The organism is Curtobacterium sp. SGAir0471 (assembly GCF_005490985.1).
In the GTDB taxonomy this organism is placed as follows: Bacteria; Actinomycetota; Actinomycetes; order Actinomycetales; family Microbacteriaceae; genus Curtobacterium.
Genome location: NZ_CP027869.1, coordinates 2,343,036 through 2,400,706 on the forward strand (window position 1 = coordinate 2,343,036; position 57,671 = coordinate 2,400,706).

Here is a 57,671-nt window from a genome sequence, read left to right on the forward strand (position 1 = left end):
AGGAGAAGCCCGGTGTGACGAACCTGCTCGCGATCCTGTCGGCGTTCACCCGGACCCCGGTGGCGTCGCTCGAGGAGCAGTTCGTCGGCAAGGGCTACGGCGACCTCAAGGGTGCCGTGGCCGACGCCGTCGTCGCCGAGCTGGAGCCCGTGCGCGCCCGGACGCTCGAACTGCTCGACGACCCGGCCGAACTCGACCGGCTGCTCGCGGTCGGTGCCGAGCGGGCCGAGTCCATCGCGCAGGCGACCCTCGCCCGCGTGTACGACCGCATCGGCTTCGTGCCCCGCTCGCGCGGCTGACGATGCTCCCCGTGACGCTGTCGTCGGACCGGGTGCACCTCTCGGTGCCGACCCGGTCCGACACGGCGGCCATCACGCAGGGCTGCCAGGACCCCGCCGTGGTCCGGTGGACGACCGTCCCGACGCCGTACACCGACCGGGACGCGCAGACCTTCGTCGACGCGCTGGTCGGTCCGGGTTGGGCGTCCGACCGCGAGTACACGTGGGGCATCCGCCGTCCGGGGTCGACCTGGCTCGACGGCGTGGTGTCCTTCCGCACCGAGCACCGCGACCTCGGATTCTGGCTCGCGCCGACGGCGCGCGGCCAGGGACTGATGCACGCCGCGGTCGAGCTCGTCGTCGACTGGGCGTTCTCCCAGGGCGCCGCGGACGTGTACTGGGAGTGCTACGAGGGGAACACCGGCTCGGCGTCCGTCGCCCGTGCCAGCGGGTTCTCCTTCACCGGCACCGGAACGGCCCGGATCCCCGACCGGGACGGCGGGCCCACGCCCGCCTGGACCGGACTCCGTCGCGCCGACGGCCTCCCCGCGTCGGACCTGGCCTGGCCCGCGGCCTCGTTCGCTGTCAGGGGACATGAAGGTGACGCGTCACCGACTCCTCGTCGGTAGTGTCGGAGCGTGACCACCACACCCGACCAGCACGCCCGCCCGGAGGAGCTCCGGGCCATGCGCCGCGCCCTCGAGCTCGCGGCGCTCGGGCCGGCCGTCGGCGACCACGCCCGCGTCGGCGCGGTGCTGCTCTCCCCCGCCGGTGACGTCCTCGCCGAGGGCTGGCACAAGGGTGCTGGCACCCCGCACGCCGAGGTCGACGCGATGGCGAAGGTCCCCGTGGAACAGCTGCGGGGCGCCACCGCCGTCGTGACGCTCGAGCCGTGCAACCACGTCGGTCGCACCGGACCCTGCGCGCTCGCGCTGATCGAGGCCGGTGTCGGCCGGGTCGTGTACGCGATCGACGACCCGGGTGAGCAGGCGAGCGGCGGAGGGGAGCGCCTCCGCGCAGCCGGTGTCGACGTCGTCAGCGGTGTCCTCGCCGACGAGGCCGAGGCGTTCCTCGAGCGCTGGCTCCTGTCCGTCCGCGCAGGGCGCCCGTGGGTGACCGTGAAGTGGGCCTCCAGCCTCGACGGGCGCGCAGCCGCGGCCGACGGGACGAGCAAGTGGATCACCGGGGCCGCCGCCCGCCAGCACGTGCACGAGCAGCGGGCAGCCCACGACGCGATCCTGGTCGGCACCGGGACGGTGCTCGCCGACGACCCGAGCCTCACCGCGCGGGGCGACGCCGGTGAACTGCTCGCCGACCAACCGCTCCCCGTCGTCGTCGGTGACCGCCCCGTCCCGGACGACGCCGCGGTCCGCCGACACCCGCGCGGGCTGCTGACCCTGCCGGGACACGATCTCGCCGCCTCGCTGCACACCCTGCGCGACCACGGCGTGCACTCCGTCCTCGTCGAGGGCGGCCCCACCGTCGCCTCGGCGCTCGTGGCCGCCGGCCTCGTCGACGAGGTGCTCGTGTACCTCGCGCCCGTGCTGCTCGGCGGCCCGCGCACCGCGATCGGCGACGTCGGCGTGGGAAGCATCGGCGACCGCCGACAGTTGGACATCACATCGACCACCAGACTCGGCCCCGACCTGCTGGTCCGCGCTCGACCCCACCGCGTCCGGACCGGCAGCGTCCGTCCCGACGACGCGGCGACGACGACCGCGACCACGCCGACCGTGACCGCAGCATGCACCGCCGACCAGGCACAGAACGACCGGAGCACCCCATGACCGACGCACTCACCTCCCCCACCCCGGGCAGCCCGGTGCAGTTCGAGGTCGCGACCACCGTCCCGACCACCCACGGCACCTTCGAGATGCGCGCCTACCGCGACCTGGTCACGAGCGCCGAGCACGTCGCGATCATCGCCACGCTGCCCGACGGCTCGATGCCCGGGGACGACGCCCTGGTGCGGGTGCACTCCGAGTGCCTGACCGGCGAGGCGTTCGGGTCGCTGAAGTGCGAGTGCGGGCCGCAGCTCGACGCCGCGCTCGACACCATCGCGACCGAGGGCGGGGTCGTCGTCTACCTGCGTGGGCAGGAGGGGCGTGGCATCGGGCTGATCAACAAGCTCAAGGCCTACCGCCTGCAGGAGGACGGGCTCGACACGCTCGACGCCAACCTGGCGCTCGGACTGCCGGCGGACTCACGCGAGTACGGCGGGGCGGCGGGCATCCTCGCCGACCTCGGCATCTCCCGCGTGCGCCTGCTGTCGAACAACCCCGAGAAGCGTCGGCAGCTCGAGGAGCACGGCATCACGGTGTCGTCGCTCGTGCCGCTCGTGGTCGGGGTCGTCGCGCAGAACGCCGGCTACCTCGACACCAAGCGCGACCGCATGGGGCACCAGCTGCCCGCGCACCTCGAGGCCGGCGCCGCCAGCTGACGGCGGCGACCAGCTGACGGCGGCAACCAGCTGACGGCGGCGACCAGCGGCCGGCGGCGACCAGCCGACGACCGCTCCGCGGCGCGCGGACGCGGCCACGGGCCTCCCGGCCGATTTCCAGCTGGGCGACGGTTGTCGTAAGGTGAGGGTTCCGTCACGAGCGGTCCACCACCCACCGAACGCACCCGGTCCGAGCCCGCGCCACCAAGCGCGACCGACCGGTGTCCGCAGCTTCGGCACACCGCCGCGTTCCCCGTGAACGCTCCCCTCGGAGTCCCCGTACATGACCGCCGCCCCGGCACCCGCCGCCACGACCGACACGAAGCCCGCCGGCAACCCACGCTCCCGCGTGATCATCGCCAGCCTCGTCGGCACCTCGATCGAGTTCTACGACTTCTACGTCTACGCGACCGCTGCCGTCCTCGTCTTCCCCACGCTGTTCTTCCCGAACGAGGACCCGACGGCCTCGCAGCTGTCGTCCTTCGTCACGTTCGCCCTCGCGTTCTTCGCCCGTCCGGTCGGGTCGATCGTCTTCGGCCACTTCGGCGACCGCGTCGGTCGGAAGGCCACGCTCGTCGCCTCGCTGCTCGTGATGGGGACGGCGACCTTCCTGATCGGCTGCCTGCCGACGTTCGCGTCGATCGGCATCTGGGCGCCGGTCCTGCTCGCCGTGATGCGGTTCGCCCAGGGCGTCGGCCTCGGCGGCGAGTGGTCCGGCGCGGCGCTGCTCGCGACGGAGAACGCCCCGAAGGGCAAGCGCGGCGTGTTCGGGTCGATGCCGCAGCTCGGCGCCCCGATCGGCTTCCTGCTCGCGAACGGCCTGTTCATCGCGATCAACGCCGCGATGCCCGCCGGCGCGGACGGCACCCCGAACGCCGACTTCCAGGCGTGGGGCTGGCGCATCCCGTTCCTGCTCTCCGCCGTCCTGGTGATCGTCGGGCTCTACGTCCGCTTCAAGCTCGTCGAGTCGACCGTGTTCCGCGGCGTGCAGGAGTCCGGTTCGGTCGCGAAGGTGCCGCTCGGCCGGGTGTTCCGCACCTCGTGGAAGGCGCTCATCATCGGCACCTTCGGCATGGTCGCCACCTACGTGCTCTTCTACTTCATGACGACGTTCACGCTGTCCTACGGCACCACCGCCGCCGAGGCCGGTCCGCTCGTGCCGAAGGTCGGCCTGGGCTACAGCCGCGGCGAGTTCCTCACGCTGCTCATGATCGGCGTGGTGTTCTTCGGCATCTTCACGCCGGTCGCCGGGTGGCTGGCGGACAAGTACGGCCGTCGTCGCACGCTCATCCCGACCACGATCGGCATCGCCCTGTTCGGCCTGACGTTCCAGTTCTGGTTCGCGGCGTCGACCGGGCCGATCACCGTCGTCACCTTCCTCATCGTGGGGCTGTCGCTCATGGGCCTGACCTTCGGCCCGATGGGGGCGCTGCTGCCGGAGCTCTTCCCGACGAACGTCCGCTACACCGGGTCCGCGATCGCGTACAACGTCGCGTCGATCCTCGGGGCGTCGCTCGCGCCGACGATCGCCCTGGCGCTGTGGCAGCCGGACGGCACGATCGTCTGGGTCGGGCTCTACCTGACGCTCGCCGCCGTCGTGACCGTGGTCGCGCTGTTCTTCGTCCGCGAGACGAAGGGTGCCGGGCTCGACGAGGCCGATGCGGCCGGCTCGCCCGACGCGGCGCCGGCGGACGTGCGGGCGTGACCCGCGCGCGCTGACGCGGCCACCCCACGGAACGGGAGGCGCGGTGCCGGACCGGCACCGTGCCTCCCGTCCGTCGTTCGTGTGGTCGCGCGTGCGGCCGCCGCGTCCGCGACGTTGCACCAGTCGATCGACGCGTGCCGTGTCGCACGGTGCGCACGCATCGTCTGCAGGCGCATCGTCCGACGTCGCACCGGTCGATCGACGCGTGCGGTGTCGGACTCGGCGCACGCGGGCCGCTCTGCACGGCCGCCGCCCACGCCAGCCGCCGCCCGCCCCGCACGCGCGCCCCCGCCCCTCGCGCACGCCGCTCCCACGCGACGGTGCGAAGATGGACGACGGCCGCCAGCACACCCAGCACGGGCGGCAGGAACCAGGAACGATGAGCCTCTTCTCCGCACGCCGCAAGCCGTCCGAGGGTCCCCGCGCGAGCTTCGGTCGCCTGCTGACCTACCTGTTCGAGAACAAGCCCGCGATGGCCGTGATCATCGTGCTGAGCGTCCTCGGAGCCGGCGCCTCGCTCGCGCAGCCGCTGCTCGTGAACCAGGTCGTCACCGCGGTGCAGCGGGGCCAGACCCTGTCACTGCTGGTGTGGGCACTCGTGGCGCTCGTCATCGTGTCCGGACTGCTGAACGGCATCCAGCACTTCCTGCTCCAGCGCGCCGGCGAGGGCGTGGTGCTCTCCACCCGTCGCAAGCTCATCGCCCGGATCCTCAACCTGCCGATCTCCGAGTTCGACACCCGCCGCACGGGCGACCTGGTGTCCCGCGTCGGCAGCGACACCACACTCCTGCGCGCCGTGCTCACCCAGGGACTGATCGAGTCGATCGGCGGTGCGCTCACCTTCGTCGGCGCGATCATCGCCATGGCCGTCATCGACCCGCTGCTGCTCGGCATCACGGTCGTCATCGTGCTCGTCGCGATCGTCGTCGTCGGTGGGCTCAGCCGTCGCATCCGCATCGCGTCGAAGCGCGCGCAGGAGAAGGTCGGCGACCTCACCGCCGCGGTGGAGCGCGGCATCGGCGCCGTCCGCACCATCCGCGCCGCGGGCGCCACCGACCGCGAGGTCGCCGAGGTCGACGGCCACGCCACCGAGGCCTACCGCCGCGGACTCGACATCGCGAAGATGTCCGCGTTCGTCGTGCCGGTCGCGAGCATCGTCATGCAGGTCGCGTTCATCGCCGTGCTCGGTGTCGGCGGGGCGCAGGTCGCCGCCGGGCAGATCACCATCGCGACGCTCATCACCTTCATCCTGCTGCTCTTCATGATGGTCATGCCGCTCGGACAGGCCCTCGGCGCAGCCGTCGCCGTCGCGCAGGCGCTCGGCGCCCTCGGCCGCATCGAGGAGATCCTGCACCTGCCGACCGAGGACCAGGACGACGGCGCCGTCCGGGTCGCCGCGGCGACCGAGACGGACGACGCGATCGCCTTCGAACACGTCACGTTCCGGTACGCGCGGTCCGCGGACGCGAGCGGTCCGGACGGCGCCGCTCCGTCGGCCGACGCTGCAGCGTCCGGAGGCGGGGCACGGTCTGGAGGCTCGGGTGCGGCCGACGACACCGGCCCCGCCGACGACGTGGTGCTGGACGACGTGTCGTTCCGGGTGCCGCGCGGCTCGCGGGTCGCGCTGGTCGGCCCCTCCGGGGCCGGCAAGTCCACCACGCTGGCGCTCATCGAGCGCTTCTACGACCCGACGTCGGGCGTGATCCGGCTCGGCGGCGTCGACGTCCGCGGGCTCGACCGCGCCGAGCTCCGCGCGCAGATCGGGTACGTCGAGCAGGACGCCCCCGTGCTGGCCGGCACCATCCGGGCGAACCTGCTGCTCGGCTCCCCTGACGCCTCCGAGGCGGAGTGCGTCCGGGTGCTCGAGGCCGTCAACCTGGGCGACGTGCTGCACCGCGACCCCCGAGGCCTCGACGCGCAGGTGGGCGAGGACGGCGTCATGCTCTCCGGGGGTGAGCGGCAGCGGCTCGCGATCGCCCGCGCGCTGCTCGCCGCTCCCCCGATCCTGCTGCTCGACGAGTCGACCTCGTCGCTCGACGGGGTGAACGAGCAGAAGATGCGCCTGGCGATCGACGCCGTCGCGGCCGACCGCACGCTGCTCGTCATCGCGCACCGGCTGTCGACCGTCGTCGACTCGGACGTCATCGTCGTGCTCGAGCACGGCCGGGTCGTCGGCACGGGGACGCACTCCGAGCTCGTGCAGTCCACCCCGCTCTACCGCGACCTGGCGAAGCACCAGCTGCTGGTCTGACGCGGCCCGGCCCCGCCCGGCTCGATCGGACCCGCGGAACGCAACGTCGGCGACTCCTCGCAGGGCTGGAGCCCTGCGAGGAACCGCCGACGTTGCGTCTCACGGGGGGGGTCAGGCGGCGAAGGGGTCCGGGGTCAGGACGTAGACCGACTCCAGGTACTCCTCGAGGCCCTCGTGGGAGCCCTCGCGGCCGAGCCCCGACGACTTCACGCCGCCGAACGGGAACGCCGCGTTCGACACGACGCCGGTGTTCAGGCCGAGCATGCCGGTCTCCAGGCGCTCGGCGAGCCGCTGGCCCCGGCGGAAGTCGGTCGTGAAGGCGTAGGCGACGAGCCCGTACTCGGTGTCGTTCGCCAGGCGGATGCCCTCCTCCTCGGTGGTGAAGCGCGTGATCGACACGACCGGGCCGAAGATCTCCGTCGTGAGGATGTCCGACCCCGGCTGGACCTGGTCGAGCACCGTCGGCGCGTAGAAGGTCCCCGGACGGTCGACCCGCTCGCCGCCCGTCACCAGGCGCGCACCGCGCTGCACGGCGTCGTCCACGAGCCCGGCGGCCTTGTCCACGGCACGGTCGTCGATGAGCGGGCCGATGGTCGTCCCGTCCTCGGTGCCGCGACCGATGCGCAGTTCCTCGACCTTCGCGCTGAGCGCCGCGGTGAAGTCGTCCGCGATGCCCTCCTGCACGAAGAAGCGGTTCGCCGCGGTGCAGGCCTCGCCGACGTTGCGGAACTTGGCCTGCATCGCGGCGGCGACGGCCTCGTCGAGGTCGGCGTCGTCGAACACGAGCAGCGGTGCGTTCCCGCCGAGCTCCATGCTCGTCTTGAGGACGTTGTCGGCCGCCTGCTTGAGCAGCGCCGAGCCGACGGGCGTCGACCCCGTGAAGGTGAGCTTCCGGAGTCTGCGGTCGGCGATGATCGGCTCGGACAGCGCCTTCGCGTCGCGCGAGGGCACCACGTTGAGCACGCCGTCCGGCAGCCCGGCGCGGCGGAACAGCTCGACCAGGAAGAGGGTCGTGAGCGGGGTCAGGTCGGCCGGCTTCAGCACCACGGTGCAGCCCGCCGCGAGCGCGGGGCCGATCTTGCGGGTCGCCATCGCGAGCGGGAAGTTCCACGGCGTGATCGCGTAGACCGGACCGACGGGGCGGCGGAGCACGATGCCCCGGCCGGTGCCCTCCGGGTTGGTGCGGTAGTCGCCGGAGATGCGCACGGCCTCCTCCGAGAACCACCGCAGGAACTCGCTGCCGTACGCGACCTCGCCGCGGGACTCGGCGAGGGGCTTGCCCATCTCGAGCGTCATCAGGGCCGCGAGGTCGTCCTCGTGCTCGTGCGCCAGGTCGAACGCGCGGCGCAGGATGTCCGAGCGGGTCCGCGGGGCCGTCGACGCCCAGCCCTCCTGCGCGGCCACGGCGGCGTCGAGTGCCGCGATGCCGTCCTCGGGCGTGGCGTCGGCGACCTCGGCGAGGACCTCGCCGGTGCTCGGGTCGCGGACCGGGAAGGTCGCGCCGCCGCTCGCGGGACGCCAGGCACCGGCGATGAAGAGGCCGGTGGGGACGTCGGCGACGGAGACGTGTTCGTCCGCGACGGTCGTGGTCGGGCCGGTCGAGGACGTGCCGGTCGTGGTCGAGCCGGTGGTCGTGGGGGTGGTGGTCACAGTACTGCTCCTCCGGGGTTCGCGAGCCCCTCGTCCATGTCGCTGCGGTCGACGTGCCCGCCGACCGCTCTGATCTCGTCCAGGGCACGTGCGCTGCGGTCCGGGTCGACGCCGGCGACGAGGTCCTCGTACACGGCGACGTCGTACCCGGCGGCCCGCGCGTCGAGCGCCGTGGCGCGCACGCAGTGGTCGGTGGCGATCCCGACGACGTCGACCGTCGTCACCCGGCGCTCCGCGAGCAGGTCGGGCAGCGCGGTGCCGTCGTCGGTGCTCGCCTGGAACGCCGAGTAGTCCGGTCGGCCCCTGCCCTTGAACACGTGCACGTCGATCACGCTCGTGTCGAGGTCCGGGTGGTACTCGGCGCCCGGGGTACCGCCGACGCAGTGCACCGGCCACGTGTCCACGAAGTCGGGGCCCTCCGGTCCGGCGAAGTGGCCGCCGTTGTCGTCGTCGCCGTGGTGCCAGTCACGGGAGCCGACGATGAGGTCGTACTCCTCCCCGCGCCGCCCGGTGAAGGCGCTGATCCGCTCCGCGAGGGCCGCGCCCCCGGTCACACCGAGCGCACCGCCCTCCGTGAAGTCGTTCTGGACGTCGACGACGAGCAGTGCCCTGGCCATGGATCCATCCTGCACCCGGCGGCTCCGCGCGCGGTGAGCGGCAGCGGGTCAGGACGAGGTCAGGCTCCCGCCGCAGCGGTAGGTGGCTGCCGTCACCGCGTCGAGCGCCGGCAGCGCGGCCGCGCGCGAGGACCCGATCGCGTAGAACGCGAAGGTCAGGCGGGTGCCGTCCTCCGCGTCGATGTACCCGCCGAGCGTGTTCGCGCTGTCGATCCACCCGGTCTTCGCGTGCACCTTGCCCCGTGCGACGGCGTTGGCCCCGGTGAACCGGCTGGACAGGGTCCCGGAGACCCCGGCGACCGGCAGCGACTCGGACAGCACGCCCAGGCCCTTCTCGCCGGCGGCGACGGCGACCATCAGGTGGGCGACGAACGACGGCGACACGGCGTTCGAGGCGCTCTCCCCCGAGCCGTCCTTGATGGTGATGCCGGCGGGGTCGAGACCGTACCCGGCGAGGGCCTTCTGGTACACGCCCGTCAGGGACGCCGCCGACCCGCCCGCTCCGGACTCCTTCGACGAGACGCGGGCGAGCATCTCGGCCAGGGTGTTGTCGGAGTTCGGGATCATCTGCCCGATCAGCGTGGACACCGGCTGCGATGAGACCGAGGCGATCTGGTCCGTGCTCGTGGTGGCCCGCTGCACGACCTGCGCGCTCCCGGCGCCCACGACGCCCGCGTTCGCGAGGGCCGTGCGGAACGCCGCGCCGGCCCGGCCGACCGGATCGGTCGAGCGGGGCGAGGTCGCCGCCGCCGGGTTCGCCCGGTCGCCGTCGACCATGAGCGCGGTGACCCGCGGCTGGTACCCGATCGTGCGCTCGCTCTCCGGCCAGGTCGGGTCCCACGCGTCGGCGTCGGACCAGTAGCTGTCGTCCGCGACGATCGTCGTCACCGGGGCGTCGCCGAGGGCCGCCTTCACCTGCTGTGCGAGCTGCGCGAGGGTCGGGGCGCCCGGGTAGACCGTGCCGTTGCCGGCCGAGAGCGTCGCGTCGCCGTGCCCGACGAGCGCGATGGTGCCGTCGGCCTCCTTCGTCACCGTGGTGGGGATGCGGTGGTCCCCGCCGAGGACCGCGAGCGCCGTTGCGCTCGTCAGCGTCTTCATCACGCTGCCCGTCTGCGCCGCCGTGTCCCCGCTCCGCGAGAACAGTGTCTCGCCCGTCGCGGCGTTCATCACGAAGCCCTCGAACGAGCCGAGCCCGGCGGCCGAGGCCGCCGCCTCGATGGTGCAGGTGCGCAGGGCCGACGGCCCCGCCGGTGCGTCGGGCACGGTCCGCGTGTCGTCCGTCGGCGTCGCACTCGGCGTCGCCGAGGCTCGCGGCGTCCCCGACGGCGCGGCGGACGCCGACGACGGGGGCGCCGCGGACTGACGGGCGGGCAGGGTCGCCGCCGCGACCGCGACCGAGGCGCCGGAGCCGAGCAGGAGCACACCGACGAGCCCGCCGGCGATCCACGGGACCGGTCGCCGGGCCACCGAGCGGCGCAGGGAGGCGACCGCACCGCGGATGCGTGCCGGGACGGACTTCGACGGGGGCTGCTGGTCGGACATCGCGATCGATCCTACGGAACCGCGGGAGGAGCCTCCAGGCCGGATCCATGATCGGTGTGGCCGCCCGACGGTGTCGGTCCGTTCGGCTGTGTCGGTCCGTTGGCGTGTGTCGGTCTGCCGCCGGGGTCAGTCTGCCGCCGGGCTGTCCGTCTCCGCCGTGTCGGCCGCGTAGCGGACGCCGACCTGGCGACGGGCCTCGTCCATCACCGCCATGACCGCGACCGTCTCCTCGGGGTCCATCACCCCGCCCTCGTGGGTGCCGGAGGTGACCATCGCCTCGAAGGCACGGGCCTCGTGCGCGTACCCGGTGAGTTCCTCGCGCGAGTCGTACTCCTCGACCACCGTGCCGTCGCGGTCGCGGAGCCGCCAGGTCGTCGGCGTGTACCAGGTGTCGTCGAGGTCGACGCGACCGTCCTCGCCGATGATCGACGCCGTGTTCGGGCTCCGCAGGTCGAGGCCGAAGTGGAGCATCGACTGCGCGCCGCCGTCGTGCGTGAGCACCACACCCATCTGCGTGTCGACGCCCTGGTCGCTCAGCGTCCCCGCTGCCGTGACCGCGGTCGGGACGCCGAGCACGTCCACGGCGAACGAGATCGGGTAGACGCCGAGGTCGAGGATCGCGCCGCCGCCGAGCGCCGGATCGTTCAGCCGGTGGTGCGGGTCGGTCGGCAGGGCCTGGTGGTGGGTGGCCTCGACGAGTCGGGGGCGGCCGATGCGCCCCTCGGCGACGAGTTCGCGGACCATCCGCATCTGCGGCAGGAATCGGGTCCACATCGCCTCGGACACCGCCACGTCGGCGCGTCGTGCGGCGTCGACCACGCGGCGGGCCTCGGCGGCGGTGATCGTGAAGGCCTTCTCGACCAGGACGTGCTTGCCAGCGGCGATCGCGAGCAGCGCGTCCTCCGCGTGCCGGGAGTGCGGCGTCGCGACGTACACCGCGTCGACGTCGGGATCAGCGACGAGTTCCGCGTAGGAGCCGTGCGCGCGGGCGATGCCGTGCTCGGTGGCGAAGGCCTCGGCGGACTCGCGCGAGCGACTACCGACCGCGACGAAGTCGATGCCGGCGGCGGTGCAGTCCGCCACGAACGAGTGGGCGATGCCGCCCGTACCGATGACTCCCCAGCGAACCGTCATGCGCCCTGTCTACCAGTGCGCTGCCGTACGCCCTGTCCACCAGCGCGCCGCCGTGCGCCCCGTCCGCCTGCGGACCACACTCGTGACGGAGCGGTCCGGAACGACGGAACCCCCGGTCGGACATTGTCCGACCGGGGGTTCCGGTGTCGAGCCGCCTGTCGGAATCGAACCGACGACCTATTCATTACGAGTGAATCGCTCTGCCGACTGAGCTAAGGCGGCGGACGCTCCGTTCCCGGAGCGGCACGAGCAATGACTATACAGGTTCAGACGAGCGAACGCGAAACGAGCGCGCCGAGCTCGTCGAACGACCGCTGCAGCTCCTCAGAGAGCTCCGTCTCGGAGGCACTGTCGGACCACTCCCACCAGGCGTGTCGGAGCGCAGCGAGTGCCACCACCGAGGCGAGTCGGGCCTGCCGCCGCAGCGCGTCCGGGTCCGCCGCGAGGTCCGGCTCGGTGGTCGTGAGCCGGACCGTCACGGCCTCCTCGATCTCGGCCTGGAACTCCTTCATCGACGCCATCCGCCGCGTGAACAGCTCGGGCGCGGCGCGGAGCACCTGCTGCCGCTCCGCGAGCAGTCCGCGTTCCTCGACCAGCTCGCTCGTCGTGTGCACGAGGAGGGTGCCGAGGTCGGCGAGCAGCTCGCCGCTCGGCCCACCGGCACGGAAGGTGTCGAGCGCCCGCCCGCTCGGCAGCGTCGGGTCGTCGCCGAGGAGCGCCTGCTCCTTGCTCGGGAAGTAGTTGAAGAACGTGCGCGGGGACACGTCGGCGCGGCGGGCGACCTCGTCGACCGTGACGGCCGACCAGCCGGAGTCGAGTGCGATCCGCAGGGCGGCCTGCTGGATCGCGAGTCGGGTGGCGCGACGCTTGCGCTCACGCAGACCGGGTGCTGCTTCGGGCATGTCGCGATCTTCTCACGACGACCAGGGCGTCCGGCTGCGGGCTTGCGCAGGGTCCGGTGGACGGTCGCTGACCCGGCCTGGAGGCGCGGAGCACGTCCGCCCCGCCGGCTCGGGCTCCGGCTCGGGCTCCGGCTCGGGCTCCGGCTCTGGCTAGCGGGTCGCGCGGGCGATCGTCACGAGCAGTGCCTCGAGCGCGAGCAGCGCCGCGACGTTCGCCGCGATCCGCTCGCGTGCCAGGGCGATCGCGTCGAGGACCTCGAGCGCCGACGCCGGCGGCACGACCTCGAGCGCGCGGTCCAGCTGGTCGCGCATCGCCAGGTTCACCGGCTCGGCGGGAGCGCCGAGGCCGAGCAGCAGGAGGTCACGGTACAGCGACGAGACGTCGACGAGGATCCGGTCGAGGCCGTCGCGGAGGCTCCGGGTCGCCCGGCGCTTCTGGTCCTCCTCGAGGGCACGCAGCTGCGACCGCAGCGCCGGCGGGACCGTCCCACCCGGTTCCACCCCGAGCGACCGCAGCGCGGCGTCCCGTTCCTCGCCGTCGCGCTGCTCGGTGATCGCCTTGGCGTCCTCGTCCGCGACCGACAGCAGGTCGGCTGCGGCCAGGACGGCGTCACCGACGGAGCGCACGCCGAGCACGGTCTCGAGGGTCCGGCGTCGACGAGCACGGGCGTCCTCACTCGTCGCCAGCCGCTGTGCCATGCCGATGTGGCTCTGCGCCTGCCGCGCAGCATCGGTGGCGAGGTCCCTGTCGACCCCGGTACGGGCGACGATGAGCTCGGCGACGGAAGCGACGTCGGGCACCCGCAGCCGGACCGAACGAACGCGCGACCGGATCGTCGGCAGCAGGTCCGCCTCGCTCGGAGCGCAGAGGATCCACACTGTCCGCTCCGGCGGCTCCTCGAGCGCCTTGAGCAGCAGGTTCGAGGTGCGCTCCGTCATCCGGTCGGCGTCCTCGATGATCACGATGCGGTAGCGCCCGACCGACGGTGCGTAGTACGACGACGTCACCAGCTGGCGGATCTCGTCGATCGTGATGATGACACGTTGGGTCGTGAGCACCGACACGTCGGGGTGGGTGCGAGCGGTGATCTGCTGCAGGGCGTGGTCGTCGTCCGCTCCGGCACCGACCAGGGCAGCGGCGAAGGCGGCGGCGACGTTCGACCGACCGGACCCGGGCGGTCCGGTGATGAGCCACGAGTGCGTCATCCCGCCCGTACCGTTGGGCGCCTCGGCCGCACTGCGCAGGGCGGCGACCGCGTCGTCCTGTCCGGTCAGGCCGTCCCACACGCTCACGGGGTCATCCTGTCAGCACCCACCGTCACGCGGGACCGCCCTCGTCCACGATCCCGACGAGGGCGCCGACCGCCGAGCGGACAGCACGCTGCACGGCCGCTGCCGGCTGCTCGGCGTCCACGACGAGGAAGCGCTCCGGTTCGGCGGCGGCGGCGTCGAGGAACGCGCGTCGGACCGTCTCGTGGAACGTCGACGCCTCGGACTCGAGGCGGTCGAAGACGTCGCCCCGTGCGGCTGCGACGCGACTCCGCCCGACCGTCACGTCGAGGTCGAGCAGCACCGTCAGGTCCGGCACGAGTCCGTCGGCGGCCCAGTCCGAGACGGAGCGGATGCGGTCGGCGCCGAGCCCCCGTGCGGCTCCCTGGTACGCCACCGACGAGTCGATGTAGCGGTCCTGCAGGACGACGGCACCGCGGGCGAGCGCGGGTCGGACGACCGTCTCGACGTGGTGCGCACGGTCGGCCGCGTAGAGCAGGGCCTCGGCGCGCGGCGCGATGTGGCCCCGCTCGTGCAGCACCATCTCGCGGATGCGCTGCCCGAGCTCCGTGCCACCCGGCTCCCGCGTGCGCACCACCGTGCGACCGTGCTCCTCGAGCCAGGCGGTGAGGAGCTCGGCCTGGGTGGTCTTGCCCGCGCCGTCGCCACCCTCGAGGGTGATGAACCGCCCGGTCACTTCTTCTTGGCGGCGGTCTTCCGCGCCGGTGCCTTCTTCTTCACCGGCCCCTTGGCACGCTTGTCCGCGAGCAGCTGCACGGCACGGGCGTGGTCGACGGCCTCGACGTCCTCGCCGCGCGGGATGGTCGCGTTCGTCTCGCCGTCCGTGACGTAGGGGCCGAAGCGCCCGTCCTTCACCTTGATCGGCTTGCCGGACACGGGGTCCGCCTCGAACTCCTTGAGCGCAGCGGTGGCCGCACGCCGGCCGCCGTACTTCGGCTGTGCGAACAGCTCCAGCGCGCCGGGCAGGTCGATCTCGAAGATCGCGTCCTCGCTCGGCAGGGTCCGGGTGTCCGTCCCCTTCTTGATGTACGGGCCGTAGCGCCCGTTCTGCGCCGTGATGTCGTCGCCGGACTCCGGGTCCTTCCCGACGACGCGGGGCAGGTCGAGGAGCTTGAGCGCGGTCTCGAGGTCCACTGTCTGCGGGTCCATCGACTTGAACAGCGACGCGGTGCGCTCCTTCGGCGCCGCGGCCTTCTTCGTCGTCTTCTTCGCCGGGGTTCTCGCGCCCTTCGCGGTGGTGGTCCCCGCTTCCGCTGCCGCGGCCGCTGCTGCGGTCGGGGCGGAGGACGCGTCCGCTCCGGCGGCGGCCGACTCCGTGACCTCGCCTGTGGACGGGTCGACGGTGGGCTCCGGCTCGGGGGTGCGCTCGGTGACGTACGGGCCGAACCGACCGTCCTTCGCCAGCACCTCCTTCCCCGTCTCGGGGTTGACGCCGACGACACGGTCGCCGACGACCGGGGCCTCGACGAGCTCGCGCGCCTTCTCGGCGGTCAGCTCGTCGGGTGCCAGGTCCTCGGGCACGTTCACCCGGCGCGGCTTCTCCGGGTCGTCGCTCGGCACCTCGATGTAGGGACCGTAGCGGCCGATGCGGAGGGTCAGGCCCGGTGCGAGCTCGACCGAGTTGATGTCGCGCGCGTCGATCTCACCGAGGTTGTCGATGACGGTGCGGAGCCCGCGGTGGTCACCGCCACCGAAGTAGAAGCCCTTGAGCCAGTCGATGCGGTCGGCGTCACCGCTGGCGATGCGGTCGAGGTCCTCTTCCATGCCGGCGGTGAAGTCGTACTGCACCAGGTCGCCGAAGTGGTCCTCGAGGAGCCGGACCACGCTGAACGCGATCCAGTTCGGGACGAGGGCACTCCCGCGCTGCGTGACGTAGCCGCGGTCCATGATCGTCGAGATGATCGCGGCGTAGGTCGACGGACGACCGATGCCGAGTTCCTCGAGCGTCTTCACCAGGCTCGCCTCGGTGTAGCGCGGCGGAGCCGAGGTGTCGTGCCCCTTGGCCTCGACCTCGCTGACGCCGAGGTGGTCGCCCTCGGTCATCTGCGGGAGCTTCGCGTCGCCGTTCTCGCCGCCGTGACGTTCCTCGTCACGGCCTTCCTCGTAGGCGTTGAGGAACCCACGGAAGGTGATGACGGTGCCGGACGCGGTGAACTCGGCGTCCGTGCCGTTCGCGGTCGAGGCGACGCCGGCGACGCTGTCACTCGAAGTGACACCGAGGACGACCGAGGCGGTCGATCCCTTGGCGTCGGCCATCTGCGACGCGACCGTGCGCTTCCAGATGAGGTCGTAGAGCTTCCAGTCGTTGCCGCGGAGCACGCCGTCCATCTCGGAAGGGGTCCGGAACGTGTCACCGGCGGGGCGGATGGCCTCGTGCGCTTCCTGGGCGTTCTTGCTCTTGCCCGCGTAGCTGCGGGGCTTGTCGGGGATCGTCTCCGGTCCGTACAGCGCGGCCGCCTGCTTGCGCGCGGCGGTGACCGCCTGCTGCGACAGCGACGAGGAGTCCGTACGCATGTACGTGATGTGGCCGTTCTCGTACAGCCCCTGCGCGACGCTCATGGTCTGCCGGGCGGAGAACCGGAGCTTGCGCGCGGCCTCCTGCTGCAGCGTCGACGTCGTGAACGGCGCGGCCGGCCGACGCGTGTACGGCTTCGACTCGACGCTGCGGACGACCGCGTCGCCGGCGCCCTCGAGCACGGTGGTGAGCGCGGCCGCCGAGGCCTCGTCGAGGCGGACGGCCTCGCCCTTCAGCGCACCACGGTCGTCGAAGTCGCGGCCCGAGGCGACCCGGGTCCCCTGCAGACGGGCCAGGCGAGCCGTGAACGCGGTGTCGCCGACCTTCTCGAAGCGGGCCGCCAGGTCCCAGTAGTTGGCGGACACGAACGCCAGGCGCTCGCGCTCTCGATCGACGACGAGTCGCGTCGCGGCCGACTGCACGCGACCGGCGGACAGCCCGGGCCCGACCTTGCGCCAGAGCACCGGGGAGACCTCGTACCCGTACAGACGGTCGAGGATGCGGCGGGTCTCCTGTGCGTCGACCAGGGCGGTGTCGAGCTCACGGGTGGCCTCCTGCGCGCGCTGGATGGCCTCCTTCGTGATCTCGTGGAACACCATGCGCTTGACCGGCACCTTCGGCTTGAGGACCTGTAGCAGGTGCCACGCGATGGCCTCACCCTCGCGGTCCTCATCAGTCGCGAGGTAGAGCTCGTCGGCGTCCTTCAAGGCGCGCTTGAGCTCGGTCACGGTCTTCTTCTTCGCGTCGGAGACGACGTAGTAGGGCTCGAAGCCGTTGTCGACGTCGACCGAGAACTTCCCGAGCGAGCCCTTCTTGAGCTCCGCCGGCAGGTTCTTGGGCTCGACGAGGTCGCGGATGTGTCCGACTGACGCCTGGACCTCGTATCCGTCGCCGAGGTATTGCGCGATCGTCTTCGCCTTCGCGGGGCTCTCGACGATCACGAGCTTCTTCGTGCCTGGCACGTGACTCCTTGATCGATGGTGCGCGCCGGCCCAGGACCGCAACGGTGTCCGGGTCGACCGGGACAACGGTGACCGGGGGCCGACGTGCACACCATACACACACTGTTCGGGCAGGCAGCGCGCGGGACCCGCGACGGCGACGGCGTGCACGGCGAACCCCCCGGTGCCCGCCACCGTCCGGACCCGGGCGGTGGCGGCAGCCGTGGCGCAGGCGTCCAGGGCGACCCCGTTCGCCGTGGCGACGCGTGCGGCGACGGCGCAGGGCACACCGGGGACGCGGTGCACGAGCGCGGCCGCGGCGGCGAGGGCAGCGGCATCGGCGGCGGCGCGCGTGCGTTCGAGCAGCACCCGCGACCGGGCCCCGGCGAGCGCCGCGGTCCCGACGAGCAGGGTCAGCGCCAGCACGGCGACCAGCGCGACGGTCGCGGAACCCCGGTCCGTCCGAGGCCGTTCCCCGGTCCGCCCACCCGGTAGGCCGCCGCCGGAGGTACGGTCCGACCGCATCAGCGGCCCCCGTCGGCCGCGCAGCCGGTCGCGTGCAGCGGCAGGACCGAGAACGGCCCGGCCGAGGCCCCCTGCACGTCCACGCACACCAGGCCGTCCGCGTGCCGCACGCGCGAGGTCGCACCGGCCGCGGCGGCGAGCGCTGCGTCCGCGGCCGGGTCGTCACCACGTCCGAGGGCTCGCGCCGCCGCACCGGCGACCGCCTGGAGCCGTCCGACGCGGTCGGCCAGCACCACCCCTGCGACCAGGGACACCAGGACGAGGGCGACGAGCGGGAGTGCGACGGCGAACTCGACGGTCACGCTGCCGCGGTCGTCGACGGGCGCTCGCAGCGCGGTCACGGGACCAGCGCCCCGCGGACGAGGTCGGTCAGGATCTGCTGGACCTCTCCCGATCGCATGACCGCGACGAGCACGCCGGCGAAGGCGACCGCGGCCAGGATGACGACGGCGTACTCGGCGGTCGCCGAACCGCGGTCGTCCCCGAACCGGTCGAGCAGACGTCGTGCGCGCGGTCGGTGCGCACCGGGCTGGTCCGCACCCAGCTGGTCCGCGCCGAGCTGGTCCGCACCGAGTCGGTGCTCGCTGGCCCGGGCGTCCCGAGGTGTCGTGTCGGTCATGGGTTCCCCTTCCTCTGTGGTGCATCCACCGTCGGGCACCGGGGGCGCCCAGCGGCGCCCGAGCGGACGGATTGTGGACGGTTCAGCGGAGACCGCCGACGGTGGAGGAGAGGACCCCGACCACGACCGGCACGACCCCGACCAGGACGAACGCCGGCAGGACGCACACGCCCAGCGGCAGCACGAGCCGGACCGCCAGGCGTTCCGCCGCCGCGAGCCCGGCCGCCGCCGCGTCGTCCCGGAGGTCCTCGGCGGCGGCGCGCAGCAACCCCGCGGCAGGCACGCCTGCACGACGGCTCAGCGCGAGGACCTCGTCCAGCCGCAGCCGGGCAGATTCGTCCGCGGTCGCCCCGTGGTCGAGTTCCCGGAGGGTCTCGTGCACGGCCTGCTCCGCCGACCGCCACGGCCCGCCGCCGCCCAGTGCGACCGCCCAGGCGTCGAGCAGGATCCCCGGGACGTGCCCGTCGGGTGTCGCGGCGTCGATCATCCGACGGCTCCAGCGCTGTCCGACGAGCACCAGCATGGTCGCCGTCGCGCAGCACGCCCACCCGATCGGCCGGGCGAGGAGCACCCCGAGCGCACCGGCTCCCCAGATCGATCCCAGCCCGAGCCCGAGGAGGGGCAGCGCCAGGACGACCCGCGCGCTCGTGCGCGGCCCGGCGAGGGCGACCCGGACCGCGCGGTCGGCTGCTGCGCTCCGCCGCATGGCCGCGGCGAGCGCTCGGAGGGCACCGGCAGCGGGGGCACCCGTCCGTTCCGCCACGCGCAGGACCACGAGGACGTCCTGCCAGGCAGGATCGTCGACCCGGGGCACGCCGCCCACCAGTGCCCAGGCCCGCGGTGGCGCCACCCCAGCGGCGACGAGCACCGCCACGCGGTCGAGGACCCGGGCTGCTCCGGCCGCGTCCGGTGCGGTCCGCCCCGTCGGCACCCGGCGCAGACGACTCACGCGCCCCCGGTGTCGATGGGACGGACCTCGAGCCGCTCGTCACGTCCGAGCACGCAGGTCCCGACCGCGGCGACCCCGCGCCACGACGACCGCCGTTCGAGGTGGACGACGAGGTCGACGGCGCTGACGACCTGTCTGGCGAGCGCCTGCGGACCGAGCCCGGCCAGCGCGCCGAGTGCCTCGAGCCGGGCACCGACGTCGGCCAGCCCGTTGGCGTGCAGCGTGCCGGCCCCGCCGTCGTGTCCGGTGTTCAGTGCTCCGAGGAGCTCGCGGACCTCGGCCCCGCGACACTCCCCCACCACGAGGCGGTCCGGTCGCATCCGCAGGGCCTCGCGCACGAGACGGTCGAGTCCGATCGCTCCGGTCCCCTCGGCTGAGGCCTGTCGCGCCTCGAGCCCGACGACGTGCGGGTGCTCGATCCGGAGCTCCGCTGTGTCCTCGACCGTGACGATCCGCTCGTCGTGTGGCACCGCTCCGAGCATCGCCGCGAGCACGGTCGTCTTCCCGCTGCCGGTCGCTCCCGTCACGAGCACGTTGCGACGTCGGGCGACCGCGTCCTCGAGCACGCCCCGTCGCACCGACCGGAACGTACCGAGTCGTTCGAGCCCGGCGAGCGTCGGTCGTTCCGGTCGTGGCAGCCGGACGGACAGCGCGGTGCCGCCGACGGACACGGGCGCGAGGACGACGTGCACACGCAACCCGTCGCCGAGCCGCACGTCCGCGCACGGCGTCGTCTCGTCCACGTGCCGCCCGCCGAGCGCGACGAGCTCGGCGGCGAGTGCCCGGGCGCGCCGCTCCGGGAGTTCCGGCCGCGCGCGCTCGAGACCACGGCCACGGTCGACCCAGGTGCCCTGACCGCCGACGACGAGCACGTCGGTCGTGCCGGCGTCGGACACGAGCGCCGCGAGTTCCTCGAACACCACCGGGTCGAACGTCCTGCGCCGCCGGGCGCGCTCGGCTCCGGGCAGGAACGGCGACCCGACGTCCCCACCCGAGCCCACCGTCCCAGCGGCGTCGTGGTCGTCCCTGGTGGTGTCGGCGCGGTGGCGGTGCATGCGTCGACGCTAGGTCCGACGACGGCGCGCGGCGCAGGGATCGGTATGCCCTGTGGACACGGTCCTCGCCAACCCGCGGACGCGCTGTGTTGTACCCCGTAACGCAAAGCCGTACCCCGTTCGGTCTCCGGTCACGGCCTCGGCGGAGCAGCGGGGACGGTGCGGACGATCGAGCACGACCGTGCTCACTGGGCGGGTGCTGCCCGGCACGGGCTTGCAACGGGGGCATGGACAGCTCTGTCCACTCTTCGGCACCAGGATGCGGATCGACGCCTCGGCTGCGACGGCGCTGCACGACAGGCGTCGGACAAAAAGAAGAGGCGGCACCTGTTGGGGGGAACTGGTGCCGCCTTGACATCGGTGGATTGGGGGGAATCCGGCCCGGTGCCACCGGAAACGAGTCCGGCAGGAACCACTGTACCCCATGACGACCCCTGCTCGGCAACCCCTGGCCGGAAACTGCGGCGAGGCCCGACAGCACCACTCCGGTCCGCTCCACTCCGGGGGTAGTCTCCGACTGCACCCCAGCCGCAACGATGCGAGAGGACACCGATGTCCACACCGACACAGGCCGACGAACGCCACGAGGACGGCCCGACGTTCGCTCCCCCGGCGGACTTCGTCGCGGACGCCGTCGCGCACGAGGACCTGCACGAGGCCGCCACCGCCGACCGCGAGGCGTTCTGGGCGGACCAGGCCCGGTCGCTGCTCGACTGGCGCACGCCCTTCACCAGGACGCTCGACTGGTCCGGTGCGCCGTTCGCGAAGTGGTTCGACGACGGCGAGCTCAACGTCGCCGAGAACTGCCTCGACCGGCACGTCCGTGCGGGCAACGGCGACCGGGTCGCGATCCACTTCGAGGGCGCACCGGGTGACACCCGCCGGATCACGTACGCGGAGCTCACCACCGAGGTGCAGCGTGCCGCGAACATGCTCACCGACCTCGGGGTGGGGCAGGGCGACCGCGTCGTCGTCTACATGCCCCTCGTCCCCGAGGCCGTCGTCACGATGCTCGCCGTCGCCCGGATCGGCGCTGTGCACTCGGTCGTCTTCGGCGGCTTCAGCGCCGAGAGCCTCCGCGCCCGCATCGAGGACGCCGGCGCGAAGCTCGTCGTGACCGCCGACGGCGGCTGGCGACGCGGTGCGGTCTCGCCGCTCAAGCCCGCGGTCGACGAGGCCCTGACCGGCGAGGGCACGGACACCGTCGAGCACGTGCTCGTCGTCAAGCGCGGTGGCAACGACATCGCCTGGAACGACCGCGACCTGTGGTGGCACGACGAACTGGCGAAGGCCGCCCCCGAGCACGAGGCGCAGGCGTTCCCCGCCGAGACGCCCCTGTTCATCCTGTACACCTCGGGCACGACCGGGAAGCCGAAGGGCATCGTGCACACGTCCGGCGGCTACCTGACCCAGGCGGCCTACACGCACCGGAACGTCTTCGACATGCACCCGGAGAAGGACGTCTACTGGTGCACCGCGGACATCGGCTGGATCACCGGGCACTCGTACGTCGTCTACGGCCCGCTCGCGAACGGCGTCACGCAGGTCCTCTACGAGGGGACGCCCGACGAACCGAAGCCCGGCCGCTGGTGGGACATCGTCGACAGCTACGGCGTCACCGTGCTCTACACCGCGCCGACCGCCGTCCGGGCCGCGATGAAGGCCGGTCGGCAGATCCCCGAGGCGCGGAGCCTCGAGAGCCTCCGACTGCTCGGCAGCGTCGGCGAGCCGATCAACCCCGAGGCGTGGCAGTGGTACCGACAGGTCATCGGGCACGACCGGACGCCGATCGTCGACACCTGGTGGCAGACCGAGACCGGCGCGATCATGATCTCGGCACTGCCCGGGGTCACGAAGCTGAAGCCCGGCGCCGCGCAGACCCCGCTGCCGGGCATCGTCGCCGAGATCGTCGACGAGGAGGGCCACCGCGCCGACCCGGGTGAGAGCGGCTACCTGACGATCACGGAACCGTGGCCGTCGATGGCCCGCGGCATCTGGAACGACCCCGACCGGTTCGTCGAGACGTACTGGAGCCGCTTCCCCGGCCGCTACTTCGCCGGCGACGGCGCACGGCTCGACGGGCAGGGCGACATCTGGGTGCAGGGCCGTGTCGACGACGTCATGAACGTCTCCGGCCACCGGCTCTCCACCGCGGAGATCGAGTCCGCGCTGGTCGCGCACGAGGGCGTCGCCGAGGCCGCGGTCGTCGGCGCCGCCGACGAGACGACCGGCCAGGCCGTCGTCGCGTTCGTGATCCTGACCGCCGAGGCGGCCGAGGGCGTCGACCGCGACGCGGTCGCGAAGGAGCTCCGCGACTGGGTCGGCACGCGCATCGGCGCGATCGCGAAGCCCCGGCAGGTCGTCGTGGTGCCGGAGCTACCGAAGACGCGCTCCGGCAAGATCATGCGCCGTCTGCTGCGCGACGCGGCCGAGGGCCGCCGCATCGGTGACACGACGACGCTGGCCGACCCGACGATCATGGCGACCATCGCGGACCTCATGTAGCAGGAACGACGCGGGCCGCGCCTCCAGTCCGGTCGGGAGGCGCGGCTCGCGTCACGTGCGTCGCTGACGGTCCGTCAGTCGCTCAGCTCCACCACCAGCTCGACCTCGACCGGCGCGTCCAGCGGGAGCACGGCCACGCCCACCGCGCTGCGCGCGTGGACGCCGGCGTCCCCGAAGACGTCGCCCACGAGGGTCGACGCGCCGTTGGCGACGGCCGGCTGCCCGGTGAAGGACGGGTCCGACGCGACGAACACCGTCACCTTGACGACCCGGGTGACGCGGTCCAGAGAGCCGGCCGCGGACTGCACGGCCGCGAGGGCGTTCAGCGCGGCGACGCGCGCCTGGGCGGTGGCGGTCTCGGCGTCGACCCCGGCCCCGACCTTGCCCGTGACCGGCAGCGCGCCGTCGACGAAGGGCAGCTGCCCGGCCGTGTACACGTACTGCCCGGTGACGACCGCGGGCACGTAGGCGGCGACCGGCGCGGCGACCGCGGGGACGGTCAGCCCGAGCTCGGCGAGCCGGTCCGCGACGGTCACGCGTCGGCCTTCGGGCGCTTCAGGTAGGCGACGAGCCCGCCCTCGGGACCGGTGACGACCTGGACCAGCTCCCACCCCTCGTCGCCGTGCGCGTTGAGGATGGCGGCGGTGTTGTGGATCATCAGCGGCGTGGTGAAGTACTCCCAGCGAGTCATGCGGTTCCTTGCCAGCCTTTCAGTCGTGGGCGTCGTTTAGGCTGCATCCTATGTCTGCCCAGAAGTCTGCCTCGCGGACCAAGCCCGTCTCCGCGATCGGCGCCTTCGTCGGTTTCGTCGGCTTCAGCGCGCTCGCCGGTCTGCTGGTGACGATCGGGGTCACCCCGGCGATCGCCGTCGCCGGCGTCACCACGACCTCGACGATCGGCGTGTTCGAGTCCCTGCCGGAGTACATCGAGATCGGTGACCTCCCGCAGCGCAACGAGATCTACGCGTACAGCAACGGGCAGCCGGTCAAGCTCGCGACGGTCTACGACCAGAACCGCGAGGAACTCCAGTACGACCAGATCAGCGACCAGCTGAAGAACGCCGCGATCGACGGCGAGGACAAGCGGTTCTGGGACCACGGTGGCGTCGACATGACCTCGCTCGTCCGCGCGGGCGTCGGCAGCATCGCCGGCGGGCTCGGTGAGTCCGGCGGTGGATCGACCCTGACGATGCAGCTCGTGCGCAACATCAAGATGCAGCAGGCCCTCGAGCAGCCGACCGAGGAAGCGCGTCAGAAGGCGTACAACGACGCCGTCGAGCAGACCATCCCCCGCAAGCTCGAGGAGATGAAGCTCGCCATCGGCCTGGCGAAGAAGTACTCGCACAAGGAGATCCTCACCGGGTACCTCAACATCGCCTACTTCGGCGACCAGACGTACGGCGTGCAGGCCGCCGCGCAGCACTACTTCAACAAGTCGGCCACCGACCTCACCCCGGCCGAGGCAGCCTCGATCCTGGCGATCGTGCAGTCGCCGAACACGCGCAACCTGGCGAAGGAGGAGAACTACGCGGCCAACAAGGCCCGCCGTGACGTGATCCTCAAGTCGATGTACGCGCAGAAGCACCTGTCGAAGGAGGAGTTCGACCAGGCGATCGCGTCGGACCCCAAGGACTACGTGCACCTGACCGAGCCGAGCCAGGGCTGCCAGTCCGCGGCCGGCAACGGCGCGCAGTTCTTCTGCGACTACGCGGTGAAGGTCGTCAAGCAGATGTCGCAGCTCGGCGGCACCCAGAAGGAGCGCGACCAGGCGTGGCGCAACGGCGGGTACACGATCCAGACGACGCTCGACATCAACCTGAACGGCCAGCAGAAGGACCTGCTGAACAAGTACGACCCGAACACCGAGTCGCGGCTGCAGCTCGGCAGTGCGCTCAACTCGGTCGAGGCGACGACCGGCCGCATCCTGACGATGGCGCAGAACAAGGACTACGACCAGTCCCTGCAGTCCCCGCCGACCGCGACGTCGATCAACTACAGCGTGGACAAGGAGTACGGCGGTTCCATCGGCTTCCAGGTCGGGTCGACCTACAAGGTGTTCACCCTGCTCGACTGGCTGAAGGCCGGTCACGGGCTGAACGAGACCGTCAACGGGACGCCGCACAACACGTCGCGGTGGACCCAGTGCGGTTCGACGATCACCTCCCCGTGGGCGCCGAAGAACGACTCCGCCGGTGAGCGTGGTCAGTTCACGGTGGCCCGCGCGACGGCCCTGTCGGTGAACGCCGCGTTCGCCTCGATGGCCGCGAAGCTCGACCTCTGCGACATCCGCCAGACCGCCATGGACCTCGGCGTGCACTCCGCGGACGAGAAGACCGAGCTGAACGCCTACCCGTCGTCGATCCTCGGCACGAACAACATCGCGCCCCTCACCATGGCGTCGGCGTACGCGACCATCGCGAACAACGGGACCTACTGCGCCCCGATCGCGATCGACCAGGTCACCGACGCGACCGGCAAGCAGCTCGGCGGCCAGCCCCAGCAGTGCAAGCAGGTGCTCGACCCGAGCGTCGCCGCGACCGCGGCCTTCGCCATGCGCGGCACGATCCAGTCCGGTACCGCCGTCGGCGCGCAGACCCCGGACGGCACCCAGCTGTTCGCGAAGACCGGCACGACGGACAACGCAGAGCAGATCTGGCTCGTGGGCGCGAGCTCGAAGGTCGCCACCGCCTACTGGCAGGGCAACACCGACGGCGCGAAGACCAGCCTGCGGAAGTACAGCAGCGGAGCGGGCTACGGCACCTACGCGACGCAGCGCGCACACGTGTGGCAGCAGGCGATGATCCCGATCAACCAGCTGCACCCGGCCGACCCGTTCCCGACGCCGTCGCAGACCGCCCTGCGCGGGAACAGCGTGGCCGTGCCCGACGTCTCCGGCAAGACCGCGGACGAAGCCCGCGCCACCCTCGCCGGGGCTGGCTTCACATACGTCGACGGCGGCACGCAGCCCGGCGGCGGCACCCCCGGGACGGTCTCGTCGACCTCCCCGGCGGCGGGTTCGCTCCTGTCGACCGGGTCGAGCGTGACGGTGTTCACGACCGACGGCAGCCAGACGACGGTCCCGCAGATCACCGGCAAGAACGTCAGCGACGCGCGCAGCGCCCTGCAGGGGGCGGGCATCACGAACGTCGCCCTGGCCGGTGACTTCGCCAAGGGCGACGGCGGCAACCAGTGCACGGTCGCCGCGGTCGACCCGGGCGAGGGCACCGCGGTCGGCAAGGACACGACCGTCACGGTGCAGCTGTTCGGCGACAAGGACGGCAAGGCGCCGAAGGACTGCAAGTGAGCCGCGGTCGCGCCGCGCTGGGAGTGATCGCAGCGGGCGCGGCCGTCGGGGCGGCGACGGCAGCGTGGGGTTCCCTCGTCGAGCGTCGTCGCTTCGGCATCCGCTGGGAGACGATCCCGGTGCTGCCGGCGGGCTCGCGGGACGTGACGGTCCTGCACCTCTCCGACATCCACATGGCCCCGTGGCAGGCCGACAAGCAGCAGTGGCTGCGCGACCTCAGCCTGGTCGAGCCGGACTTCGTCGTGAACACGGGCGACAACCTCGGACACCCCACGGCGAACGCTGCGGTCGAGTACGCGCTGGAGCCGTTCCGGGGCATCCCCGGGGCCTTCGCGCACGGCTCGAACGACTTCTACGGCCCCACGCCGCGCAATCCGTTCAAGTACTTCACGGGCCCGAGCGCGCACCACACCGGGAACCGACAGGTCGAGCTCGACATCGATCGACAGACCGCGTTCTTCGAGTCGCTCGGCTGGCTCGACGTCAACGACCGGGCGCACGCGATCGAACTCCGTGGGTCGCGGTTCGAACTCTTCGGCACCTCGGACGCGCACCGCGACTGGGACCGCCTCGACCTGCTCCCCACGAACGTCGACGAGATGCGCAGCGCCGTGCCGTGGACCGAGGACGAGGACGGCCCCTCCGCCGTCGCCCTCGGCATCACGCACGCGCCGTACCGCCGCGTGCTCGACGCCTTCGTCGACCAGGGCGCCGACGTCGTGTTCGCCGGGCACACCCACGGCGGCCAGGTGCAGGTGCCCGGGGTCGGCGCACTCGTGACCAACTCGGACCTCCCCCGGCAGTACGTCAGCGGCCTGCACCGGTGGCAGCACCGCGGGCACTGGTCGTGGCTCGAGGTCTCGGCAGGCATCGGCACGTCGATCTACGCTCCGGTGCGGTTCTCCTGCCGTCCCGAGGCCGTCGTCGTGACCCTCACCGCGAAGACCTGCTGAGCGGACCAGCGCCGCGACGCGCCCGGGCGTTCCACGGATGGTCGTGAGCACCCTCGAACGTCCGGTAGACTTTCCTGGTCGCTCCGGTTCGGAGCAACCACACCGCGGGGTGTGGCGCAGCTTGGTAGCGCGCCTCGTTCGGGACGAGGAGGTCGCAGGTTCAAATCCTGTCACCCCGACACTGTGTTGAGACAGTAGAACAGCAGGGCCCTGATCCAGTCAGATCGGGGCCCTGCTGCTTCGTGCGCCCGCAATCCGTGCCTGTGCCTGTGGACACACCCGCAGCCGGTGGGGCGAGCCGACGGGCACGATCCCGCTACGCTCGCAACCGTCATGTCGATCCCCGCACCGCTCGCCGCCGTCCTCGCGGAGATCGGCGCCCGCTTCCCGGAACTCGCCGACGACCCGGTCCTCGCACAGAGCCTGCTCGAGAACGTGACGTCCATGATCAGCGACGCCCACGAGCGCTACGCGGCCGGCGGCGGCACGGCGAGCGTCGTGAGCGACCGCTACCTGGACCCGGCGCACCTCGCGACCGGCGCGCTGCACGCCGAGCACGCCCAGCACCCGGCCGGCGCCATGCTCGCGGCCGAGATGCTGTTCGACGCCTACCTGCCGGTCTTCGTGGACGAGGTCGACGCGCACACCACCGACGAGGTGCTCCGCGCCACCCGAGCGCTGCACGCGGGCGTCTGGAGCCGGTTCCCCGCCGGCGCGATCGCGTACACCGAAGCGCTGCGGCAGCGCGTGACCACGACCAACCTCGACTCGCGCGAGCAGATCGCCCGGGACCTGCACGACCGCGTCGCGCACGGGGTCCTCGCCGGTCTGCAGCGGCTCGACCTGGTCCTGCTGACCGACCCCGACGACAGCGAGCGGACCGCGCAGCTCGAGGCCGCCGCGCGGCTGCTGCGCGGAGCGCTGACCGACGTGCAGGACCTCGCCCTGTCCCTGCACGCTCGGGTCGGTGACGACCGCCTCGACGACGCCCTCCGCCGCCACGTCGACGACCTGTTCCCCGGGGACGACCGACTCGTGATCACGACGACGGGGGTCGCTGGCACGCTGCCGAACTGGAAGGCCGAGGAGGCGTTGACGATCCTGCTCGAAGCGCTCACCAACCGACGGAAGCACGCACCCGGGTCCGCGGCGACGGTGGAGTTCGCCTGGTCGCCGGCGACGGTCGTCGTGACGGTGCGGGACGACGGACCCGGCTTCACGCCGGGCGCCGTCCCGGAGGGCCGGCTCGGTCAGCGGACCATGCGGGAGCGTGCGGGTGTGCTCGGCGCCCGACTCGACGTCGAGAGTGCGCCCGGCGCGGGCACCACCGTCCGGCTGACCGTCCCGAGGGGGGCCCTGTGACCGCCGTCACCCACGTCGCGCTGGTCGACGACCACCGACTCTTCCGCGAGGGACTCGCGACGATCCTGTCCGCCGTGCCGACGATCCGCGTGGTCGCGCACGGGGAACGACCGTCCGACGTGCTCGACTCCCCCGAGGCCGCTGCGATCGACGTGCTCCTGCTCGACGTCGAGCTCGACGGGCCCCCGGCACGGACCACCATCGCCACCGTGCGTCGCACCCACCCGCACATCAGCGTCGTCGTGCTGACGATGCACCGCGACGCGGTCCTCCGCCGTGCCCTGCTCGACGCCGGCGCGGTGGACTTCGTGACGAAGGACGTCCCGAGCCGCGAACTCGTCGGTCGGATCGTCCGCGCGTCCCGCGCGGGAGCGGCACCGGTGACCTTCCCCGTCGACCTCGTCACCGACGCGCGTGCCGGCTCGCCGCTGAGCGACCGCGAGCTCGAGGTGCTCCGGCTCGTCGCCGCCGCACGGTCGAACGCCGAGATCGCCGCCGACCTCGGGCTCGCCGTCGGGACGGTGAAGCGGCACGTCTACAACGTGTACCGGAAGCTCGACGTCGGGACGCGGATCGCGGCGATCACCGCGGCGACGCGCCTCGGCCTGTTGGCCTGACCGAGTCCGCGACCGCTAGACCGTCGCGCCCGCCGGCACCAACCGCCCCTCGGCCTGCAGCGACGCCACCACGTCGAGCGCCTGGTGCCGGTAGCGGGCCTGCGCAGCGCCCGGAGCGACGATGACGCCGTCGGCCCCGGTCGACGCGACCAGCTCGTTGAGCTTCGCCGCGACCTGGTCCCGCGACCCGTACGCCTGCCGCTCGGTCCGCGCGGCGATGAACCGACGCTCGAGGTCCGAGAACTCGTACGCGCGGGCCTCGTCCATCGACACCGGCTCGGGCTTCGCCCCCTGCCGCATCCGGATGAACGAGATCATCCCCGGCGCGCTCTGCTCCTCGACGACCGCCGGGTCCTCGTCGGTGACGACCTGAACGCCGATCAGCGCGTTCGGCGTCTGCCGGAACCTCGACGGCCGGAACGAGTCCCGGTAGAGCGCGAGCGCCGCCTCGGTGTTGTCCGGCGCGAAGTGGTGCGCGAAGGCGAACGACACCCCGAGCGCACCCGCGACCTGCGCACTGTAGCCCGAGGAACCGAGGAGCCAGAACTCCGGCACGTCGCCGTAGCCCGGCACCGCGCGGATGCGCGACAACGGGTTCGACGCGTCCATCCCGGTGAAGAACCCGATGAGGTCGGCGAGCTGCTGCGGGAAGTCGTCGACGTCGAGTCGGTCGGTCCGGCGCAGCGCCATCGCGGTCGCACCGTCGGTCCCGGGAGCCCGGCCGATGCCGAGGTCGACGCGGTCGCCGTACAGCGCGCGCAGGGTGCCGAACTGCTCGGCGATGACGAGCGGCGCGTGGTTCGGCAGCATCACGCCCCCGGAGCCGATCCGGATGCGCGACGTCGCGGCACCGACCGCGCTCAGCAGGACCGCCGGCGCGGACGACGTGATGCCCGGCATGCCGTGGTGCTCCGCAACCCAGACGCGCTCGTACCCGAGCTGCTCGGCGTGCACGGCCATGTCGATCGAGCCCTGCAGGGCCTCGGTGTTCGACTGGCCGTACTCGCGGGTGGCCAGGTCGAGGACGGACAGGTGCACGGTGGCGTCGCTCATGCGGACGACAACCGTCGCCGCCCCGCGCGCATTCCGTACCACGGGACGGACGGGAGGCTCGTGGCGGCGCCGCCACGGGCCTCCTGTCCGTCAACGGATCACCCGACCGACGTGGGCCGGGTCAGTGCGCGAGCTCGCCGTCGAGCCGTCCGCCGGATTCGCTGAGGTAGCAGTTCGCGCACAGCGACTCGTACGTGACGTCGACGCCGTCGATCGCGACCTGCGATCCGTCGAAGACGAAGCGGCCGTCGACCTTCCGGGCGTTGAACACCGCCTTGCGACCGCAGCGGCAGATGGTCTTGAGCTCCTCGAGCGAGTGCGCGACCTCGAGGAGCCGTGCACTGCCGGGGAACGCCTCGGTGCGGAAGTCCGTGCGGATGCCGTAGGCGAGCACGGGGACCTCGTCGAGCACGGCGATCCGGAGCAGGTCGTCGACCTGCCGCGGGGTGAGGAACTGCGCCTCGTCGACGAGCACGCAGCTCACCGGACGCACCATGCCGTCGAGCCGGTCCGACTCCGGGTCGCTCGCGCCGGCCTCCGCGACCGCCGCCCGGACGTCGTCGTGCGGGGCGAAGACGACGTCCACGGCGCGGGTGACGCCGAGCCGGGAGACGATCTCGCGGTCACCCTTGGTGTCCACCGACGGCTTCGCCAGCAGGACGCGCTGCCCGCGCTCCTCGTAGTTGTACGCCGCCTGCAGGAGCCCGGTGCTCTTGCCGCTGTTCATCGCGCCGTACCGGAAGTAGAGCTTCGCCACTACGCGAGGAACCCGTCCTCGGCGGCACGGCGGATGAGGTCCGACTTCTTCGACGCGGGACGCCCGACCTTGCTGTACTTCTCACGCACGCGACGCAGGTAGGTCTTGGCGGTCTCGTACTGCACGTTCATCTGCGCGGCGACCTCGTTCGTCGAGTAGCCCGACACGTACAGGCGGAGCGCCTCTTCCTCGCCCGCACTGAGCTTCGGTCGCTGGTGGGCGTTCGCGCCGGTCGGCAGCGGCCGCCAGTCGCGCTGCGGCGGGGTCTCCCGCGAGACCCCCATGACCTCGCGCGCGACGTCCATGACCTCGCGCATCGGCAGCGACTTCGACAGGAAGGCCGCGGCGCCGGCGGCGAGCGCACGGTCCCGCGACTCGCGGCTGTCGACGCTCGACAGCACGATGACCTTCGCCCCGGCGGCCCGGCAGGTACGGACCCGCGCCTCGATCGACACCGGCTCCTTGAGCTGGAAGTCGAGGAACACGAGGTCCGTCGGGAAGTTCTCGCTGTGCACCATCTCGAGCCACGTGTGCGCGGTCAGGGCGAGGTCGAAGTCGAAGGCGTTCACGGCGATCCAGCTCGACAGGCTGTCGAGCAGCACCTCGTGGTCGTCGAGGATCGCCAGCCGCACGCGTCGGGTTCCGGGCTGCGGGAGCGGGGGCACGCCCTCCGTGGTCCGGTTCGGGTCAGTGCTGGTCATAGGAGAACCTTAGTGCGAGGGACGATGGGCGGACGGCGACGTCGAGGTCGGGGAAGGTCACGCGGAGGACCGCGAAGTACGGGTCGAAGGTGCGGTGGATGCCGACGTCGGAGTCGTCGACCGCGAGCTCCAGGCGGACCTCGACCCGGTCGGGAGGGACGCCGGACTCCTCGGCCCGTTCGACGGCGGCGGCGCGAGCGACGGCGGGGGCTCGACCGACGTCGGCGGCGCGATCGACGGCGGCGGCTCGACCGACGTCGACGGCTCGGCGGACGACGGCGTGGAAGCGTGCCGGGTCGACCGTGGCGGCTCCCAGCGCGGCGCGGAGGAACGTGCGGACCACCGTGCGCTGGTCGGTGTCGAGCGTCGCGATGAGGCCGTCCGGGTCGTCGACGGACTCCGCCGAGCCACCGTCGACGGTCACCGCGTACTCGAACCACGTCCGGTCGGCGTCGGCGACCATGGCCCGACGGATGCCGTCGGCGATCGCACGGGCGCGTGCGCGGTCGGCGTCGGTGATCTCCTCGCGCGTCCGGAGCTCGGTGAGGAACGGGGCGACGTCGCGGCCGAGGATGACCGAGCGGTCCTGCTGCACGCTCGCCGCGATGCCGTCCCGCTCGGCACGCTCCACCGAGTACGAGCCCGCACGGATCTGCACGCGGCTCGCCAGCCCGCCGAAGGTCCACGCGAAGACGACCGACGCGCCGGTGAGGACCAGGGTCGGCGCCGCTGCGAGGAACGCCGCGACGGACGTGGGCACCTGGTGGGGGAACTCGGCTGCGGCGATCCCCCAGGCCGTGGCGTCGACCGCCGCGAGGACGACGCCGCCGACCGCCAGGTCGCGCCACGGCCGGTACGGCGCGACCATGACGATGCCGGTGGCGGTCAGCAGGGACATGAAGTCGTTGAGTGCGTTGCGGTCCGGCCCCCACTGCGCGGCGACGCTGGCGATCGTCGCCGCGCCGAGCAGCACGACGTGCAGCACGTACGCCCACCGCGGGAACGGCGCGCGGAAGGGCGACGACGCCGTGACGACGACCGCGGCGGACGCCGCCAGCAGCAGCACGGCGAGCGCGCTGAGCGTCGGGCTCCCCACCACGTCGCGATCGAACACCGACGCGAGGAGGGCCCAGAGGACCCCTGCTGCGCCGAGCAGGACCGCGAGCGGACGGGAGCCCATCGCGCCGAGGGGGTCCCACTGCTGCGCCGTTCGGCTACTCCGGACGGCGGCGCGCACCGCGTCGACGCGGCTCACCGGGTGCTCCCCCGGTCGGACTCCCCCGTCACGGCGAACGAGGCGGCACCGCTGGTGCGCACCCCGCCGGACCGTGCGCCGCCGGTGCGGGCTCCGTCGGTGCCGGGCACGGTGTCCCGTGGCGTGTACGGCACGGACATCATGACGCTGGTACCCGACCCCGGCGACGACCACACCTGGACGTCGCCGCCGACCCGTCCGATGCGCTCACGGACCGAGCCGCGCAGGCCCATCCGGTCGCTCCCGGTCTCCTGTTCGTCGAACCCGCGGCCGTCGTCGACCACCATGACGGTGCAGGACGCGCCGTCGTCGAAGACGCTGACCTCGGCGGCGTCGGTGCCCGCGTGCTTCCGGACGTTCGCCAGGCACTGTCCGACGGCGCGGAGCAGGGCGGTCGCCGCGGACGGGTCGAGCCGCGCCAGGGCAGCGGAGTCCCCGGTGACCGCGACCGCGAGCCCCTCGGATCGGTGTTCGTCCACCATCGCGGTGAACTCGGCCCCGGCGGCCGCCGGGTCCGGCTCGACGGACCGCTCGGTCGGAGCGAGCCACTGCTTGCCGGTGAGCATCGCGACGTCGGCCTCGACCGTCCGCGCGAGCTGCGGGTCCATCGGCCCGTCGGGTGCCAGGGCGATGGCGCCGAGGTGGTTCAGGACGGTGTCGTGCAGGATCGCCGCGGCCTCGGCCTCGACCCCCGCGCGGTAGGCGGACACGTGCTCCTCGCGGGCGGAGCGCAGCAGCTCGGGCTGCACCCGCTCGGACCGGGCGGTGTTCCTGCTGGTGAAGAGCACGAGGGCGACGACGAACGCCAGGGTGACCCACGCGAGCACGAGCGGTCGGGGCGGGCCGCCCCCCTGCAGCACGGCGATCCCCGTCGCCAGCCTGCCGACCAGGAACCCGCCGATCGACCAGACGACGACACGGCTCGCAACCGCGCCGGCGCCGCCGACGAGCACGAGCGGGATCACCACCAGGGACAGCAGGTAGCTCGTCACCCACCCCGCGGGGACCTCGCGCTGCACGATCGTCGTGAACCACCACGTGCACACACCGCCGGTGAGCAGGAACGCCACGGCGGAGCGCCAGGTGCCGAACTGCACGTGCACGCCGATCATCGCCAGCATCGGCAGGAGTGCGAGCACGGCCCCGGCGACCCGCACGTCGGGCACGGCAAGACGGTAGAGCAGCAGCGTGACGCCAGCTGCGACGACGGAGCCGATCGCTGCCGCGTGGAACGCACGCACGGTCGACCACGCGTTCACTCGCGGAGCGAGGTGCGTGGGGATGCCGAGCACGGGTCGAGGGTCCTTCCGAGAATCGTCCGGTCGCCGTGTCACGCGGCCGGTCGAGGCCGGCCGTGTACCCCGAAACGAGCACGATCCGGCGACCCGCTCGATGCTACCGCCGATCACCGACACAGGGTGTCCCCCGAACGCGGAAGGTGGACGCTCCTCAGAACAGGGTCGGCCCGGTCCCGCTGAGCACCGCTGCCACCGCGGCGTCACGACGGTCGAAGCCAGGGTCAGCGCGCTTGAGCGGCGACGACGTCGGGCGGGACTGCTCGTCGAGGGACACCGGGACGCGGTACCCGTTGGTGATGCCCGCAGCTGCCGCGCGACCGGGCACGAGGTGCCCCTGGCGGTCGCTGAAGCCCATCGACCCGGTCGTGGGGTCGACCCGGCCGAGCCCGAGACCGTGGGCCGCGAGGATCGGGCGCACCCGGTCCGCGAGCCAGCGCCGGTAGTCGGCGGGCGCGTAGGTGTTGTCGAGGTACATCGAGCGGTACCGGGCGACGAGGTCCGGGCGCGTGCGCTGCAGCCACGCCTGCCACCACGGCTTGACTCCCGGCCGCAGGTGCAGCGCGGAGTACATGACGCTCGATGCACCGGCCGACGCGGCGCGGCCGATCGCCTCGTCGAGGTGCGCCCGGGTGTCCGTGATGAACGGGAGCACCGGCATGAGGAACACCGAGCACTCGAGCCCGGCATCGCGGACCGCCCGGACGGTCGCCAGCCGGGCGGCGGTCGTCGGGGTCCCCGGTTCGACCTGCTGCTGCAGCTCGTCGTCGTACACGGCGATGGACATCGCCAGGTCGACCGGCACGCTCCGCGCAGCCTCCACCAACAGCGGCAGGTCCCGCCGCAGCAGCGTGCCCTTCGTCAGGATGCTGAACGGTGTGCCCGACTCGGCGAGCGCACGGATGACGCCGGGCATCAGCCGGTACCGTCCCTCGGCCCGCTGGTACGGGTCGGTGTTCGTGCCGAGTGCCACGGGGTGCCGGTCCCACGTCGGCTTCCGGAGCTCACGGCGCAGGACGTCGGCCACGTTGGTCTTGACGACGATCTGCTGGTCGAAGTCGGCGCCCCCGTCGAACTCGAGGTAGGTGTGGGTCGGCCGGGCGAAGCAGTACACGCACGCGTGACTGCACCCGCGGTAGGGGTTGATCGTCCACCCGTACGTTCCGCTGCCGTCGGCCGCCGGCACGCGGTTCAGGGCGCTCTTCGCCAGGACCTCGTGGAAGGTCACACCCGCGAACTCCGGCGTCGTGACGCTCCGGACCAGCCCGCTGTTCGACTCGAGCCCGGGCAGCGCGTCGTCGCACTCCGCTCCGATCGCCTGCCCGCTCCACCGCATGCCCCCATTCGAACACACGTTCGAACAGGTCGCAAGCCGGCCGCGACCGTGCAGCTCGGTCGTGCGCGACCTCAGTGGTGCAGGCCGAGGACCTTCGCGGTGTGCTCGAGCGTCTCGTCGGCGAGCTGCGGGTCCGCGCCGAGGTCCTTGCCGTACGTCGGGACCATCGTCCGGACCATCGGGGCCCAGGCGTCCCAGCGGTCCGGGAAGCACCGCTGCAACATCGACAGCATGATCGGCACCGCCGTCGACGCGCCCGGGCTCGCCCCGAGCAGGCCCGCGATCGAGCCGTCCGCCGACGTGATGACCTCGGTGCCGAACTGCAGCACGCCGCCCTTCTCACGGTCCGGCTTGATGACCTGCACGCGCTGCCCCGCGGTGATGCGGTGCCAGTTGTCGGGCTCGGCCGTCGGCATGAAGTCGCGCAGTGCGTCGAACTTCGTCTGCTTCGACGCCAGGAGCTGCCCGACCAGGTAGCGGACGAGGTCGAAGTTCGAGAACGCGACACTGAGCATCGGCCGGAGGTTGTGCGGCCGGATCGAACGGAACAGGTCGAACAGCGAGCCCTGCTTGAGGAACTTGGGGCTGAAGCCCGCGTAGGGACCGAACATGAGCGACGCCTTGCCGTCGACGATGCGGGTGTCCAAGTGTGGGACGGACATCGGCGGAGCGCCGACGCTCGCCTTGCCGTACACCTTTGCGGAGTGCTTCTGCACGACCTCGGGCTCGTCGGTCCGGAGGAACTCGCCCGACACCGGGAACCCGCCGTACCCGCGGATCTCCGGGATGCCGGACTTCTGCAGCAGGTGCAGGGCGCCGCCGCCGGCACCGACGAAGACGAACTTCGCGGCGATGCGCTGGGTCGATCGTCCGATCTCGTTGCGGACGTCGAGCACCCACCCCTCGGAGATCTTCGAGCGGGTGATCTTCTTCACCTGGTGGGACGGCTCGAACTCCACGCCCTCGATCTCGAGCTCGTCGAAGAGCTGTCGCGTCAGCGACCCGAAGTCGACGTCCGACCCGGCGGCCGAGTACGTCGCCGCGATCGGCTGGTCCTTCTTGCGGCCGGGGATGAGCGCCGGCGCCCACTTCCGGATCTGCACCGGGTCGTCGGAGTACTCGATGCCGGCGAAGAGCGGGTGACCCTGCAGCGCCTCGTACCGCTTGCGCATGTACTCGACGTTGTCCGCTCCCCAGACGAACGAGATGTGCGGCGTCGGGTTGATGAAGTTCGACGGTTGCGGCAGCGCGCCCGTCTCCACCAGGTGTGCCCAGAACTGCCGCGAGACCTGGAACTGCTCGTTCACGGTGACGGCCTTGGCGATGTCGACGTGTCCGTCGGGCATCTCCGGCGTGTAGTTCAGCTCACACAGCGCGGAGTGACCGGTACCGGCGTTGTTCCACGGGTTCGAGGACTCCTGCGCGACGGAACCGAGGCGCTCGTACACGCGGATCTTCCACGTGGGCTCGAGTCGGTGGATGATCGCGCCGAGCGTGGCGCTCATGATCCCTCCCCCGACCAGGACGACGTCGATGGGGTCCACCTGCTTCACTGCCACCCGTCGATCCTACAAGCGCGCGCTGACAGGGTGGGTACCGACGGACGGGAGGCCCGTGGCGGTGTCGCCACGGGCCTCCCGTCCGTCAGGTGTCGCGAACGCGTCGGCGGTCGCTACGCCGCGACCGCGCGCCGCTCGAGGATCGTCTCGGCGATCTGCACCGCGTTCAACGCGGCGCCCTTCCGCAGGTTGTCGTTGCTGACGAACAGCGCCAGGCCGTGCCCCTCGGGCGCGGACTGGTCGGCGCGGATGCGGCCGACGAAGGACGGGTCCTGCCCAGCGGCCTGCAGCGGCGTGGGCACGTCGGCCAGCTCGACGCCCGGGGCGGCGGCGAGGATCTCGGTCGCCCGCTCGGGCGACAGCGGCTGCGCGAACTCGGCGTGCACCGAGATCGAGTGGCCGGTGAAGACCGGCACGCGCACGCAGGTGCCCGCGACCAGCAGGTCCGGCAGTTCGAGGATCTTGCGGCTCTCGTTGCGGAGCTTCTTCTCCTCGTCGGTCTCACCCATGCCGTCCTCGACGATGCTGCCCGCGAGCGGGACGACGTCGAAGGCGATCGGGCGGACGTACTTCACGGGCTCGGGGAAGGTCACCGCGGAACCGTCGTGCGTGAGTGCCGCGGCGTCCTGCTCGAGCGCGGCGCGCGCCTGGCCGAGGAGTTCCTCGACACCGGCGAGGCCGGAGCCGGACACGGCCTGGTAGGTGGTCGCCACGAGCCGGCGGAGCCCCGCCTCGGCGTCGAGCACCTTGAGCACCGGCATGATCGCCATCGTCGTGCAGTTCGGGTTCGCGATGATGCCCTTCGGCGCCTCGTCGATCGCGTGCGGGTTCACCTCGCTCACGACCAGCGGCACCTCGGGGTCCATCCGCCACGCGCTGGAGTTGTCGACGACGAGCGCACCGGCCGCCGCGAACTTCGGCGCGAGGGCACGCGACGCCGTGGCCCCGGCCGAGAACAGGGCGATGTCGATGCCCGAGGGATCGGCGGTCTCTGAGTCCTCGACCACGATCTGCTCACCGCGGAACGGCAGCGTCGTGCCGGCGGACCGGGCGCTCGCGAAGAACCGGACGTGGTCGGCCGGGAACGCGCGCTCCTCGAGGAGGCGACGCATCACGGCGCCGACCTGGCCGGTGGCGCCGACGACGGCGACGGTGGTGCTCATGTGGTGCTCCTGCTCGTGGATCGTCCGGACGCGGTGCTCAGCGGCCGGTGCCGGCGTAGACGACGGCGTCCTGGTCGGCGTCGAGCCCGAAGGCCTGGTGCACGACCCGCATCGCCTCGTTCAGGGTGTCGGCGCGGGTCACGACCGAGATGCGGATCTCCGAGGTGGAGATCATCTCGATGTTGATCGACGCCTCGTGCAGGGCACGGAAGAGTGCCGCGGAGACGCCGGCGTTGGTGCGCATGCCGGCGCCGACGAGCGCGAGCTTGCCGATCTGGTCGTCGTACTGGATGCCCTCGTACCCGATGTCGCCCTTCGCGACCTCGAGCGCGGTCAGGACGCCCTGGCCCTGGTCCTTCGGCAGCGTGAACGAGATGTCCGTGCGACCCGTGACCGCCTCGGACACGTTCTGCACGATCATGTCGATGTTGGCGCCGGCACGGGCCACGATCGTGAAGATCTCGGCGGCCTTGCCGGGGGTGTCAGGCACACCGACGACGGTGATCTTCCCCTCGGAGAGGTCTCCGGCGATGCCGGTGATGATCGGTTCTTCCACGGTTTCCCCCTCTGCAGGGTTGTAGACGATGGTGCCCTCGGCGTTGCTGAACGAGGAACGGACGTGCAGGGTGACGCCGTGTCGTCGGGCGTACTCGACGGCACGGATGTACAGGACCTTGGCGCCGGACGCGGCGAGCTCGAGCATCTCCTCGCTCGTGATCCGGTCGACCTTCTTCGCCTTCGGCACCACGCGCGGGTCCGCCGTGAAGATGCCGTCGACGTCGGTGTAGATCTCGCAGATGTCCGCATCGAGCGCGGCGGCGAGCGCGACCGCGGTGGTGTCCGACCCACCGCGACCGAGGGTGGTGATCTCACCGGTCGTGCGGTTGAACCCCTGGAAGCCGGCGACGATCGCGACGTGCCCCGCATCGAGCGCCTCGCGCACCCGCTTCGGGGTCACGTCGACGATCCGCGCCTTGCCGTGCTGCGCATCCGTGAGCATGCCGGCCTGGCTGCCCGTGTAGGACGAGGCCTCGACGCCGAGGCTCTTGATCGCCATCGCGAGCAGCGCCATCGAGATGCGCTCCCCCGCCGTCAGCAGCATGTCGAGCTCACGACCGGCGGGGATCGGCGTCACGGAGTGCGCGAGGTCGACGAGTTCGTCGGTGGTGTCGCCCATCGCGGAGACGGCCACGACGACGTCGTTGCCCGCCTTCTTGGTCTGGACGATCCGCTTCGCCACGCGCTTGATGCTCTCGGCGTCCGCGACGGACGATCCACCGAACTTCTGCACGATCAGGGCCACTGGCTGGTACTCCCGGGGACGACGGTTCCGCGACGGTCACGCGGTCTGACAATCGTAGAGGGTGTTCCGCGGATGTTGCGTGCGAGGCGGGCTCGACGCAACGATCCTGCGCGAGCGGCGATCAACCCCCGACCAGGCGACGGCCCTCGAAGGCGCGTCCGAGCGTGACCTCGTCCGCGTACTCGAGGTCGCCGCCCACCGGCAGGCCGGACGCCAGGCGCGTGGTGCGGATCCCCATCGGCACGAGCAGCCGGCTCAGGTAGGTCGCGGTCGCCTCGCCCTCGAGGTTCGGGTCGGTCGCGATGATCACCTCGTCCACCGTGCCGTCGGCCAGCCGCGTCATGAGCTGCTGGATGCGCAGGTCGTCCGGACCGACACCGTCGATCGGGCTGATCGCACCGCCGAGCACGTGGTAGAGCCCGCGGAACTCGCGGGTGCGCTCGATCGCCGCGACGTCCTTGGCTTCCTCGACCACGCAGATGACGCTCGGCGATCGGCGCGGATCCCGGCAGATGCTGCAGCGGACGTTCTCGGTGACGTTGCCGCACACCTCGCAGAAGCGGACCTTCTCCTTGACCTCGGCCAGGAGCTCGGAAAGCCGTGCCGGGTCGAAGGACTCGGTCTGCAGGATGTGGAACGCGATGCGCTGCGCCGACTTCGGGCCGATGCCCGGCAGTCGGCCGAACTCGTCGATCAGGTCCTGCACGATGCCGTCGTACATCAGGCGCCTTCCTCGTGCAGGGCGGTCTCCTCGATGAACTGCGCGCCGAGGATCTCACGGACGACCGCCTCGCCGTAGCGGCCGGCGACCGGTGTCCGGCGGACCTGGGGCGGTGCCGTCCGGTGCTGGGTCTGCGGAGGCTGCTGTGCGGCCGGCTGCTGTGCGGCGCCCTGCTGTGCCGTGGCGTGCTGCGTCTGCTCCGGTGCAGCGGTCCGCGACGGGCTCGCCGCACGACCGGGCGCGGATGCTGCCGCTGTGCCGCCGGCCGAGGGGCCCGGGTCGGGGAACGGCGCTCCGTCGTCGTAGGGGTCGTCGTCGAGCGGGTAGTCGTCGACCGGTACGTCGCCGGCGGCCGGCGATGACGGCGCCGGCGCCGGTGCCGCCGCTCCTGCCGGCACGGTCGGCGCACCGTCCGCTGCGCCGCCGCTCGGCTGCTCGCTCGTGGTCGGTCGCGCCGGTGCGCCGCCCAGGGCCGAGGCCGGGCGGAGCTGCGCGGCGAGGGCCGCGTCGGCGGCGGGGTCGGACACCGGGGCGATCGGGACGACCGGCTCCCCCGTGTCCGTCGTGCCGAACGGAGCGGACCAGCCCGGCTCCGTGCGCCCTGGCGCGGCGTGGGACGTCGGGTCCGTCGCCGGGATCGCCGCGACGACCCAGTCGGTCACCGGGCCGGTGGACGCCGGGGCGGTCTGCTGCTGGGACGGCTGCTGGCGAGTCGGCTGCGGCGCGGGCGACTGCTCGCGGGCCGACTGCTGCGGTTGCTGCTGCTGGGCCTGCTGCGGCTCGGGCTGCTGCGACCCGGACTGCTGCCGCTCCGGCTGCTGCGGTGCAGGCGCCTGCTGCTGCTGCGCCGTCGGCGGCTGCTGGGTCGCGGCCTCCGACTGCCCCGCGGACTCCGGCTGCCGCCCCTGGGCCGTGCTCGACGCCGCGACCTGCTGCTCGGGCGTCTGTGCCGGCTCCTGCTGCTGCGCGCTCTGCTGCGGACGACCGCCCGGCTGCTGCGGAGCCCCGTCACCACCGGGTCCCCCGCCGGGACGCTGCTGCCCCGGACCGCGGGCGACGAACTTCACCCGCAGGCCGAGCACGTCGATGATCGCCGACCGGAGCAGCTCGCTCACGCTCGTCGACGGGTCCGACACCTCCTTGAACGAGGCGACGTCCTGCTGACTCGGGAACGTCAGGGTGAGCACGTCGTCGCGCAGGGCGGTGACCTGCGCCGTGACCACCACGGACCACGCGGACCGGCGGGCACGCTGGACGTGCTCGACGACCTGCGGCCAGGCGTCCCGGAGCTGCTGGAACCCCACGGCGCTCACCGGTCGCACGACCGGCTCGTCCCCGACCGCGGTGCCCTGCCCGGTGGACGAGCCGTTCGCTGCCCCGGAGGGCTCGTTCGGCGTCCGCGCTGCCGGACGACGCTGCCCGGCGGGCTTGTCCGCACCGGTCGACGGCGTGGATGCTGCCGTGTCCGGCACGACCGCGGCCCACGACGCAGCCGCCGCAGCACGCGGGTCGCCGGACCCTGCCGGGGCCTGCTGGGTCTGCGCCGGACCGACCGGAGCCGCCCCGCCGACGGTGGCGGCGGAAGGGCTCGACGGCGGAGTGGTCCTCGCGGACGCGGTCGAACCGGACTGCGCCGAGGCGGCGACGGGCGCCGCAGCAGATGCCGACCGCGGCACGGGAGCACCCGGCGACGAGGACTGCGAGCGCGCCGGCGACACGGATCGGTCCGCTGCCAGCACGGACGGCGTCGAGGACACGACGGGCGCAGCGGACACCGCCGCGTCGTGCCCGCCGGCATCACCGACGCCGACGCGCCGCTCGAGCCGTTCGACGCGCGCGAGGGCCCCCCGCTGCGTGTCGTCGGCCTCGGGCACGAGCATGCGAGCCGTCATGAGCTCGAGGTGCAGCCGGGGTGACGTCGCACCGGTCATCTCGGTGAGCGCGCGGTTCGCGATGTCGGCAGAGCGGGACAGCGCCGTCGCACCGAAGACCCCGGCCTGACGGGTCATCGTGTCGAGCTCCTCCGGGGAGATCCCGCGGAGCACGGCTGCGGCGCTCTCGTTCGTCGCAGCGACCACGATCAGGTCGCGGAGGCGCTCGAGCAGGTCCTCGACGAAGCGACGCGGGTCCTGACCGGTCTGCACCACGCGGTCGACCGCGGCGAAGGCCGACGCGGGGTCGGCGACGGCGAGGGCGTCCACGACGTCGTCGAGCAGTGCGGCGTCGGTGTAGCCGAGCAGGGCGACGGCCCGCTCGTAGGCGATCGCGCCGTCCTCGCTGCCGGCCATGAGCTGGTCGAGCAGCGACAGCGTGTCGCGCACCGACCCCCCACCGGCGCGGACGACGAGCGGCAGGACGCCCGGCGCCACCGACACCGACTCTTGCGCGCACAGCTGCTCGACGTACTCGAGCATGGTCGCCGGCGGGACGAGCCGGAACGGGTAGTGGTGAGTCCGGGAGCGGATGGTGCCGATGACCTTCTCGGGCTCGGTCGTCGCGAAGATGAACTTCACGTGCTCCGGCGGCTCCTCGACCAGCTTGAGCAGGGCGTTGAAGCCCTGCGGCGTCACCATGTGCGCCTCGTCGAGGATGAAGATCTTGTAGCGGTCACGAGCCGGCGCGAAGACCGCCCGGTCACGCAGGTCACGGGCGTCGTCGACGCCGTTGTGGCTCGCCGCGTCGATCTCGATGACGTCGAGCGATCCCCCGCCGCCGCGCGCGAGCTCGACACAGCTCGGGCAGACGCCGCAGGGGGTGTCCGTCGGCCCCTGCTCGCAGTTGAGGCAGCGGGCGAGGATGCGCGCCGAGGTGGTCTTGCCGCACCCGCGCGGTCCGCTGAAGAGGTACGCGTGGTTCACGCGGTTCGTCCGCAGGGCGGTCCGCAGCGGGTCCGTGACCTGCGACTGACCGATCAGCTCGGCGAAGTTCTCGGGCCGGTAACGGCGATACAGGGCGGTGACCACGGACCAAGGGTAGCCGGGACGGCCGACAGCGGAGCGCCCTCGGCGACCGCCTGTGGAGGCGGGCCGAGGGGCGGGACGGCCGACAGCGGAGCGCCCTCGGCGACCGCCTGTGGAGGCGGGCCGAGGGGCGGGACGGCACCGCGCCTCCCGTCCGTCGTGGTGACGGGCAGGAGGCGCGGTGTGGGTGGGGACGTGCGGTCAGGCGCGTCCGCGGCGGCGGATGCCGCGTGCGAGGCGGGAGAGACCCAGCAGCATGAACCCGAGGACGACGAGGCCGCCGGCAGCACCTGCGAGCGGCGCCACGTCCGCGCCGGTGAAGGCGAGGTCGCGACCGGTGCCGTTCCCGGTAGCGAAGCCGTTGCCGTTGCCGTTGCCGTTGCCCGATCCGCCGCCGGTGCCCGCGCCGTTGCCGGAGCCTCCGGGCAGACCCGGCTGACCGGGCTGACCGGGCTGACCCGGCTGACCCGGCTGACCCGGCTCACCGGGCTGGCCCGGCTCGCCCGGCTGGGCGGCCACGACGACCACCGGCACGGACTGCGCGGCGGACGTGGCACCCTCGACGGTCTGCGTCACCGTGAAGGTGTGCGGCCCGACCACGAGGTCCACGGACACCGACCAGGAACCGTCGGCACCGGCGGTCGTCACGACGGGGTCCCCGTCGTCCGTGCGGACCGTGACGGTCGCACCCGGGTCCGCCGTGCCGGCGACCCGCCAGGTGGCGGTTCCGTCGGGACCGGCGGTCTGCCGCGCGCCCGGCAGGGGCGAGGTGACGGTCAGCGGGTCTGCGACCCGCACCGTGATCGGCACGACCTGGGAGTCGGACGTGTCACCGTCGACGGTCTGGGTCGCCTGCAGCGTCCAGTCACCGGCGGGCACCTCCAGGAAGGTGACGCTCCAGCGACCGTCACCGCCCGCCGTCGTCGTCAGGACCTGGCCGGTCGACAGCCGGACCTCGACCGCTGCATCGGCCGCGGCCGTCCCGGAGACCGGCACGGTGGTCGTGGCGTCCAGTCCCGGGGCCTCGAAGAGGCGGCCCGGGGTCGGGTCCGTGACGACGATGCCGTCCTCCTCCGCGGCGACCACGCTGATGCCGCTGGTCACCGGGGCCGAGGTGACCCCGTCGACCGTCTGCGTCGCCGACACGGTGTGGTCACCCACCGGGACGCCGGGCACGGTCACCGTCCAGGAGCCGTCCGCGCCGGCCTGCGTCGAGACCGTGGTGCCGTCGATGTCGACGGTGACGGTGGCTCCCGGCTCGGCGGTCCCGCTGACCGGCACGGAGACCGTGTCCTGGTCGGTCGGGAACACCTGGCCGTCCACGGGGGCGACCACCTGCAGCGGGGCCACGGCGGCGACGGTGAAGGCGACGTCGGGTGCTGCGGTGGTGGTGCCGTCCACGGTCTGGGTGGCCGACGCGGTGTGCGAGCCGAGTGCGACGCCCGGCACGGTGACCGCCCAGTCGCCCTCGTCGTCGGCCGTCGTCGTGACCGCGGTGCCGCCGTCGACGGTGACGGACACCGCCGCACCCGGCGCCGCCGTGCCGCCGACCCGGACCGGGGTGGTGTCACCCACGATGCGGATCGTGCTCCCGGCAGCCGGCGTCGTGATGACGACGGCGTCCTCGTCGGCGACGTCCACGGTCACGTCCACCACGACCGGGTCGGAGGTGGTGCCGCCGACCTCCTGGCCGACGGTGACCGTGTGGTCACCGGGACCGACACCCGGCACGACCGTGTCCCAGGTGCCGTCGTCACGGACGGGAACCTCGACCGGGTCGCCGTCGTCGACGACCACGGTGACCGTGCCGCCCGGCTCGCCGGTACCGGCGACGGGCAGGTCGACCGTCGGGTCGGCCGCCGGCACGGTGACGACCTGGTCGTCGGTCGGCGTGGTGACCGTCAGGGGCGCTCCCGCCTCGACCGTGAAGGTGTTCACGACCGGTGCCGAGGTGGACCCGTCGACCGTCTGAGTGGCGCGGACGGTGTGCTCACCCGTCGCGACGCCCGTGAACCGGAGGCTCCAGGTGCCCGCGTCGGTCGCCGTCACGGACTGCTCGTCGCCGTCGTCGAGGGTCACGCGGACCTCGGCACCCGGCTCGGCCGCTCCGGTCGCGAGGATGGTCGCGAGGGAGTCGTCCTGGGCCACCCGGACGGTGGACCCGTCGGCGGGTGTGGCGATGGTGAGCGGTGCCGCGACCACGACCTCGATGCCGACCGTGACCGGCTGCGAGGTGGTGCCGCCGACCTGCTGGGTGACGCTGACGGTCGTGCTGCCCGCGGGGACCCCGGGGACGTCGACCTCCCAGTCGCCGTCCTCGTCGGCCTCCGTCGAGGCGTCGCGTCCGCCGCCGAGGTCGACCACCACGGTGGCGCCCGGCTCGGCCGTGCCGCGCACGGTCACCGTCGTCGTGGCGTCCTCGTCGGCGACCCGCACCTCGTCGCCGTCCGCGGGGGCGGTGATGACGACCGGCGCCGCCGCGACGACCTCGAAGGGCCGCTCGGCCGGACTGGTCGAGGTGGACCCGCCGACCGTCTGCGTCGCCGTCACCTCGTGCTCCCCGACCGCGACGTCCTCGACGTCGACGCTCCAGGTGCCGTCGTCGCCCGCCGTCACGTCGACCGGCTCGCGGTCGTCGACGGTCACCGTCACCGTGGCACCCGGCTCCGCGTCACCGGCGACCGTGACGGTCGTGGTGGCGGCGTCGTCCGCGACGGTGACGGTGCCGTCCGGCTGACGGATGACGAGCTCGGCCGCGGCGACGACCGAGACCGGTCGTGTGACGGGAGCGCTCGTGGTGTCGTTCACCGACTGCGTGACGGAGGCCGTCCAGGAGCCCACGGGGACGTCCTCGACGGTGGTCGCCCAGGTGCCGTCGTCGCCGACGACCGTCCCGGCGGTGCCGCCGTCACCGAGGTCGACGGTGACCGTCGCCCCGGGCTCGCCGGTGCCGGCGAAGTCGACGTCGGTGGTGGCGTCGTCGTCCGCGACCGTGACGGTCGTGGCTCCGGCGGGTGTGGTGACGGTCAGCGGTGCACCGGCTCGCACCGACACCACCGCGCTGACGGGCGCCGACGTGATCCCGCCGACGACCTGCGTCGCCCGGACGGTGTGGTCACCGGTCGGCACGTCGGTGAACGTGTGGGTCCACCGTCCGTCGTCGCCCGCCTCGACCGTCGCCTGCTCGCCGGTGGAGAGCGAGACGGTCACGGGTGCGCCCGGCTCGGCCGTGCCCGCGGCCACGACGTCCGCCGTGCCGTTCGCGTCGGCCACCGTGATGACGTCGCCGTCCTCGGGGCTGGTCAGGGCGAGCGGCTCGCCCGCCCGGACGGTGAGCGTCTGCTCCGCGCTGGAGGCAGTGGTGCCGCCGACCGTCTGCGTCGCGGTCACCGTCTGCTCGCCCACGCCGACCCCACCGACGACGACCGTCCAGTCGCCGTCGCCGTCCGCCGTCGTGGCGGCCTCGGCGTCGCCGACACGGACCGTCACCGGCGCGTTCGGCTCGGCCGTCCCGGACACCGTCACGTCGCGCGTGGTGTCCGCGTCGGGGACGAGCAGGACCGCGCCGTCCTCGGGCGACGTGATGACCACGTCGTCCGCGGCCACGATCGTGACGTCGCGCGTCACCGGGTCGGACGTCGCCGGGCTCGAGACGCCACCCGGCAGGGTCTGGGTCACCGACACCGGGTGGGTCCCGACTTCGACGCCCGCGAACGTGACCGACCACGAGCCGTCGGCGCCGACCGTGGTGGCCTGCCCCGGCGCTCCGCCGTCGATCGTCGCGACGATCGCGGCGCCGGGCTGCCCGGTGCCGGTGACCGTCACGTCGCGGGTCACGTCGTCGCCGGCGACCCGGATCGCCGCCGTGCCGGGAGCCGTGATCGCGAGGGGCGCGGCGACGTCGACCGTGAAGCCCACGGGCAGGGCGTCCGTGCTGACGCCGTTCACCGTCTGCGCCGCGTCGATCGTGTAGTCGTCCGGAGCGAGGCCGGTTGCCTCGACCGACCAGGTCCCGTCGACGCCGTCGGCGGTGGTCGACAGGTCGAGATCACCGACCGTGACCGTCACGGCTGCACCGGGCTCGGCGACACCACTGATCGTCACCGTCGCCGATGCGTCCTCGTCCACCACGACGAAGCGCGAGCCGGCGGCGGGGCTGTCGATGGTGATCGCGGTGCCCGGGACGACGGTGAAGTCCCGCGTCTCGGTGGGGCCGGTCGTGCCGTTCACGGTCTGCACGGCCTCGACGGCGTGCTGACCGGTCGCGAGCTGCACCGGGTCGAGCGCCCAGTTGCCCGCGGGGTCCGCCACGACGTCGACCGGTGCTGCCCCGTCGACACTGACCGACACCGTCGCACCCGGCTCGGCGGTCCCACGGACCACGACCGACGCGTTGCCGGTGCTCGTGGCGGGGATGGCCTGCCCGTCGGTGGGGGCTGTGATCACGAGGTCGTCGCCGACCTCGACGGCGATGTCCCGCTCGATCGCGGGCGAGGTCTGTCCGCCCACGGTCTGGGTGACCGACACGGTGTGGTCACCGGTCCCGACGCCCGGCAGGGTCACCGACCAGGTGCCGTCGTCACCGACGGTCGTCGTGACGGGCTCGCCGTCGTCGAGCACGACGTCGACCGCGGCCCCCGGCTGTGCCGTCCCGGTCACGGCGACGTCGACCGTGTCGTCGTCGTTCGCGACGACCGTGGTCGCGCCCTGTGCCGGAGCGGTCACCTGCAGCGGTGCGGCGGGGACGACCGACACGACCCGCTGCTGGGCGGGCGACGTCGTGCCGTTCACCGTCTGGGTGGCCGTGAGCGTGTACCGACCGACCGGCACGTCCGTGACCGTCGTGGACCAGTTCCCGTCGCCGTCGGCCGTGGTCGTGGCGGTCAGACCGCCGCCGATCGAGACGGACACGTCGGCGAGGGGCTCCGCGGTGCCGGTGACGTGCAGGTCCGTGGTGGAGTCGGCGTCGAGGACGGGCACGGTGGCGCCGTCCGCGGGCGCCGTGATCGTCAGCGGCGCACCGGTGACGATCTCGAAGGCCGAGGTCACGGGTGCCGAGGTGGCACCGGCGACGGTCTGCGTCGCGGTGATCGTGCGCTCGCCGACCGGCACGCCCTGGAACGTGGCCGTCCAGTTGCCGTCGCCGTCCGCCTGCGTGATCGCGGCGAAGGATCCGCCGAGGTCGACGGAGACGGACGCGTTCGGTGCCGCCGAACCGGTCACGGTGACCGACGTGGTCGAGGTGGCGTCCGCGACCGTCAGCACGGCGCCGTCGGCCGGGTCCTCGATCGTGACGCCGGGCACCGCCGCGACGGAGAAGTCACGGGTGACCGGTGCACTCGTCGTCCCGCCGACGGTCTGGGTCGCCGTGGCGGTGTAGTCCCCCTCGGGGACGTCCTCGACCGTGGCGGTCCAGGTGCCGTCGGCGTCCGCCGTCGTGGTCGTGGTCAGCTCACCGCCGAGGGTCACGTCGACCCGGGCACCGGCCTGGGCGGCGCCGGTGAGCACCACGTCGCGGGTCTCCCCGACGAGCGGCAGCACCGCACCGGGTTCCGGCGTGGCGATGGTCAGCGTGCGTGCGGCCACGACCTCGAAGTCCCGCGTGACGGGCGCCGAGGTGGTGTCGCCGACGGTCTGCGTCACGCTCGCCGTCTGCTGTCCGACCGGGACCGCGTCGACGGGGACGCTCCAGACGCCGTTGCCGTCGGCCGTGCCGCTCGCCGCGACGGCGCCGATCGTCACGTCGATGCGGGCGTTCGCGGTCGAGGTACCGGTGAGGGTCACGGGCGCCGTGGTGCCGGTCGTGGTGAACTGCTGCCCGGCGGTCGGGGTGTCGATGACGAGCGGGCGCTGCGCGACGACCGAGAAGGTCTGCGTGGCGGTGCCGGCTGCGACACCGCCGACGGTCTGCGTCGCGGTGACGGTGCGGTCCCCGACCGGCACGCCGGTGAGGATCGCGGTCCACCTGCCGTCCGCGCCGACCGGAGCGTCGGCGGCCAAGGTGCCATTTGCGGAGAGCGCGATGGTCGCACCCGGCTCACCGGTGCCGCTCACGGTCACCGAACGGGTCGAGGTGTCCGTCGGGACGCTGAACTGCTGCCCCGCGGTCGGGCTCGTGATGGTCGGGGCGACGAAGGCCGTGGCGCGCACCGTCGAGGTGGCGAGGTCGACCGTCGCGGCGTTCGCCCCGGGCAGGATCCTGAGCTGGACGGCGGTCACGCTCCGCGCTCCCGAGTCGGACCCGCGGGGGTCGCGGAAGCGGGGGTCGTCCTGCACGTTCACTCGGATGTCGACGGCTGACCGGACCAACGCGATGGCAGGGGACAGCACGGTGGCCACTGCCGTGGTGGTCGCGGTGAGGGCACGGACGATCGTGGCGACACCGTCCGAGCCCACCACGGGTGCGAGGACTCCGCCGACGGTCGGCAGGAGGGTGCTCACCACGAAGTTGTCGAAGATCGCTCCGATCGGCGTTCCGAGGAGACCCGAAGCCTGGATCTGGCGGGCCGGGTTCGGCGCGGTGCCGAGCACGTCCCCGAGTGTGGTGTTCACCACGAGGTTCAGCGCACTGATCGGCACGGTGCCCCCGATGGGAAGCGTCGCCTGCGCGTTCGCGGTCACCCGGACGGTGATCGGCGTCGCGTCGATGATCGGGACGATCGCCTGACGGATCCGCTCGGGCAGCTGCACCTGGAGGATGTTCGCGAGCGCCGTGTTGATGCTGTCCACGGTCGCCTGTGTGAGGACCGGCGTTCCGGGATCGAGGTCGTTCCACCCGGTGAGCCCGTCGAGGTCGACCGTGATGCGACCGGTCGCGACGTCGAGCGTCACACCGTCCGACGTGACAGGGGTCGCGAGTGCCTGGTCGATCGCGGGGCGGAGGTCCAGCGTGGTCGAGGCGGAGACCTGGGTGCCGTTCAGCGTGATGACGCCGAGTGCACTGGCGATCTGCTGCAGCTGGGCCGTCAGTCCGCCCGCGACGCCGTTGAGCGTGCCGCCGGGAGCCACCGTGGCGTTGAGCTGGTCGGAGACTGCTCCGAGGTCGGAGCGGAGGCCGTCGGCGAGACCAGCGACCGCCGGGCTCTGCAGCGTCAGGTCGGCGTCGGCGATGTCGTAGTCGGTCGTGGTCTGGACCGTCGCGCCACGCTGGGCGGAGATCGTCGATCCCAGCGCTCCGAGGCTGAGTTCGCCGTTCGCGAGGACGTCGTCCGCCCCGACCACGCCGAGGAGCTCGGTGAGGTCGAGGGTCGTCCGCTGCCCGGCGTCGTTGCCGGTCCCCACACCGATGCCGCCGTTCTCGGTGACGGCACCGGCGGACGCGGTCGCTCCCGTCGTCGAGCTCGAGGCGTACTGACCGGCGACGCCGAGCGTCAGGATGCCCTGCGGTCCGAGCAGGTCGATGTCGTTGCCGAGTCCGACCTGCACGGCGCCGAGCGCCTGCAGGTCCACCGGCTGGCTGGTCGTGCCACCGCCGCCGGAGACACCCTGCGCGGAGTAGGCCCCCGCGAGCTGTGCGACGTCGTCGAGGTTGATGACCCCGCCGCCACGCAGCAGGACGCCCTCGGCCTCGGCGACGTCCGTCGGTGCCGCGGCAGCTGGCTGGATCGCCACGGTGGCGGCGAGCAACGCCGTCACCGTGGCGACGACACCGCCGCGCAGGAGGAGGCTCCGGTCGCCGGGAGCTCGTCGTCGAGCCCGGTCCCCGTCGCGGGTGATCCATCGTGTCCAGTTGACCGCTCCTGCGGGTACGCGGGTACCCCGGAGCGACACGTGCCTGCGCATGCGTGTCCCGTTTCCTGGCAGGCTCGCCTGCCACCTGATCCTCGGACTCCCCCGCTGGTGAGACGGGAGAGGGTCGGAACCCTGGTTGGGAGTTCCTGAAGGTGATCTTTACACACGAACAGGAACCGCGCACGGCGTGACGGAAGATTTCACCGAGGAGCCGCTCGACAGCCGGGGCGGGAGGTCCAGGGAACGAAGAAGAGGGTCCCGGAAACGAAGAAGACTCCTCACGCACCCGCCAGAGCCCGGTTACCCTTGCTGCGTTTCCGCCCTGGGGGAGTTGGCCTGGATGGCGTCACGTGAGGAGCCTCCGGAAGTCTACCGGATGCTCCGGGCAGTATCGGACACATGAAGATCGCCATCGCCGGAGGACACGGCCAGATCGCACTGCTCCTCGCCCGCCTCATCACCGACGCCGGCCACGACGCCGTCGCGATCATCCGCAACCCGGCCCACGTGACCGACGTCGAGCAGCAGGGCGCGACGGCCCTGGTCGTGGACCTGGAACAGGTGGACGACGACGAGCTGGCACTGCGCCTCCGCGGCGTCGACGCCGTCGTCTTCGCGGCGGGGGCCGGGCCGAACAGCGGTGCGGAGCGCAAGGAGACCGTCGACCGCGACGCGGCGATCACGCTGGCCGACGCGGCGGAACGGATCGGCATCCGCCGTTACGTGATGGTGTCGGCGATGGGGGCGGACTCCTACGACCGCGAGCGCGCGGTCGTGCCCGCCCGGTCGGAGGACGACGTCTTCCAGGTGTACCTCCGGGCGAAGTCGGAGGCCGACGCGAACATCCGGATGCGGAACCTGCGCTGGACGATCATCCGACCGGGAGCTCTGCTCGACACTCCGCCGCAGGGCACCGTCCACGTCGGCCGGACGGTGCCCCGGGGTTCGATCCCCCGCGCGGACGTCGCGGCCCTCGTCCTGCACGCCCTGCTCGACGACACCGCGGTGGGTGTGCAGTTCGAGGTCACGAGCGGCAACACCCCGATCCCCGCGGCGCTGCACGCCCTGAGCTGACCCGCGCTGGGGACCGGCGCGCTGCTGCCGCGATACGCCGGCGTCGGCCCGAGACGCCGCCCGGTCGTCGAGACGCCCCCGGATCGGGCACCGTCTCGACGACCTGGCGGCGTCTCGGCAAGCCGGCACCGTCTCAGCGAACCGGCGGCACCTCGGAGAACCGGCACCGCCCCGACGGCGTCCCCTACAGCGCGACCGCCGCCGACTGCCGGGCGATCTCGAGCTCCTCGTTCGTCGGGACGACGAGCACGGCGACGCGCGACGAATCGGTCGAGATGAGCCGGGCCTCCTTCGAGTGCAGCTCGTTGCGGTCGGCGTCGACCTCGATGCCCAGGTGTTCGAGTCCGGCGAGCACGCGCCGCCGCAGCAGTGCGTTGTTCTCCCCCACGCCGGCGGTGAACACGACGGCGTCGAGCCCGCCGAGCTGCGCCGTGTACGCGCCCACGTACCGGCGGATGCGGTGCCGGTACACGGCGAGCGCTGCCTCCGCCTCGTCGTCACCGCGGAGTGCCGCGTCCTGCACGTCGCGCATGTCGCCGTTGCCGGTGAGCCCGAGCAGCCCGGACCGCTTGTTGAGCATCGTGTCGAGGTCGTCGAAGGACATACCGGCCTCGCGGTGCAGGTGGATGAGCACGGCGGGGTCGAGGTCGCCGGAGCGGGTGCCCATCACGAGGCCCTCGAGCGGCGTGAGCCCCATCGACGTCTCGATCGACCGACCGCCGTCGATGGCCGCGGCGGACGCCCCGTTGCCCAGGTGCAGCACGATCGTCTTCAGCTCGGCCAGCGGGCGACCGAGGAACGCCGCGGTCTGCTCGGAGACGTACTTGTGGCTCGTACCGTGCATCCCGTAGCGGCGGATCCGGTAGCGCTCGGCCAGGTCGGCCGGGATCGCGTACGTGTAGGCGTGCGGCGGCATCGTCTGGTGGAACGCGGTGTCGAAGACGGCGACGTGCGGCACGTCGGAGAAGACCTGCTTCGCCGCGCGGATGCCCTCGAGGTTCGCCGGGTTGTGCAGCGGCGCGAGGCTGTTGAGGTCCTCGATCTGCTGCTCGACCTCGTCGGTGACGACGGTCGCCGCGTCGAAGGTTGTCCCGCCGTGCACGACACGGTGCCCGACGACCGCGGGCGGGTGCTCGTCGAACGACGGTCCGACCTTCCCGAAGGCGTCGATCATCGCCTGGAAGCCGGCGGCGTGGTCGGGCACGGATGCGGCGTCGTTCGACGACGACTCCCCCGTCAGTGCGTTGGTGTGCTTCCACGCCCCCGACGACTCACCGATGCGCTCGACGAGCCCGGAGGCGAGCGTGCGCTCGCCCTCGAGCTCGATGAGCTGGTACTTGAACGAACTCGAACCAGAGTTCACGACGAGGGCTGCGGTCACTTCGGTGGTGCCTTTCTCGGGACGGTCTGGAGGCGCGGTGCGGGCGGGTGGGTCGGGCTGCGGTCGGTCGCGGCCCGGTCGGGTCGGACGGCTCGGTCAGGGCGCGTCGGTCGCGGTGCCGGCCTGGATCGCGGTGATCGCGACCGTGTTCACGATGTCGCTCACGAGCGCTCCGCGGGACAGGTCGTTGATCGGCTTCCGGAGGCCCTGCAGGACCGGCCCGATCGCCACGGCGCCGGCGGAGCGCTGCACGGCCTTGTACGTGTTGTTGCCGGTGTTGAGGTCCGGGAAGACGAACACCGTCGCCCGGCCGGCCACGGGCGAGTCCGGCATCTTGGTGCGTGCGACCGTCGGGTCCGCGGCGGCGTCGTACTGGATCGGCCCCTCGACGAGGAGGTCCGGGCGACGCTCGCGCACGAAGGCGGTCCCGGCGCGGACCTTGTCGACGTCCGCGCCGCTGCCGCTGTCACCGGTGGAGTAGCTGAGCATCGCGACCCGCGGGTCGATGCCGAACTGCGCCGCGGTCTCCGCCGACGAGATCGCGATGTCGGCGAGCTGCTCGCTCGTGGGGTCGGGGATGACCGCGCAGTCGCCGTAGACGAGCACCCGGTCGGCGAGCGCCATGAGGAACACGCTCGACACGATCGAGGTGTCGGGCCGGGTCTTGATGATCTCGAAGGACGGCCGGATGGTGTGCGCGGTGGTGTGCTTGGCTCCGGAGACCATGCCGTCGGCCAGGCCGAGCTGCACCATGAGCGTGCCGAAGTAGGACACGTCGGTCACGGTGTCGCGGGCGAGCTCGATCGACATGCCCTTGTGCGCCCGGAGCCGGGTGTACTCCGCGGCGAAGCGTTCGCGCAGCTCGGGGTCGAAGGGGCTGACGAGCTGCGCGCCCTCGAGGTCCAGGCCGAGCTCGGTCGCCCGGGCCCGGATCGACGCCGGCTCGCCGAGGATCGTGAGCGCGCACACCTGGCGCTGCAGGAGCGTCGACGCGGCGTGCAGGATGCGGTCGTCGTCACCCTCCGGCAGCACGATCCGCTTGCCGTAGCCGCGGGCGCGGTCGAGCAGGCCGTGCTCGAACATGAGCGGCGTGACGACCCCGGACGGGCTGAGCTGCAGGCGGTCTCGGAGGGCGTCCGCGTCGACGTGCTGCTCGAAGAGCGCGAGCGCCAGGTCGGCCTTGCGGGGCGAGTCCGCCGCGAGCCGCCCGCGGGTGTGGGTGATCCGGAGCGCGGTGTCGTAGGTACCGAGGTCGTTGCGGGCGATCGGCAGCGAGCTCGACAGCCCCTCGAGCAGCCGGGTGATCTGCGGCGAGGTCTCGAACCCGCCGTTCAGGATCACACCGGCCAGGCTCGGGAACGTCTCGGACTGGTTCGCGAGCACGGTCGCGAGGAGCACGTCGCTGCGGTCCCCCGGCACCACGACGATGCCGCCCTCGATGAGCCGGGGCAGCACGTTCTCCATGCTCATGCCGGCGACCACGGTGCCGAGGGCCTCGCGGTCGAGCAGTGCCTCGTCACCGCGGACGAGTGTGGCGCCGGTCGCCTCGAGCAGCGCTCGGACGGTCGGTGCGACGAGCACCCGGTCCTCGGGGATGGCCCACACAGGGGTGTCGGGGTGGTCGTCGCGCACGGCTCGCTCGACGCTGTCGACGATCGCCGGCAGGGCCTCGGGGTCCGCACGGTTCACCACGACGCCGAGCAGCTGGGCGTGCGCCGCGCGGAGCTCGCTGGTGGTGACGTCGGCGACCTGTGCCATGGCGTCGGGCGTCCGGGCGCCGCGCTCCGCCGAGTCCCGCCCGCCGAGCACGAGCAGCACCGGCGCGCCGAGGTTCGCCGCCACCTTCGCGTTGAACGACAGCTCGGTCGGACTGCCGACGTCGGTGTAGTCGGACCCGAGGACCACCACCGCGTCGCACTGTCGCTCGACCTGGGCGAACCGGCTGAGGATCGTGCCGAGCGCCGCGTCGGGGTCGGCGTGCACGTCGTCGTACGTCACACCGACGGCCTCGTCGTAGGACAGCCCGACCGCCGAGTGCTGGAGCAGGAGCTCGAGCACGTAGTCGGGCTCCGCCACCGACCGCGCGACCGGCCGGAACACGCCGACCCGTCCGACGGAGCGTGCGAGGGTCTCGAGGACACCGAGGGCGACGGTGCTCTTGCCCGTGTGTCCTTCTGCTGACGTGATGTAGATGCGGGTCGACACCCCTCCAGGCTAGTCGTGGCCACGTCGTGCGCTCTGGGAGTCGGCGGGGCTGTGGACGGACGTGGTCGTGACCACCCTCGCGAACCTGTACCATGGGGTGTCGTCGTCGCGAGACGGCGCCAGGAGAATTCGCCTAGTGGCCTATGGCGCACGCTTGGAAAGCGTGTTGGGTGCAAGCCCTCGGGGGTTCGAATCCCCCATTCTCCGCCAGCAGCAGCACCGAAGGGCGCGTCCACCAGGACGCGCCCTTCGTCGTCCCGACGGCACCGCATCCCACTGGCGCCGCGTCCCCCCGGCACCGCGTCCCCCATCGGTGGGACACGGGCGCACCCCATGCGCAACGACATGGCCGGGAAACGCCCAACGGGGGTGGAACGGGCTGTCCTCCGCCCCCGCTTGCCCCTAGTGTGAGCACACGGACGACCCCGGGACGGGTCGGACGGTGCAGCGGTCGGCAGGGGCGTCGACCGCGGGGACGTCCGGGTGTGCGCGCACCCGAGGGGAAGAGGAGATCACGGTGGGGGAAGCGACGGTGCCAGCTGCCGGACGTCTGCGGACGCCGGTGTACGACGTGGTCCTGCGCCCCCGGCGCTCGCTCGTCCGGTCGACCGTGCTGAGCATCGTGTGCTCGGCGGTCCCCCTCGCCGTCGCTCTCGTCTGGGTCTCGCTGCCGGAGCGTTGGTGGGCCCTCGTCGCAGGGCTCGTCCTCGCCCTGGCCGTGCTCGTCGGCGCGCTGTTCGTCCGGCTCGGTCAGGCCTTCCTCGGGATCGACGACGACGTCGTCGTCCTGCACGCCGTCCTCACCCCGAACCGTCGGATCGGCCGAGAGCGGGTCCACCGGCTGGTCGTCGCCCCGACGTACGGCGCCTCGACCGAGCGGACCACGCGCGAACTGCTGGCCTTCGACGCCGACGGCACCCACCTCTTCCGCCTGCGCGGCGACGTCTGGGGCGACCGGGCCCTCGACCGCGTCGTCGAGGCGCTGGACGTGCCCGTGGAGCACGAACGCCGCCCGGTCCACGTCCGCGAGGTCGCCCGCCGGTGGCCCGCGAGCCGCACCTGGTACGAGCGCCGCGGCGGCCTGCTGCTGGTCGGCGTGGCAGCCGTGTGCATCGTCGCCGGGCTGCTCGCGGTCGAGACCGTCGGGCTCCTGACGCGCTGACACCGCCCGGATCCACCCCGCCGCGGCCACGACCCACCGCGGCGACCGGCCAGCGGCGGCCGGCCCGGCGACCTCAGCGCCGTCGGCGCAGGGTCGAGAAGATGCCCCGGACGACCTCCTTGGCGATGGTCTGCCCGAGGCCGTTCCCCAGCAGCCCGCCGAGCGGGTCGTCCCCGGCCCGCCCGCCGGACCGTGACGAGCGCGTCGAGCCCGACCGTGACCGGCGCCCCGCGGCAGCTCGTTCCGCCCGCTCGAACTCGCGCTGCGTCCGCTCGTACTCGGCCTGCGCCGCCTTCCGCTCGCGCTCGTCCCGCGCGGCCTGCGCGGCGGCCTCCTTCGCCGCCGCGGCGGCGGCTCGCGCAGCCTCCTGCTCGGCCTCGGCCTGCGCCTGCGCCGCGGCCGCCTCGGCGGCCGCCGACTCCATCCGGGCGGCGAGGACCTCGCGAGCCGACTCCGGGTCGACCGCGGTGCCGTACCGGGCGAGGAGCGGGGACGAGGCGACCCGCGCCTCCAGGACGTCCGACGGCAGTGCGTCCATCGATCCCTGCGGCGCCCGCAGACGGGTCCACGCCACCGGCGTGGGCGCGCCGTCCTCGTTCATCACCGTGACGATCGCCTCGCCCGTCGCCAGCGAGGTCAGGACCTCCCCCAGGTCGTAGTCGCTCGTCGGGTACGTCGACACCGTCGCCCGCAGCGCCTTCGCGTCGTCCGGCGTGTGCGCTCGGAGCTGGTGCTGCACGCGCGAACCGAGCTGCGCGAGGACGTCGTCGGGCACGTCCTTGGGGGTCTGCGTGACGAAGACGATGCCGACGCCCTTCGAGCGGATGAGCCGCACGGTGCGCACGATCTGCTCACGGAAGTC

The 57,671-nt window shown here is 72.6% G+C and carries 41 protein-coding genes, 3 tRNA genes, 1 other RNA gene and 1 pseudogene (2 of these 46 cut by a window edge); 15 read left to right on the top strand and 31 right to left on the bottom strand.

All coding sequences use genetic code 11. The annotated features are described in order from the left end of the window. The 6 genes and pseudogenes from trpS to C1N91_RS10835 form a co-directional block, all read left to right on the top strand. A protein-coding gene (gene trpS / locus C1N91_RS10810) for a tryptophan--tRNA ligase (protein WP_137767718.1) crosses the window boundary here: on the top strand, window positions 1-299 show its 3' portion. Its footprint begins 712 nt before the window's first position; the window shows 299 of its 1,011 coding nt (coding positions 713-1,011); its start codon lies off the left edge, out of view; its stop codon occupies window positions 297-299. A gap of 11 nt (window positions 300-310) precedes the next feature. Then, window positions 311-907 carry a GNAT family N-acetyltransferase gene (locus tag C1N91_RS10815; RefSeq protein WP_175415992.1) on the top strand — a complete coding sequence of 199 codons (597 nt, stop codon included), beginning with the start codon at window positions 311-313 and terminating at the stop codon, window positions 905-907. A gap of 57 nt (window positions 908-964) precedes the next feature. Then, complete coding sequence (gene ribD, locus C1N91_RS10820; RefSeq protein WP_137768791.1) at window positions 965-2,065, top strand: bifunctional diaminohydroxyphosphoribosylaminopyrimidine deaminase/5-amino-6-(5-phosphoribosylamino)uracil reductase RibD; 1,101 nt, start codon at window positions 965-967, stop codon at window positions 2,063-2,065. 11 nt (window positions 2,066-2,076) lie between these two features. After that, a pseudogene (gene ribA / locus C1N91_RS10825) lies at window positions 2,077-2,718 on the top strand (GTP cyclohydrolase II); the annotation flags it as partial. Window positions 2,719-3,001: 283 nt separating this feature from the next. Further along, window positions 3,002-4,423, top strand: a complete 1,422-nt coding sequence (locus C1N91_RS10830) for an MFS transporter (protein ID WP_137767721.1) — start codon at window positions 3,002-3,004, stop codon at window positions 4,421-4,423. A gap of 379 nt (window positions 4,424-4,802) precedes the next feature. After that, window positions 4,803-6,674: an ABC transporter ATP-binding protein gene (locus C1N91_RS10835; RefSeq protein WP_137768792.1), complete on the top strand. Its 1,872-nt coding sequence runs from the start codon at window positions 4,803-4,805 to the stop codon at window positions 6,672-6,674. A gap of 111 nt (window positions 6,675-6,785) precedes the next feature. Here the strand turns inward: C1N91_RS10835 and C1N91_RS10840 are convergent, their stop codons facing one another. From C1N91_RS10840 to C1N91_RS10900, 13 genes are all read right to left on the bottom strand, one after another. Next, window positions 6,786-8,207 carry an NAD-dependent succinate-semialdehyde dehydrogenase gene (locus C1N91_RS10840; protein WP_058729901.1) on the bottom strand — a complete coding sequence of 474 codons (1,422 nt, stop codon included), beginning with the start codon at window positions 8,205-8,207 and terminating at the stop codon, window positions 6,786-6,788. Window positions 8,208-8,320: 113 nt separating this feature from the next. Further along, window positions 8,321-8,941 (bottom strand): isochorismatase family protein, encoded by a 621-nt coding sequence (locus C1N91_RS10845; RefSeq protein WP_137767723.1) that lies wholly within the window; start codon window positions 8,939-8,941, stop codon window positions 8,321-8,323. Between the two features lie 48 nt (window positions 8,942-8,989). Continuing rightward, window positions 8,990-10,483, bottom strand: a complete 1,494-nt coding sequence (gene dacB, locus C1N91_RS10850; protein ID WP_137767724.1) for a D-alanyl-D-alanine carboxypeptidase/D-alanyl-D-alanine endopeptidase — start codon at window positions 10,481-10,483, stop codon at window positions 8,990-8,992. Window positions 10,484-10,609: 126 nt separating this feature from the next. Then, complete coding sequence (locus C1N91_RS10855) at window positions 10,610-11,617, bottom strand: Gfo/Idh/MocA family protein (protein ID WP_137767725.1); 1,008 nt, start codon at window positions 11,615-11,617, stop codon at window positions 10,610-10,612. Window positions 11,618-11,766: 149 nt separating this feature from the next. Beyond that, window positions 11,767-11,839: transfer RNA gene (locus C1N91_RS10860), tRNA-Thr, on the bottom strand. Between the two features lie 44 nt (window positions 11,840-11,883). Further along, window positions 11,884-12,519 carry a TetR/AcrR family transcriptional regulator gene (locus C1N91_RS10865; RefSeq protein WP_137767726.1) on the bottom strand — a complete coding sequence of 212 codons (636 nt, stop codon included), beginning with the start codon at window positions 12,517-12,519 and terminating at the stop codon, window positions 11,884-11,886. A 150-nt stretch (window positions 12,520-12,669) separates the two neighbouring features. Further along, complete coding sequence (locus tag C1N91_RS10870; protein ID WP_137767727.1) at window positions 12,670-13,812, bottom strand: DNA polymerase III subunit delta'; 1,143 nt, start codon at window positions 13,810-13,812, stop codon at window positions 12,670-12,672. 25 nt (window positions 13,813-13,837) lie between these two features. Continuing rightward, window positions 13,838-14,485 (bottom strand): dTMP kinase, encoded by a 648-nt coding sequence (tmk, locus tag C1N91_RS10875; RefSeq protein WP_137767728.1) that lies wholly within the window; start codon window positions 14,483-14,485, stop codon window positions 13,838-13,840. Continuing rightward, entirely contained in the window at window positions 14,482-17,286 is a 2,805-nt protein-coding gene (topA, locus tag C1N91_RS10880) for a type I DNA topoisomerase (RefSeq protein WP_137768793.1), read from the bottom strand. The genes tmk and topA overlap by 4 nt, the downstream gene beginning before the upstream one ends. A 503-nt stretch (window positions 17,287-17,789) precedes the next feature. Then, window positions 17,790-18,131 (bottom strand): hypothetical protein, encoded by a 342-nt coding sequence (locus C1N91_RS10885; protein WP_137767729.1) that lies wholly within the window; start codon window positions 18,129-18,131, stop codon window positions 17,790-17,792. Beyond that, window positions 18,128-18,289, bottom strand: coding sequence for a DUF4244 domain-containing protein (locus C1N91_RS17285; protein WP_254678416.1), 162 nt, complete (start codon window positions 18,287-18,289; stop codon window positions 18,128-18,130). Before C1N91_RS17285 ends, C1N91_RS10885 begins: the two co-directional genes overlap by 4 nt. A gap of 202 nt (window positions 18,290-18,491) precedes the next feature. Next, window positions 18,492-19,358: a type II secretion system F family protein gene (locus tag C1N91_RS10895; RefSeq protein WP_137767730.1), complete on the bottom strand. Its 867-nt coding sequence runs from the start codon at window positions 19,356-19,358 to the stop codon at window positions 18,492-18,494. Continuing rightward, a complete protein-coding gene (locus C1N91_RS10900; protein ID WP_137767731.1) occupies window positions 19,355-20,413 on the bottom strand; it encodes a CpaF family protein in 1,059 nt (352 codons plus the stop codon). The genes C1N91_RS10895 and C1N91_RS10900 overlap by 4 nt, the downstream gene beginning before the upstream one ends. 552 nt (window positions 20,414-20,965) lie before the next feature. Between C1N91_RS10900 and acs the strand changes: the two genes are divergently transcribed. Further along, complete coding sequence (gene acs / locus C1N91_RS10905) at window positions 20,966-22,918, top strand: acetate--CoA ligase (RefSeq protein WP_137767732.1); 1,953 nt, start codon at window positions 20,966-20,968, stop codon at window positions 22,916-22,918. Between the two features lie 74 nt (window positions 22,919-22,992). Here acs and C1N91_RS10910 read toward each other — a convergent pair whose 3' ends face one another. Together C1N91_RS10910 and C1N91_RS10915 are read right to left on the bottom strand one after the other, a co-directional pair. Next, the gene (locus tag C1N91_RS10910) at window positions 22,993-23,454 is read right to left on the bottom strand and encodes a RidA family protein (protein ID WP_137767733.1); all 462 of its coding nucleotides are present in this window, start codon (window positions 23,452-23,454) and stop codon (window positions 22,993-22,995) included. Beyond that, on the bottom strand, window positions 23,451-23,609 hold the full coding sequence (locus tag C1N91_RS10915; RefSeq protein ID WP_111227112.1) for a DUF4177 domain-containing protein: 159 nt from the start codon (window positions 23,607-23,609) through the stop codon (window positions 23,451-23,453). The genes C1N91_RS10910 and C1N91_RS10915 overlap by 4 nt, the downstream gene beginning before the upstream one ends. A 50-nt stretch (window positions 23,610-23,659) precedes the next feature. On the opposite strand from C1N91_RS10915, the gene C1N91_RS10920 reads away from it, so the two are divergent. The 5 genes from C1N91_RS10920 to C1N91_RS10940 all read left to right on the top strand — a co-directional run bounded on the left by C1N91_RS10920 (window position 23,660) and on the right by C1N91_RS10940 (window position 29,153). After that, window positions 23,660-26,221: a transglycosylase domain-containing protein gene (locus tag C1N91_RS10920; RefSeq protein WP_137767734.1), complete on the top strand. Its 2,562-nt coding sequence runs from the start codon at window positions 23,660-23,662 to the stop codon at window positions 26,219-26,221. Beyond that, a complete protein-coding gene (locus C1N91_RS10925) occupies window positions 26,218-27,174 on the top strand; it encodes a metallophosphoesterase (protein WP_137767735.1) in 957 nt (318 codons plus the stop codon). The genes C1N91_RS10920 and C1N91_RS10925 overlap by 4 nt, the downstream gene beginning before the upstream one ends. A gap of 105 nt (window positions 27,175-27,279) precedes the next feature. Next, window positions 27,280-27,353, top strand: a tRNA-Pro gene (locus C1N91_RS10930). A gap of 154 nt (window positions 27,354-27,507) precedes the next feature. Further along, a complete protein-coding gene (locus C1N91_RS10935) occupies window positions 27,508-28,536 on the top strand; it encodes a sensor histidine kinase (RefSeq protein WP_137767736.1) in 1,029 nt (342 codons plus the stop codon). Then, on the top strand, window positions 28,533-29,153 hold the full coding sequence (locus C1N91_RS10940; protein ID WP_137767737.1) for a response regulator transcription factor: 621 nt from the start codon (window positions 28,533-28,535) through the stop codon (window positions 29,151-29,153). The genes C1N91_RS10935 and C1N91_RS10940 overlap by 4 nt, the downstream gene beginning before the upstream one ends. A gap of 15 nt (window positions 29,154-29,168) precedes the next feature. On the opposite strand, the gene C1N91_RS10945 is transcribed toward C1N91_RS10940, so the two are convergent. The 13 genes from C1N91_RS10945 to ffs form a co-directional block, all read right to left on the bottom strand. Continuing rightward, window positions 29,169-30,206, bottom strand: coding sequence for an LLM class flavin-dependent oxidoreductase (locus tag C1N91_RS10945; protein ID WP_137767738.1), 1,038 nt, complete (start codon window positions 30,204-30,206; stop codon window positions 29,169-29,171). 121 nt (window positions 30,207-30,327) lie between these two features. Beyond that, on the bottom strand, window positions 30,328-30,963 hold the full coding sequence (locus C1N91_RS10950; RefSeq protein WP_137767739.1) for a thymidine kinase: 636 nt from the start codon (window positions 30,961-30,963) through the stop codon (window positions 30,328-30,330). Continuing rightward, window positions 30,963-31,664: a response regulator transcription factor gene (locus tag C1N91_RS10955; RefSeq protein WP_224441368.1), complete on the bottom strand. Its 702-nt coding sequence runs from the start codon at window positions 31,662-31,664 to the stop codon at window positions 30,963-30,965. The genes C1N91_RS10950 and C1N91_RS10955 overlap by 1 nt, the downstream gene beginning before the upstream one ends. Further along, window positions 31,651-32,919, bottom strand: a complete 1,269-nt coding sequence (locus tag C1N91_RS10960; RefSeq protein ID WP_137767740.1) for a hypothetical protein — start codon at window positions 32,917-32,919, stop codon at window positions 31,651-31,653. The genes C1N91_RS10955 and C1N91_RS10960 overlap by 14 nt, the downstream gene beginning before the upstream one ends. Continuing rightward, complete coding sequence (locus C1N91_RS10965; protein ID WP_137767741.1) at window positions 32,916-34,211, bottom strand: sensor histidine kinase; 1,296 nt, start codon at window positions 34,209-34,211, stop codon at window positions 32,916-32,918. The genes C1N91_RS10960 and C1N91_RS10965 overlap by 4 nt, the downstream gene beginning before the upstream one ends. 157 nt (window positions 34,212-34,368) lie before the next feature. Continuing rightward, window positions 34,369-35,550, bottom strand: coding sequence for an Rv2578c family radical SAM protein (locus tag C1N91_RS10970; RefSeq protein WP_137767742.1), 1,182 nt, complete (start codon window positions 35,548-35,550; stop codon window positions 34,369-34,371). A gap of 71 nt (window positions 35,551-35,621) precedes the next feature. Next, window positions 35,622-37,109 carry a malate:quinone oxidoreductase gene (locus C1N91_RS10975; RefSeq protein ID WP_137767743.1) on the bottom strand — a complete coding sequence of 496 codons (1,488 nt, stop codon included), beginning with the start codon at window positions 37,107-37,109 and terminating at the stop codon, window positions 35,622-35,624. A gap of 113 nt (window positions 37,110-37,222) precedes the next feature. Next, window positions 37,223-38,272: an aspartate-semialdehyde dehydrogenase gene (locus C1N91_RS10980; protein ID WP_137767744.1), complete on the bottom strand. Its 1,050-nt coding sequence runs from the start codon at window positions 38,270-38,272 to the stop codon at window positions 37,223-37,225. Window positions 38,273-38,309: 37 nt separating this feature from the next. Then, complete coding sequence (locus C1N91_RS10985; protein WP_137767745.1) at window positions 38,310-39,575, bottom strand: aspartate kinase; 1,266 nt, start codon at window positions 39,573-39,575, stop codon at window positions 38,310-38,312. 121 nt (window positions 39,576-39,696) lie between these two features. Next, entirely contained in the window at window positions 39,697-40,296 is a 600-nt protein-coding gene (recR, locus tag C1N91_RS10990; protein WP_058729138.1) for a recombination mediator RecR, read from the bottom strand. Beyond that, window positions 40,296-43,259 carry a DNA polymerase III subunit gamma and tau gene (locus C1N91_RS10995; RefSeq protein ID WP_137767746.1) on the bottom strand — a complete coding sequence of 988 codons (2,964 nt, stop codon included), beginning with the start codon at window positions 43,257-43,259 and terminating at the stop codon, window positions 40,296-40,298. Before C1N91_RS10995 ends, recR begins: the two co-directional genes overlap by 1 nt. Before the next feature lie 198 nt (window positions 43,260-43,457). Beyond that, the gene (locus C1N91_RS16725) at window positions 43,458-51,038 is read right to left on the bottom strand and encodes a choice-of-anchor G family protein (RefSeq protein WP_175415993.1); all 7,581 of its coding nucleotides are present in this window, start codon (window positions 51,036-51,038) and stop codon (window positions 43,458-43,460) included. Between the two features lie 215 nt (window positions 51,039-51,253). Then, window positions 51,254-51,350, bottom strand: an RNA gene (gene ffs / locus C1N91_RS11035) — signal recognition particle sRNA small type. 36 nt (window positions 51,351-51,386) lie between these two features. Between ffs and C1N91_RS11040 the strand changes: the two genes are divergently transcribed. After that, window positions 51,387-52,061: an SDR family oxidoreductase gene (locus C1N91_RS11040; RefSeq protein WP_137767747.1), complete on the top strand. Its 675-nt coding sequence runs from the start codon at window positions 51,387-51,389 to the stop codon at window positions 52,059-52,061. Between the two features lie 184 nt (window positions 52,062-52,245). Here the strand turns inward: C1N91_RS11040 and C1N91_RS11045 are convergent, their stop codons facing one another. Together C1N91_RS11045 and pta are read right to left on the bottom strand one after the other, a co-directional pair. Further along, window positions 52,246-53,442 (bottom strand): acetate/propionate family kinase, encoded by a 1,197-nt coding sequence (locus tag C1N91_RS11045; RefSeq protein ID WP_137767748.1) that lies wholly within the window; start codon window positions 53,440-53,442, stop codon window positions 52,246-52,248. Between the two features lie 96 nt (window positions 53,443-53,538). Continuing rightward, window positions 53,539-55,647: a phosphate acetyltransferase gene (gene pta / locus C1N91_RS11050; protein WP_137767749.1), complete on the bottom strand. Its 2,109-nt coding sequence runs from the start codon at window positions 55,645-55,647 to the stop codon at window positions 53,539-53,541. Window positions 55,648-55,769: 122 nt separating this feature from the next. Here pta and C1N91_RS11055 point away from each other — a divergent pair. Further along, window positions 55,770-55,857, top strand: a tRNA-Ser gene (locus C1N91_RS11055). Window positions 55,858-56,164: 307 nt separating this feature from the next. Then, window positions 56,165-56,809 carry a hypothetical protein gene (locus C1N91_RS11060; RefSeq protein ID WP_137767750.1) on the top strand — a complete coding sequence of 215 codons (645 nt, stop codon included), beginning with the start codon at window positions 56,165-56,167 and terminating at the stop codon, window positions 56,807-56,809. A 73-nt stretch (window positions 56,810-56,882) separates the two neighbouring features. Here the strand turns inward: C1N91_RS11060 and C1N91_RS11065 are convergent, their stop codons facing one another. After that, window positions 56,883-57,671: the 3' portion of a helicase HerA-like domain-containing protein gene (locus tag C1N91_RS11065; protein WP_137767751.1), read on the bottom strand. It continues 1,302 nt past the right edge of the window; 789 of the gene's 2,091 nt are visible here — the last part of the coding sequence; the start codon falls outside the window, past its right edge; its stop codon occupies window positions 56,883-56,885.

Excerpts from the sequence above, each read along its gene's own strand:
- ribD (WP_137768791.1), top strand. The coding sequence starts at position 965 with ATGCGCCGCGCCCTCGAGCTCGCGGCGCTCGGGCCGGCCGTCGGCGAC.
- C1N91_RS10830 (WP_137767721.1), top strand. The coding sequence starts at position 3,002 with ATGACCGCCGCCCCGGCACCCGCCGCCACGACCGACACGAAGCCCGCC.
- C1N91_RS10835 (WP_137768792.1), top strand. The coding sequence starts at position 4,803 with ATGAGCCTCTTCTCCGCACGCCGCAAGCCGTCCGAGGGTCCCCGCGCG.
- C1N91_RS10845 (WP_137767723.1), bottom strand. The coding sequence starts at position 8,941 with ATGGCCAGGGCACTGCTCGTCGTCGACGTCCAGAACGACTTCACGGAG.
- dacB (WP_137767724.1), bottom strand. The coding sequence starts at position 10,483 with ATGTCCGACCAGCAGCCCCCGTCGAAGTCCGTCCCGGCACGCATCCGC.
- C1N91_RS10855 (WP_137767725.1), bottom strand. The coding sequence starts at position 11,617 with ATGACGGTTCGCTGGGGAGTCATCGGTACGGGCGGCATCGCCCACTCG.
- C1N91_RS10865 (WP_137767726.1), bottom strand. The coding sequence starts at position 12,519 with ATGCCCGAAGCAGCACCCGGTCTGCGTGAGCGCAAGCGTCGCGCCACC.
- C1N91_RS10900 (WP_137767731.1), bottom strand. The coding sequence starts at position 20,413 with ATGCACCGCCACCGCGCCGACACCACCAGGGACGACCACGACGCCGCT.
- acs (WP_137767732.1), top strand. The coding sequence starts at position 20,966 with ATGTCCACACCGACACAGGCCGACGAACGCCACGAGGACGGCCCGACG.
- C1N91_RS10915 (WP_111227112.1), bottom strand. The coding sequence starts at position 23,609 with ATGACTCGCTGGGAGTACTTCACCACGCCGCTGATGATCCACAACACC.
- C1N91_RS10920 (WP_137767734.1), top strand. The coding sequence starts at position 23,660 with ATGTCTGCCCAGAAGTCTGCCTCGCGGACCAAGCCCGTCTCCGCGATC.
- C1N91_RS10935 (WP_137767736.1), top strand. The coding sequence starts at position 27,508 with ATGTCGATCCCCGCACCGCTCGCCGCCGTCCTCGCGGAGATCGGCGCC.
- C1N91_RS10945 (WP_137767738.1), bottom strand. The coding sequence starts at position 30,206 with ATGAGCGACGCCACCGTGCACCTGTCCGTCCTCGACCTGGCCACCCGC.
- C1N91_RS10955 (WP_224441368.1), bottom strand. The coding sequence starts at position 31,664 with ATGACCAGCACTGACCCGAACCGGACCACGGAGGGCGTGCCCCCGCTC.
- C1N91_RS10970 (WP_137767742.1), bottom strand. The coding sequence starts at position 35,550 with ATGCGGTGGAGCGGGCAGGCGATCGGAGCGGAGTGCGACGACGCGCTG.
- C1N91_RS10980 (WP_137767744.1), bottom strand. The coding sequence starts at position 38,272 with ATGAGCACCACCGTCGCCGTCGTCGGCGCCACCGGCCAGGTCGGCGCC.
- recR (WP_058729138.1), bottom strand. The coding sequence starts at position 40,296 with ATGTACGACGGCATCGTGCAGGACCTGATCGACGAGTTCGGCCGACTG.
- C1N91_RS16725 (WP_175415993.1), bottom strand. The coding sequence starts at position 51,038 with ATGCGCAGGCACGTGTCGCTCCGGGGTACCCGCGTACCCGCAGGAGCG.
- C1N91_RS11040 (WP_137767747.1), top strand. The coding sequence starts at position 51,387 with ATGAAGATCGCCATCGCCGGAGGACACGGCCAGATCGCACTGCTCCTC.